Source organism: Pseudomonas sp. Pseusp11 (assembly GCF_047304405.1).
Classification (GTDB): Bacteria; Pseudomonadota; Gammaproteobacteria; order Pseudomonadales; family Pseudomonadaceae; genus Aquipseudomonas.
Genome location: NZ_JBGLZF010000030.1, coordinates 1 through 57,671, shown reverse-complemented (window position 1 = coordinate 57,671; position 57,671 = coordinate 1). Strand labels below are relative to the sequence as shown.

The 57,671-nt window shown below is 59.7% G+C and carries 51 protein-coding genes; 28 read left to right on the top strand and 23 right to left on the bottom strand.

What is annotated here, in order from left to right; all coding sequences use genetic code 11:
* Positions 1–313: 313 nt before the first annotated feature.
* From ACCC96_RS22095 to ACCC96_RS22080, 4 genes are all read right to left on the bottom strand, one after another.
* The gene (locus tag ACCC96_RS22095) at positions 314–619 is read right to left on the bottom strand and encodes a GIY-YIG nuclease family protein (protein WP_413696898.1); all 306 of its coding nucleotides are present in this window, start codon (positions 617–619) and stop codon (positions 314–316) included.
* Positions 620–659: 40 nt separating this feature from the next.
* Positions 660–1,130, bottom strand: coding sequence for a nuclear transport factor 2 family protein (locus ACCC96_RS22090; RefSeq protein WP_086944862.1), 471 nt, complete (start codon positions 1,128–1,130; stop codon positions 660–662).
* A 100-nt stretch (positions 1,131–1,230) separates the two neighbouring features.
* Positions 1,231–2,547: a CynX/NimT family MFS transporter gene (locus ACCC96_RS22085; RefSeq protein ID WP_413696897.1), complete on the bottom strand. Its 1,317-nt coding sequence runs from the start codon at positions 2,545–2,547 to the stop codon at positions 1,231–1,233.
* Positions 2,537–3,196, bottom strand: coding sequence for a FadR/GntR family transcriptional regulator (locus tag ACCC96_RS22080; protein WP_026345664.1), 660 nt, complete (start codon positions 3,194–3,196; stop codon positions 2,537–2,539). Before ACCC96_RS22080 ends, ACCC96_RS22085 begins: the two co-directional genes overlap by 11 nt.
* 210 nt (positions 3,197–3,406) lie before the next feature.
* Here ACCC96_RS22080 and ACCC96_RS22075 point away from each other — a divergent pair, with 210 nt between their 5' ends.
* Positions 3,407–3,865 (top strand): REP-associated tyrosine transposase, encoded by a 459-nt coding sequence (locus tag ACCC96_RS22075; protein ID WP_413696896.1) that lies wholly within the window; start codon positions 3,407–3,409, stop codon positions 3,863–3,865.
* 142 nt (positions 3,866–4,007) lie between these two features.
* Here ACCC96_RS22075 and ACCC96_RS22070 read toward each other — a convergent pair whose 3' ends face one another.
* The 4 genes from ACCC96_RS22070 to ACCC96_RS22055 form a co-directional block, all read right to left on the bottom strand.
* Positions 4,008–4,772, bottom strand: a complete 765-nt coding sequence (locus ACCC96_RS22070; RefSeq protein ID WP_007936266.1) for an amino acid ABC transporter ATP-binding protein — start codon at positions 4,770–4,772, stop codon at positions 4,008–4,010.
* Positions 4,773–4,783: 11 nt separating this feature from the next.
* Entirely contained in the window at positions 4,784–5,881 is a 1,098-nt protein-coding gene (locus ACCC96_RS22065; RefSeq protein ID WP_019647734.1) for an amino acid ABC transporter permease, read from the bottom strand.
* A 10-nt stretch (positions 5,882–5,891) separates the two neighbouring features.
* Complete coding sequence (locus ACCC96_RS22060; protein WP_018927109.1) at positions 5,892–7,073, bottom strand: amino acid ABC transporter permease; 1,182 nt, start codon at positions 7,071–7,073, stop codon at positions 5,892–5,894.
* Positions 7,074–7,138: 65 nt separating this feature from the next.
* Complete coding sequence (locus ACCC96_RS22055; protein ID WP_019647733.1) at positions 7,139–8,170, bottom strand: amino acid ABC transporter substrate-binding protein; 1,032 nt, start codon at positions 8,168–8,170, stop codon at positions 7,139–7,141.
* A gap of 469 nt (positions 8,171–8,639) precedes the next feature.
* On the opposite strand from ACCC96_RS22055, the gene ACCC96_RS22050 reads away from it, so the two are divergent.
* The 5 genes from ACCC96_RS22050 (at position 8,640) to ACCC96_RS22030 (ending at position 13,879) form a co-directional block, all read left to right on the top strand.
* Positions 8,640–9,296 (top strand): alpha/beta hydrolase, encoded by a 657-nt coding sequence (locus tag ACCC96_RS22050; RefSeq protein ID WP_413696895.1) that lies wholly within the window; start codon positions 8,640–8,642, stop codon positions 9,294–9,296.
* An 85-nt stretch (positions 9,297–9,381) separates the two neighbouring features.
* Entirely contained in the window at positions 9,382–10,869 is a 1,488-nt protein-coding gene (rhlB, locus tag ACCC96_RS22045) for an ATP-dependent RNA helicase RhlB (RefSeq protein WP_018927112.1), read from the top strand.
* Positions 10,870–11,008: 139 nt separating this feature from the next.
* Entirely contained in the window at positions 11,009–11,956 is a 948-nt protein-coding gene (locus ACCC96_RS22040) for an ornithine cyclodeaminase family protein (protein ID WP_413696894.1), read from the top strand.
* A 60-nt stretch (positions 11,957–12,016) separates the two neighbouring features.
* Positions 12,017–13,144 (top strand): NAD(P)/FAD-dependent oxidoreductase, encoded by a 1,128-nt coding sequence (locus ACCC96_RS22035; protein WP_413696893.1) that lies wholly within the window; start codon positions 12,017–12,019, stop codon positions 13,142–13,144.
* A 93-nt stretch (positions 13,145–13,237) separates the two neighbouring features.
* A complete protein-coding gene (locus tag ACCC96_RS22030; protein ID WP_018927115.1) occupies positions 13,238–13,879 on the top strand; it encodes a transcriptional regulator in 642 nt (213 codons plus the stop codon).
* A gap of 86 nt (positions 13,880–13,965) precedes the next feature.
* Here the strand turns inward: ACCC96_RS22030 and ACCC96_RS22025 are convergent, their stop codons facing one another.
* The 6 genes from ACCC96_RS22025 to ACCC96_RS22000 form a co-directional block, all read right to left on the bottom strand.
* A complete protein-coding gene (locus tag ACCC96_RS22025) occupies positions 13,966–14,742 on the bottom strand; it encodes an ABC transporter substrate-binding protein (protein ID WP_349745729.1) in 777 nt (258 codons plus the stop codon).
* A 238-nt stretch (positions 14,743–14,980) separates the two neighbouring features.
* Complete coding sequence (gene moaE / locus ACCC96_RS22020; protein WP_018927117.1) at positions 14,981–15,433, bottom strand: molybdopterin synthase catalytic subunit MoaE; 453 nt, start codon at positions 15,431–15,433, stop codon at positions 14,981–14,983.
* 3 nt (positions 15,434–15,436) lie between these two features.
* Positions 15,437–15,679: a molybdopterin converting factor subunit 1 gene (moaD, locus tag ACCC96_RS22015; RefSeq protein WP_413696892.1), complete on the bottom strand. Its 243-nt coding sequence runs from the start codon at positions 15,677–15,679 to the stop codon at positions 15,437–15,439.
* The gene (gene moaC, locus ACCC96_RS22010; RefSeq protein ID WP_413696891.1) at positions 15,676–16,149 is read right to left on the bottom strand and encodes a cyclic pyranopterin monophosphate synthase MoaC; all 474 of its coding nucleotides are present in this window, start codon (positions 16,147–16,149) and stop codon (positions 15,676–15,678) included. Before moaC ends, moaD begins: the two co-directional genes overlap by 4 nt.
* Before the next feature lie 146 nt (positions 16,150–16,295).
* Complete coding sequence (locus ACCC96_RS22005; RefSeq protein ID WP_018927120.1) at positions 16,296–17,687, bottom strand: PhoH family protein; 1,392 nt, start codon at positions 17,685–17,687, stop codon at positions 16,296–16,298.
* Positions 17,688–18,022: 335 nt separating this feature from the next.
* Positions 18,023–19,147 carry a polysaccharide deacetylase family protein gene (locus ACCC96_RS22000; protein WP_413696890.1) on the bottom strand — a complete coding sequence of 375 codons (1,125 nt, stop codon included), beginning with the start codon at positions 19,145–19,147 and terminating at the stop codon, positions 18,023–18,025.
* Positions 19,148–19,450: 303 nt separating this feature from the next.
* On the opposite strand from ACCC96_RS22000, the gene yaaA reads away from it, so the two are divergent.
* From yaaA to ACCC96_RS21935, 13 genes are all read left to right on the top strand, one after another.
* Positions 19,451–20,230, top strand: a complete 780-nt coding sequence (gene yaaA / locus ACCC96_RS21995; protein WP_019647726.1) for a peroxide stress protein YaaA — start codon at positions 19,451–19,453, stop codon at positions 20,228–20,230.
* Between the two features lie 835 nt (positions 20,231–21,065).
* Positions 21,066–22,382: a nucleotide sugar dehydrogenase gene (locus ACCC96_RS21990; RefSeq protein WP_019647725.1), complete on the top strand. Its 1,317-nt coding sequence runs from the start codon at positions 21,066–21,068 to the stop codon at positions 22,380–22,382.
* A gap of 199 nt (positions 22,383–22,581) precedes the next feature.
* Positions 22,582–24,063: a mannuronan synthase gene (gene alg8 / locus ACCC96_RS21985; RefSeq protein WP_371929186.1), complete on the top strand. Its 1,482-nt coding sequence runs from the start codon at positions 22,582–22,584 to the stop codon at positions 24,061–24,063.
* 35 nt (positions 24,064–24,098) lie between these two features.
* Entirely contained in the window at positions 24,099–25,268 is a 1,170-nt protein-coding gene (locus ACCC96_RS21980) for an alginate biosynthesis protein Alg44 (protein WP_019647723.1), read from the top strand.
* Positions 25,269–25,277: 9 nt separating this feature from the next.
* Positions 25,278–26,702: an alginate biosynthesis TPR repeat lipoprotein AlgK gene (gene algK / locus ACCC96_RS21975; protein ID WP_019647722.1), complete on the top strand. Its 1,425-nt coding sequence runs from the start codon at positions 25,278–25,280 to the stop codon at positions 26,700–26,702.
* Complete coding sequence (locus tag ACCC96_RS21970; RefSeq protein ID WP_019647721.1) at positions 26,699–28,186, top strand: alginate export family protein; 1,488 nt, start codon at positions 26,699–26,701, stop codon at positions 28,184–28,186. The genes algK and ACCC96_RS21970 overlap by 4 nt, the downstream gene beginning before the upstream one ends.
* A gap of 26 nt (positions 28,187–28,212) precedes the next feature.
* On the top strand, positions 28,213–29,802 hold the full coding sequence (algG, locus tag ACCC96_RS21965; protein ID WP_413696889.1) for a mannuronan 5-epimerase AlgG: 1,590 nt from the start codon (positions 28,213–28,215) through the stop codon (positions 29,800–29,802).
* Positions 29,803–29,812: 10 nt separating this feature from the next.
* Positions 29,813–31,264, top strand: a complete 1,452-nt coding sequence (locus tag ACCC96_RS21960; RefSeq protein ID WP_018927129.1) for an alginate O-acetyltransferase — start codon at positions 29,813–29,815, stop codon at positions 31,262–31,264.
* An 11-nt stretch (positions 31,265–31,275) separates the two neighbouring features.
* The gene (locus ACCC96_RS21955) at positions 31,276–32,406 is read left to right on the top strand and encodes a mannuronate-specific alginate lyase (protein WP_413696888.1); all 1,131 of its coding nucleotides are present in this window, start codon (positions 31,276–31,278) and stop codon (positions 32,404–32,406) included.
* A 247-nt stretch (positions 32,407–32,653) separates the two neighbouring features.
* Complete coding sequence (locus ACCC96_RS21950; RefSeq protein ID WP_258671115.1) at positions 32,654–34,219, top strand: MBOAT family O-acyltransferase; 1,566 nt, start codon at positions 32,654–32,656, stop codon at positions 34,217–34,219.
* A gap of 11 nt (positions 34,220–34,230) precedes the next feature.
* Positions 34,231–35,406: an alginate O-acetyltransferase gene (locus ACCC96_RS21945; RefSeq protein WP_413696887.1), complete on the top strand. Its 1,176-nt coding sequence runs from the start codon at positions 34,231–34,233 to the stop codon at positions 35,404–35,406.
* A gap of 15 nt (positions 35,407–35,421) precedes the next feature.
* Positions 35,422–36,090 (top strand): alginate O-acetyltransferase AlgF, encoded by a 669-nt coding sequence (locus tag ACCC96_RS21940; protein ID WP_413696886.1) that lies wholly within the window; start codon positions 35,422–35,424, stop codon positions 36,088–36,090.
* A gap of 229 nt (positions 36,091–36,319) precedes the next feature.
* The gene (locus ACCC96_RS21935) at positions 36,320–37,771 is read left to right on the top strand and encodes a mannose-1-phosphate guanylyltransferase/mannose-6-phosphate isomerase (protein ID WP_019647715.1); all 1,452 of its coding nucleotides are present in this window, start codon (positions 36,320–36,322) and stop codon (positions 37,769–37,771) included.
* A gap of 82 nt (positions 37,772–37,853) precedes the next feature.
* On the opposite strand, the gene ACCC96_RS21930 is transcribed toward ACCC96_RS21935, so the two are convergent.
* Positions 37,854–40,718, bottom strand: coding sequence for an RHS repeat domain-containing protein (locus ACCC96_RS21930; RefSeq protein WP_413696907.1), 2,865 nt, complete (start codon positions 40,716–40,718; stop codon positions 37,854–37,856).
* A gap of 180 nt (positions 40,719–40,898) precedes the next feature.
* Between ACCC96_RS21930 and ACCC96_RS21925 the strand changes: the two genes are divergently transcribed.
* Genes ACCC96_RS21925 through ACCC96_RS21915 form a run of 3 tightly spaced genes read left to right on the top strand, consistent with a single transcriptional unit; the run spans position 40,899 to position 42,666 of the window.
* Positions 40,899–41,363, top strand: a complete 465-nt coding sequence (locus ACCC96_RS21925) for a hypothetical protein (protein ID WP_007936330.1) — start codon at positions 40,899–40,901, stop codon at positions 41,361–41,363.
* 32 nt (positions 41,364–41,395) lie between these two features.
* On the top strand, positions 41,396–42,220 hold the full coding sequence (locus ACCC96_RS21920; protein ID WP_258671118.1) for an SDR family oxidoreductase: 825 nt from the start codon (positions 41,396–41,398) through the stop codon (positions 42,218–42,220).
* Positions 42,221–42,267: 47 nt separating this feature from the next.
* The gene (locus ACCC96_RS21915) at positions 42,268–42,666 is read left to right on the top strand and encodes a DUF4440 domain-containing protein (protein WP_258671119.1); all 399 of its coding nucleotides are present in this window, start codon (positions 42,268–42,270) and stop codon (positions 42,664–42,666) included.
* A gap of 162 nt (positions 42,667–42,828) precedes the next feature.
* On the opposite strand, the gene ACCC96_RS21910 is transcribed toward ACCC96_RS21915, so the two are convergent.
* The 4 genes from ACCC96_RS21910 to ACCC96_RS21895 are packed head-to-tail and all read right to left on the bottom strand — an operon-like array spanning position 42,829 to position 47,659.
* Positions 42,829–43,692: an efflux RND transporter periplasmic adaptor subunit gene (locus ACCC96_RS21910; protein ID WP_413696885.1), complete on the bottom strand. Its 864-nt coding sequence runs from the start codon at positions 43,690–43,692 to the stop codon at positions 42,829–42,831.
* A 25-nt stretch (positions 43,693–43,717) separates the two neighbouring features.
* Positions 43,718–43,918, bottom strand: coding sequence for a DUF1656 domain-containing protein (locus tag ACCC96_RS21905; protein ID WP_007896379.1), 201 nt, complete (start codon positions 43,916–43,918; stop codon positions 43,718–43,720).
* Positions 43,908–46,100 carry an FUSC family protein gene (locus tag ACCC96_RS21900; RefSeq protein WP_413696884.1) on the bottom strand — a complete coding sequence of 731 codons (2,193 nt, stop codon included), beginning with the start codon at positions 46,098–46,100 and terminating at the stop codon, positions 43,908–43,910. The genes ACCC96_RS21905 and ACCC96_RS21900 overlap by 11 nt, the downstream gene beginning before the upstream one ends.
* Positions 46,101–46,159: 59 nt before the next feature.
* Positions 46,160–47,659: an efflux transporter outer membrane subunit gene (locus ACCC96_RS21895; protein WP_413696883.1), complete on the bottom strand. Its 1,500-nt coding sequence runs from the start codon at positions 47,657–47,659 to the stop codon at positions 46,160–46,162.
* Positions 47,660–47,923: 264 nt separating this feature from the next.
* Here ACCC96_RS21895 and ACCC96_RS21890 point away from each other — a divergent pair, with 264 nt between their 5' ends.
* From ACCC96_RS21890 to ACCC96_RS21875, 4 genes are all read left to right on the top strand, one after another.
* Positions 47,924–48,892, top strand: a complete 969-nt coding sequence (locus tag ACCC96_RS21890; RefSeq protein WP_018927142.1) for a LysR family transcriptional regulator — start codon at positions 47,924–47,926, stop codon at positions 48,890–48,892.
* Between the two features lie 335 nt (positions 48,893–49,227).
* A complete protein-coding gene (locus ACCC96_RS21885; protein ID WP_413696906.1) occupies positions 49,228–49,602 on the top strand; it encodes a DUF6124 family protein in 375 nt (124 codons plus the stop codon).
* A gap of 246 nt (positions 49,603–49,848) precedes the next feature.
* Complete coding sequence (locus ACCC96_RS21880) at positions 49,849–50,823, top strand: 2-hydroxyacid dehydrogenase (protein WP_413696882.1); 975 nt, start codon at positions 49,849–49,851, stop codon at positions 50,821–50,823.
* A 149-nt stretch (positions 50,824–50,972) separates the two neighbouring features.
* A complete protein-coding gene (locus tag ACCC96_RS21875; RefSeq protein WP_019647705.1) occupies positions 50,973–51,482 on the top strand; it encodes a DUF2165 domain-containing protein in 510 nt (169 codons plus the stop codon).
* Positions 51,483–51,508: 26 nt separating this feature from the next.
* Here ACCC96_RS21875 and ACCC96_RS21870 read toward each other — a convergent pair whose 3' ends face one another.
* Positions 51,509–52,411, bottom strand: coding sequence for a DMT family transporter (locus tag ACCC96_RS21870; RefSeq protein WP_413696881.1), 903 nt, complete (start codon positions 52,409–52,411; stop codon positions 51,509–51,511).
* A 138-nt stretch (positions 52,412–52,549) separates the two neighbouring features.
* Between ACCC96_RS21870 and ACCC96_RS21865 the strand changes: the two genes are divergently transcribed.
* Positions 52,550–53,425 (top strand): helix-turn-helix domain-containing protein, encoded by an 876-nt coding sequence (locus tag ACCC96_RS21865; protein WP_019647703.1) that lies wholly within the window; start codon positions 52,550–52,552, stop codon positions 53,423–53,425.
* An 82-nt stretch (positions 53,426–53,507) separates the two neighbouring features.
* Here the strand turns inward: ACCC96_RS21865 and ACCC96_RS21860 are convergent, their stop codons facing one another.
* The gene (locus tag ACCC96_RS21860) at positions 53,508–55,937 is read right to left on the bottom strand and encodes a TonB-dependent siderophore receptor (protein WP_413696880.1); all 2,430 of its coding nucleotides are present in this window, start codon (positions 55,935–55,937) and stop codon (positions 53,508–53,510) included.
* Positions 55,938–55,972: 35 nt separating this feature from the next.
* Between ACCC96_RS21860 and ACCC96_RS21855 the strand changes: the two genes are divergently transcribed.
* Positions 55,973–56,140 carry a hypothetical protein gene (locus ACCC96_RS21855; protein ID WP_413696879.1) on the top strand — a complete coding sequence of 56 codons (168 nt, stop codon included), beginning with the start codon at positions 55,973–55,975 and terminating at the stop codon, positions 56,138–56,140.
* Here the strand turns inward: ACCC96_RS21855 and ACCC96_RS21850 are convergent.
* Positions 56,127–57,116, bottom strand: a complete 990-nt coding sequence (locus tag ACCC96_RS21850) for a FecR family protein (protein WP_413696878.1) — start codon at positions 57,114–57,116, stop codon at positions 56,127–56,129. The two genes, ACCC96_RS21855 and ACCC96_RS21850, sit on opposite strands and share 14 nt — an antisense overlap.
* The coding region (locus ACCC96_RS21845; RefSeq protein ID WP_413696877.1) for an RNA polymerase sigma factor at positions 57,113–57,671 on the bottom strand (559 nt) is incomplete at its 5' end. The genes ACCC96_RS21850 and ACCC96_RS21845, both read right to left, overlap by 4 nt.

Sequence of the window (57,671 nt, the reverse complement as noted above, 5' to 3'; positions counted from 1 at the left end):
GGCTGCCCTTTGAATTTGAATCCTGATATTGGCATCCTCAGGAAATGGGATGAAGAGGTCTCACCTTACACCGATGTTGCAGCATCGCTGAGGTACCTACGTCTGCTAAAGCCCTGCAAGGCAGCAGATTTCGCGCTCTTGTTCTCATTCTTGATAAAGATGACAGGCATGTCAACTCATTTGCTACCTCATCCGGTCACCCCGCAACGTGCCTGCCAAAGCCCCCGAGAGCGGATCAACTTTTACGGCATTTTCCCTGCGTGCCCCATCCGCGCCTTCTCAGAAAGAGCTGACACCCCCGAAAACAAATGACCTACACCGATTGCATAGCACTCGCCACCAGACATTCCTTGGCGCTTTTCTTGAGTTTTTTGATTAAGCGCTCCTGACGCAGCGCTTCGCTTTTGTCGCGGCAAGCTTCGGTATAGACCAGCGCCACGGCCGGGCTGGACAGGAAGAAGCGCGCACCTTTGCCACTTTGGTGAGTGGCGAAGCGGCGAACGGGATCGTCGCTGATCCCGCAGTAGAGCGAACCATTGGCCGCGCGAACGAGATAGACGAACCAGGGTTTGCTCACTGGCGTATCGGCGTCGACAGGGACTTCGCTGAGGGTGTTCACGTGACGATCAAGGCTTGATAGGAAACAAGCCGCGATCTTATCAGCGACTGGCCTGGAATGCCTTCAGGCCCTTCAAGGCCTGAGCACGCACGGCGTTTCTTACCACTGGCGTCCAGCCCAACAGCAGCCCTTTGAAACCCAGCGCCTGACGCGACCAGCGCCACAGATCAAAACTGTCGTGGTGCTCGCAGATCTTGCCGTCGCGAAACACGAAACGCGCCTGAATGTCATTGACCACGATATTGCCAGTCTGACTGAACAGGTACGTCGCCACCCAATGGGCGCCGCCGGTGCGCTCATCGCTGCGTACGTTATCGAAGGTCAGGGAGAAGTCCTTGGCGCGGGTAGTGAGCATGCGCCACATATCGCCGGCATCGCGCCCGCGCAGTTCGCCGAACGCCGGATCACTGAACACCACGTCGTCGGTATAGCAGGCGCTCATGGCCTCGGCATCAAGCCGCTGGAAGGCTTGATAGAACCGGGTGATCAAGGCGTCGTGGGCGTCACTCATGGGCAGGCTCCGGAAAATAGGCAGATTGCCAGTACGATAATCTGCAAACGGACGAAACACCATCAGCATTCGCCCCCCGAATACCGACAGTGTGTGCGAATCAGATCTTTTCGCTTTCGACCTGCACGTACAGCGAACGCCCGGCACCGAGGCCGGCGATGATCGCGCCGAGGCCGATGACACCGAAGATCCAGCCCAGCGCTGTCCAGCCGCCGGTCCAGTCATGCACCACACCGACTGCGAACGGCCCCATGGATGCCAGGGTGTAGCCGAAGCCCTGTGCCATGCTCGACAGATTGGCCGCGACATGAGCATCCCGCGAGCGCAACACGATCAGGGTCAATGCCAGGCTGAACGTAGCGCCCTGCCCCAGTCCCAGCAGGATTGCCCAGCCCCACAGGCCGTCGATCGGCGCATAAAGGCAACCGAACAAGCCGCCGAGGGTCATTGCCATGACGATCACAATCGCCAGCCGCTGATCCTTGCCACGGGTCGCCAGCCACGGCGCCGCCAGCGAGCTGATCAACTGGACAATCACCGAACCCGACAGCACCAGACCGGCCTGGGTTGGCGTCAGACCGCGACCGATCAGAATCGACGGTAGCCAACCGAATACGATGTAGGCCAGAGACGATTGCAGGCCCATGTACAAGGTCACTTGCCAGGCCAGCGGATCGCGCAACAGGCCTCGGACCCGATAGGCAACGTTATGTGCGCCGTGTTTCTGACCGACTTGCGGCAGCCAGAACATGGCTGCGACCAAGGCCGGAACCACCCAGAAGCCGAGGCCCAGCGCCCAACTCTTGTCGAAATGTTCGCTCAACGGCACGGTCGCGCCGGCCGCCATGGCCGCGCCCAGGCACAGCGCCATGGTGTAGACGCCGGTCATGGTGCCGGCCTGTTTCGGGAAGTCGCGCTTGACGATGCCGGGCAGCAACACGCCGATCACCCCGATGCTGGCGCCGGCCAGCACGCTGCCGGCGAACAGGCCGACCTCGCCGAACGAGCTGCGCAAAATGATCCCGCCGGCCAGCATCAGGAGAATCCCCAACACCACCCGCTCGGCACCAAAACGTCGCGCAAGCACCGGCGCCAACGGCGCGAACAGACCGAGGCAAAGCACCGGCAAGGTGGTCAGCAAACCGGCCTGGGCAGCCGATAGCCCCAGTGTTTTCGAGACCTCGCTGAGCATCGGCGCCATGCTCGACAGCGCCGGACGCAAGTTCAGCGCCACCAGAATCAGCCCCAGCAACAACAGCCACGGGCGCCGCAGGAGCGGGTGACTTTGCTGAACCTCTGCATCATCGGCCTCGGCGTCGATCAACAGCTCTTCGAGCTCCGCCGTACGCTTGAGCTCAGTGATGCGGCTGTGGCTGGCCTGCTGACTGGACATCGGGTTCTCGGTTTCAAGGTTCATTGATCAACTGTCTCGTCAGGGCTTTGGCCCGATCCGGATCACGTTGTTCGACGGCATCGAGCAGTTCGATATGCAGGTCGAACACCGCCTGGCGTCGGGGGGTGATGTTCAGGGTCTGACGCAACTGTGCGCCGACGATGCTGGAGAAGTAGCGATACAGCTCACTGAGAGTCGGGTTGTGCGCCGCGTCTACCAGACGACGGTGAAACACCAGGTCGCAGGCGATGTAGGTGTCGAGGTCGCCGTGGTAGTGACTGCCACTGACGCCCAGCGCTTCGCGCAACGCCACCAGGTCTTCATCGGTGCGGCGTAATGCAGCCAGACCGATGGCTTCGACTTCAAGAATGTGCCGGGTTTCCCGAGCCTGTTCCTGAGAGCAGCGGGACAGCGCCTTCATCGTATCCAAAGGATCGACTACCGCCCGCAGATAACTGCCGTCACCCTGGCGGATCTCGATCAACCCGGAAAACGCCAACACGCGCATGGCTTCGCGCACGGTGTTGCGACTGATGCCCAGCTCAGTCGCCAATTCCGGCTCGGTGGGCAAACGCTGGCCGACCGTCCAGACACCTTGATTAATGCGCAGGCGCAGTTGGTCCAGGGCCTGATCGACCAAGGATCGTTTAATTAATGGAGAAATATCTGACATAGGATTCACCCTTTCATCCAATCATAGGATGAATTTTCTGACATGCTAGTCAGCTTCGTCCGACAAGGCAACGGGCTCACGCAAACCCTGTAGGAGCCGGCTTGCTGGCGATGGCGATCGTACCGACACATTCAGAACTGAACTTTGGCAATGCCCCTCACTATTGCGTACTAGCCTTCTGTTTCTCTCAAAACACAGGAGGGCAATGGAATGCCCGATCTTCCCCATGCCAATCGCTTACGCGCCGGACGTTATTCCCAAACCGGCCAAACCTACCTGCTGACAGCTGTCACCTGGAATCGCACCCCGTTTTTTACTGACTGGCGGGCAGGACGTCTGGTGGTAGACCACTTTCGTCAGGCGCAGACAGAAGAATGGGTCGATTCCCTCGCCTGGGTGGTGATGCCCGACCATTTTCATTGGCTGGTCGAACTGAAGAACAACTCGTTGTCGGCGTTGGTGCTGGCAACCAAATCGCGCAGCGCGCGGGCGGTAAACGCGCGACTGGAGCGCAGAGGGATGGTATGGCAGAGAGGTTTCCATGATCGCGCGATTCGCCGTGAAGCGGATCTGCAAGCGGTCGCCCGATACATCGTTGCCAATCCATTGCGTGCGGGGCTTGTCACACGTGTGCACGATTACCCATTGTGGGATGCCAAATGGCTATAGCCGGGATACTCGGTGGCGTCTGGTATGCCGCCATCGCCAGCAAGCCGGCTCCTACAGGGTTCGCGGTCAGCAGGTGGAGCGTTTCATTGGAGCAAAAAAAACCCGGAACAGAGTCCGGGTTTATTTCACTGCCAAGCGTCTATCAATGCAGGATCTGGCTCAGGAACAACTTCGTCCGCTCGTTCTGCGGGTTGTCGAAGAAGTCGTTCGGCGCAGCCTGTTCGACGATTTCACCCTTATCCATGAAGATCACGCGGTTGGCCACGGTACGGGCGAAGCCCATTTCGTGGGTCACGCAGAGCATGGTCATGCCGTCTTCGGCCAGGCCGATCATGGTGTCCAGAACCTCTTTCACCATCTCCGGGTCAAGTGCCGACGTCGGTTCGTCGAACAGCATGATTTTCGGTTTCATGCACAGGGCACGGGCAATCGCCACACGCTGTTGCTGACCACCGGACAACTGCCCCGGGTATTTATGCGCCTGCTCCGGAATGCGTACGCGTTCCAGGTAATGCATGGCGATTTCTTCGGCCTTGCGCTTTGGCATCTTGCGTACCCACATCGGCGCCAGGGTGCAGTTCTGCAGAATGGTCAGGTGCGGGAACAGGTTGAAGTGCTGGAACACCATGCCGACTTCACGGCGGATCGCTTCGATCTGCTTGAGGTCGTTGGTCAGTTCCACTCCATCGACCACGATGCGGCCTTGCTGGTGTTCTTCCAGGCGATTGAGGCAACGGATGGTGGTGGATTTGCCGGAACCCGACGGGCCGCACAGCACGATACGCTCGCCCTGCTTGACGTTCAGGTTGATGTCTTTCAACACGTGGAACTGGCCGTACCACTTGTTTACGCCCTGCATCTGAATAATGCCTTGAGGACTCACAGGCTGTTTGATCGCTTCACTCATAAACTACGCTCCTAACGCTTGTGGCCAGTGTCCAGCTTGCGTTCCAAATGCATGGAATAGCGGGACATACCAAAACAGAAAATCCAGAACACCAGGGCCGCGAACACATAGCCTTCTGTGGCCATGCCCAGCCATTTCGGGTCGGCGGCGGCTTGCTTGACGCTGTTGAGCAAGTCGAACAGGCCGATGATGATCACCAGGCTCGTGTCCTTGAACAGCGCAATGAAGGTGTTGACGATGCCAGGGATTACCAGCTTCAGGGCTTGCGGCAAAATCACCAGGCCCATGCTGCGCCAGTAACCGAGGCCCATTGCCGCAGCCGCTTCGTACTGACCTTTAGGGATCGCTTGCAGACCGCCACGTACCACCTCGGCGATGTAGGCCGACTGGAACAGGATCACGCCGATCAACGCCCGCAGCAATTTGTCGAAGTTCATGCCTTCGGGCAGGAACAACGGCAACATCACCGACGACATGAACAGCACCGTGATCAACGGCACACCGCGCCAGAACTCGATGAAGGTCACGCAGACCACCCGAATCGCCGGCATGTTCGAACGACGGCCCAGGGCCAGCACGATACCCAGCGGCAGTGCGCCGACGATACCGACGGTAGCGATCACCAGGGTCAGCATCAGGCCGCCCCACTGGCTGGTCGCCACCTGGCTCAGACCGAATACACCACCGTGCAGCAGGAGGTAGGCAATGACCGGATAGAGCACCAGAAAGCTCAGGCCGTAGATTGCCTTGTGCGGAACACGTGCGATGAACAACGGCGCTACGCCAATCACCGCCAACCACACGGTCAGGTCCACGCGCCAGCGCAAATCCACCGGATAGTAGCCATACATGAACTGGCCGAAGCGCTGCTCAATGAACACCCAGCAGGCGCCGGCCTTGGTGCAATCGGCGCGGGTGGTGCCGACCCAATTGGCGTCGAGGATCGCCCAGCTCACGAGAGGCGGAACTATCAGGTAAATCAGATAGAACGCGAACAGCGTCAGCAGGGTGTTGATCCAGCTGGAAAACATGTGCGCCCGCATCCACGCCACAACACCGATGCTACTGCTCGGTGGAGGCATGTCGGGTTTGAAAGTATGAGTCGTCATGCGCTCTTCCTTACCGCTCGATCAGCGCAATGCGCTTGTTGTACCAGTTCATCAGCAGGGAAATGCTGATACTGATCGCCAGGTACACGCTCATGGTGATGGCAATGACTTCGATCGCCTGTCCGGTCTGGTTCAGCACCGTACCGGCAAACAACGACACCATCTCCGGATAACCGATACCGGCCGCCAGCGAGGAGTTTTTCGCCAGGTTCAGGTATTGGCTGGTCAGCGGCGGAATAATCACGCGCAGGGCTTGCGGGATGATCACCTTGCGCAGGGTCGGACCGTTGCGCAGCCCCAGCGAGTGAGCCGCTTCGGTCTGGCCGTGGCTGACCGACTTGATGCCCGAACGCACGATTTCGGCGATGAACGCCGCGGTGTACACCGTCAGGGCCAGGGTCAGTGCCAGCAGTTCAGGGATCAGCACCCAGCCGCCTACAAAGTTGAAACCTTGCAGCTGTGGCATTTCCCAATGCAGCGGCGCGCCGAAGATCAATGCGCACAACGCAGGAATGACCAGAAACATCGCCAGGCCTACCCAGAACTTGTGGAACGGTACGCCGGTCTCTTCGAAACGCTTGTTGGCCCACCGGCACATCAGCACGATCGCGACAATGGCCACGACGATGCTCGCCACAAACGGCCAGAAACCGTTCGCTATCAACGCTGCCGGCATGTTCAGGCCGCGGCTGCTGACGAAGAAGGTGTCGCCGAAGTTATGGCTATTGCGCGGCCCTGGCATGGTGAGGAACACCGCGAAGTACCAGAACAGGATTTGCAGCAACGGCGGAATGTTACGGAAGACCTCGACATAAACCGTCGCCATCTTGGCAATGATCCAGTTCTTCGACAGTCGTGCCACACCGACGATGAAACCGAGGATCGTCGCCAGGATCACGCCGATGAACGTCACCAGCAAGGTGTTGAGCAGGCCGATGACAAACACCCGGGCATAACTGTCCGATTCGGTGTAGTCGATCAGGTGCTGAGCGATGCCGAAACCGGCGCTGCGCTCAAGAAAACTAAAACCGGAGGTAATGCCCCGGTGTTGCAGGTTGGTTTGAGTGTTGTCGAACAGGTACCAACCCATTCCGACCACGGCGAGAACCGTAATGATCTGAAACAGCCACGCACGCACTCGCGGATCGCTGAGGCTGAACCTCTGCTTTGGTGCGCCGATTGAATTTTGCATGAAGTGCCCCGGAAATAATGGAACAGAACATCACCCGGTGGTTGGCCCACCGGGTGATAGAACCATCAGCGCACTGGTGGTGCGTATTGAATGCCGCCGTTGGTCCACAGGGCGTTCAAGCCACGGTCGATTTCCAGCGGAGTGCCCTTGCCGAGGTTTTTCTCAAAGACTTCGCCGTAGTTACCGACTTGCTTGACGATTTTCACCACCCAGTCTTTCGGCAGCTTCAGATCCTTGCCGTACTCACCGTCGGCGCCCAGCAGACGAGCAACGTCCGGGTTCTTGGTCGACTTGGCTTCTGCCTCGACGTTTTTCGAAGAGATACCGGCCTCTTCGGCGTTGAGCATCGCGTAGCCAACCCAACGAACGATTGCCAGCCACTCATCGTCGCCATTACGCACGACCGGCCCCAAAGGCTCTTTGGAGATGGTTTCAGGCAGCACGATGTAATCTTTCGGCGAGGCCAGTTTGCTGCGCTGTGCATACAACTGGGACTTGTCGGAGGTCAGTACGTCGCAACGACCGGATTCCAGCGACTTGGCGCTTTCATCGGAAGTGTCGAAGGTGATCGGGGTGTACTTCAGGCCGTTGGCGCGGAAGTAGTCGGACACGTTCAGCTCGGTGGTGGTACCGGCTTGAATACAGATGGTCGCGCCATCCAATTCCTTGGCACTTTTCACGCCCAGCTTGCTGTTGGCCAGGAAGCCTACGCCGTCGTAATAGGTGATGAAGCCAGGAAACTTCAGGCCCATGCCCGCATCACGGGAGCTGGTCATGGTGGAGTTGCGCGACAGCATGTCGATTTCGCCGGATTGCAGAGCAGTGAAACGCTCCTTGGCATTCAACTGGCTGAATTTGACCTTGGTCGCATCACCAAACACTGCAGCAGCGACAGCACGGCAGAAGTCAGCATCGATGCCAACGATCTTGCCGGTAGAGTCCGGAACCGAGAAACCCGGCAAACCGTCACTCACACCGCACTGTACAAAACCTTTCTTCTGCACTGCATCCAGGGTTGCACCCGCCTGAGCGAACCCACTGACACCGAGCACTGCAGCTGCAGTCACGATGGCCAGGGTGGATTTCAACATCTTCATTCAAACCTCCAGTTTTGCTCTTGTTGTGTCGGAGCTTGAGCCCTGTCGCACCCTTTTGAGGCGTTGCTGACCCTTGTTGGCTTTTTTTAGGGTCAACCGACGTAAGGACCGTCGCTATGAGTCTAGTAGGAGAAAATCCACATTATGGACAACTCACTTCTCACCAATCGGCCGAACGGGCTGTAGCCCTTTCACGTTCGCGAAGCCCGTAGCGGCCACTGGCGAACATCCATCACCGGATTCTTTGCTATCCCACGACCAGCCATACACTGATAGTGTTACCGCCAGGCATGAGATTGGTTGCACAGGGTTCCCCATAGCAAAGCCCGTACCAGACCGCTCGCTTAAGCGTTTCAGTGAGAGGTCAATAGCAAAACTTTCAACCTTGCGACATCTTCTTAACTGATTAACCGATTGCGCACTCGAACCTCGCACACAATGAGAGCGCACGCACAACAATGGAGCAGACATGACCGAGCCCCTGATTCTTCAACCCGTCAAGCCCGCAGACGCCTGCGTAATCTGGCTGCACGGGCTGGGTGCCGACCGCTACGACTTTTTGCCGGTAGCCGAAGCGCTACAGGAAAACCTGCTCACTACCCGTTTCGTTTTGCCCCAGGCCCCGACTCGCGCCGTCACCATTAATGGTGGCTACGAGATGCCAAGCTGGTACGACATATTGGCCATGAGCCCGGCACGCGCCATCAGCCGCGAGCAGTTGGAGGAGTCCGCGCAACGGGTCGTGGAATTGATTGAAGTGCAGAAGGCCAGCGGAATAGACGCCTCGCGGATCTTTCTCGCCGGTTTTTCCCAGGGCGGCGCCGTGGTTTTGCACACAGCCTTCCTGAAATGGCAGGGACCGCTGGGTGGCGTGCTTGCGCTCTCGACTTATGCCCCGACATTCAGCGATGAACTGGAGCTTTCCGCCAGCCAGCAGCGCATTCCCGTGTTGTCGTTGCATGGTCAGTATGATGACGTCGTGCAAAACTCCATGGGCCGGACCGCCTACGAGTATTTAAAGCAGCATGGTGTCACCGTGACATGGCAGGAATACCCAATGGGCCACGAAGTGTTACCCGAAGAAATTCGCGACATCGGCGTCTGGCTCGCCGAGCGTTTGCGCTAAAAGCTACCCTTTGATCCATCGCACTACGCCGCGCCCGATTCTTGCATTACACTGGCCGGCGTACATTCCTTAACCAATTGATGAGATGACCGTGCTCAAAGCACTCAAGAAAATGTTCGGTAAAAGCGAGGCTGAGCAGCTCGCGCCAGGCTCCAGCGCTCCTTCTCATACCCCCAGCCACCGTACCGACGGTAATCAGCCTGGCCGGACCGCAACCGTAGCGGCACCGAAACACGAGCCGGTGACCACACCGACCGCCCCCTCTGCTCCGGCCATTGCCTCTGAACAGCCGCGCAGCGAAGCCCCGAAACCGGCAAAACCACGCCGCGAACCGAAGCCAAAGGCGCCGGTCATCCCCTGGAAACTCGAAGACTTCGTCGTCGAACCCCAGGAAGGCAAAACCCGCTTCCACGATTTCAAACTCGCCCCGGAGCTGATGCACGCTATTCAGGACCTGGGCTTTCCTTATTGCACGCCGATCCAGGCGCAGGTGCTTGGCTTCACCCTCGCGGGCAAAGACGCCATCGGTCGCGCCCAGACCGGTACCGGCAAAACCGCCGCGTTCCTGATTTCGATCATCACGCAGCTGCTGCAAACCCCGCCGCCCAAAGAACGCTACATGGGTGAACCGCGAGCACTGATCATCGCCCCGACCCGGGAACTGGTAGTGCAAATCGCCAAGGACGCGGCCGACCTGACCAAGTACACCGGCCTCAACGTCATGACGTTTGTCGGCGGAATGGACTTCGACAAGCAGCTCAAGCACCTCGAAGCCCGTCACTGCGACATCCTCGTGGCCACTCCGGGCCGCTTGCTCGACTTCAACCAGCGCGGCGACGTGCACCTGGACATGGTCGAAGTCATGGTGCTGGACGAAGCCGACCGGATGCTCGACATGGGTTTCATCCCGCAAGTGCGTCAGATCATTCGCCAGACTCCACCGAAGAACGAGCGTCAGACGCTGCTGTTCTCCGCGACCTTCACCGACGACGTGATGAACCTGGCCAAGCAATGGACCACCGACCCGTCGATCGTCGAGATCGAAGCGCAGAACGTGGCCAGCGAAAACGTCGAGCAACACATCTACGCGGTGGCCGGCGCCGACAAATACAAACTGCTCTATAACCTGGTCAACGATAACGGCTGGGAACGGGTGATGGTCTTCGCCAACCGCAAGGACGAAGTGCGGCGCATCGAAGAACGCCTGGTGCGCGATGGCGTCAACGCGGCGCAACTGTCTGGCGATGTGCCGCAGCACAAGCGCATCAAGACCCTGGAAGGTTTCCGCGAAGGCAAGATCCGCGTGCTGGTCGCCACCGATGTGGCCGGTCGCGGCATTCACATCGACGGCATCAGCCACGTGATCAACTTCACCCTGCCGGAAGTCCCGGACGACTACGTGCATCGCATCGGTCGTACCGGTCGTGCCGGCGCCGATGGCGTGTCCATCAGCTTTGCCGGTGAAGACGATTCCTACCAGCTACCGTCCATCGAGGCGCTGCTGGGTCGCAAGATCAGTTGTGAAACGCCACCGACGCATCTGCTGCGGGCGGTTGAGCGCAAGCGCCCGTAACGCGGGCCGCAGAATAAAAGGCGCAGCCGGAAACGGACTGCGCTTTTTTTTCGTCCGGTTTTTTCAACAGGAGCTTGCTCGAGACAACTAAAAGTCCATAATGGACAAATTAGTTTACTTTCAGCGCCCGGAGCCGACCATGCCCAGCACGCCTTACGTGATTACCCAACCCCAGGCCCGCGAACTGCTGGCGCAAGTCGACGTGCCGCAGATCCTGCGCAAGCTGTTCCGCGACCTGGCCGCCGGGCAAGCCGTGCAACCGGCGCAGCAGTTAGTGGAGTTCCCGAAAGGTGCCGGGGACTTCATCAACTACTTGGGCGTGCTGGCCGAAGACGGCGTGTATGGCGTCAAGACATCGCCCTACATCGTGCGTGAGCAAGGCCCATTGGTGACCGCCTGGACGCTGTTGATGTCGATGCAGACCGGCCAGCCGCTGCTGCTCTGCGATGCCGGTGAACTGACCACGGCACGCACCGCAGCGACGACGGCGGTGGCGGTCGATGCCCTCGCCCCGCTCAAGGCCCAACGCCTGGCAATCATCGGCAGCGGCAAGGTGGCCCAGGCGCACCTGCACTATGTGAAGAACCTGCGAGACTGGCAAAGCATCAGCCTGTATTCGCCGAGCCTGCGCGGCAAGAACACCGAAGTGCTGGCGCAACTCGAAAGCCTCGATCCACGGCTGACCCTCGCCGACAGTTGCGAAACCGCGATTCAAGACGCCGATGTGATCATGCTTTGTACTTCGTCCGCCGGCCCGGTGATCGACCCGTCCATGTTGAGCAAACCGGCACTGATCACGTCCATCAGCACCAATGCTCCGCGAGCCCACGAAGTGCCGCCGCAGAGCCTCAATGACATGCAGGTATTCTGCGACTATCGCCAGACCACCCCGGGCTCGGCCGGCGAAATGCTGATCGCCGGTGAACAGCATGGCTGGGACAAGCGCTCGATAGTCGGCGACCTGCCCGACTTGCTCAGCGGAAAAGTGCAGCGCCCGGATTACGACCGACCTGTGTTTTTCCGCTCTATCGGCCTGGGCCTGGAAGACATCGCACTGGCCAATGCCATTTACCGCCTACTGGGCTAACACCCGTTCCCACAGGGATCCCCAACAATTTCGGCATTTACGCCCCATCAGGAGACGTTCATGAGCCAGGCAGATTTCATCATTATCGGCGGCGGGATTGCCGGTGCTTCCACCGGCTTCTGGCTGTCGCAGCACGGACGGGTGATTGTGCTCGAGCGCGAATCCCATCCGGCCTATCACTCCACCGGACGCTCGGCGGCGCTCTACACCGCCGCCTACGGCACGCCCCAGGTTCGGGCATTGACCCTGGCCAGCCGCGATTTCTTCGATGCACCACCGCCCGGTTTCTGCGAACACCCGTTGCTGACCCCGCGTGGTGAGATGACCGTCGACTTCACTGGCGATGCCGCCGAGCTGAACAATCAATACCTGAGCGCCAAAGCCACCGTGCCGCAGATGCAACTGCTCAGCGCCGACGAAGCCTGCGCGCGCCTGCCGATCCTGCGTCGGGAAAAAGTCCATGGCGCGATCTACGACCCGACCGCCAGCGACATCGATACCGATGCCCTGCATCAAGGCTATCTGCGCGGTATCCGGCGCAATAAAGGCGAGGTGCATACCGACAGTGAAGTGCTGAGCCTGGCCCGGGATACCGAAGGGCTATGGCAGGTTAAAACCGCCACTCAGACCTTCAGCGCTCCGATCATCATCAACGCCGCCGGCGCCTGGGCCGACAAGGTTGGCGAGCTGGCCGGCGCACAGCCTCTGGGCCTGCAACCCAAGCGCCGGGCAGCCTTTATCTTCGCCGGCCCCGAGGGCCTGGATAGCCATGACTGGCCAATGCTGGTCAGTCTCGATGAATCGTTCTACATGAAACCCGACGCCGGCATGTTCCTCGGCTCACCGGCCAACGCCGACCCGGTGGAGCCGCACGACGTGCAGCCCGAAGAACTGGACATCGCCATGGGCATCTACCAGATCGAAGAGGCCACCACCCTGACCATCCGCCGCCCGACCCGCATCTGGGCCGGCTTGCGCAGTTTCGTGCACGACGGGGATTTGCTGTCCGGCTTCGATCAACGCGTACCGGGCCTGTTCTGGGTGGCGGGACAAGGTGGCTACGGCATCCAGACGTCACCGGCCATGGGCCAGGCCAGTGCTGCACTGGTACGCGGCGAAACCTTGCCCGAACAGCTCACCCGTTTCGGTCTGGACGCCGCGATGCTCTCCCCCGCCCGCCTGGGTTGATCCTGATCCTCAGGTGACGTGCCCACACGATTGCGGCAAACTTCCAGTGCCCCTTTTTAAAGGGGCACTGACGCTGGCCTGGAGCTCCACTGTATGAACGCACCTGAAAAAAACTCGGCCCTGGACAATGTGTCCATGGACAACTTCCGCGCGATTGCCGATGCCATCGCCACGTTGTTCTTCCCTCACGCCGAGGTGGTGCTGCACGACCTGCGCACACAAAAGGTCGACTACATAGCCAACAACCTGTCCAAACGGGAAATTGGAGACGATTCGTCGCTGGAGGACATGCTCAGCGAAGAGGTCAGTGAACGAAACATCGGGCCGTACGAAAAGCTCAACTGGGACGGCCAGAAGATTCGCAGCCTCAGCAGCGTGCTGCGCGACAGCGAAGGGCAACCGCTGGCAGTGCTGTGCATCAACCTGAATATCTCGTTGTTCGAGAACGCGAAAGCGGCGCTGGATTTGTTCCTGTCGCCGACCAAGCTGATTCCGCAACCGGATTCACTGTTTCGCGATGACTGGCAGGAACGGATCAACACTTTTCTGCATGCCTGGCTGCGCGAGCGCCAGTTGAGCCTGAATGTGCTGACCCGCGACCACAAACGCGAACTGGTGCTGGCGCTGCACGCCGAAGGCGCCTTCAAAGGCAAAAGCGCCTCCAACTACGTGGCCAATGTGCTGAACATGGGCCGGGCGACGGTGTACAAGCATTTGAAGGAATTGAAGGGCTGAAAATCAAAAGATCGCAGGCTGCGCCAGCTCCTACAGAGGAATGTGGTCCTCTTTAGGAGCTGCCGAAGGCTGCGATCTTTTTCCGATCAATCGCCGTAGATGTCGGACTTGAAGTACTTCTCCGAAATCTTCTGGTATTCGCCATTGGCGCGAATGCCGTCGATGGCCGCGTTCAGTTCACTGACCAACTCGGTGTTGCCCTTGCGCACGGCAATCCCGGCGCCCTCTCCCACGTATTTCGGATCCTTGAGTTCCGGCCCGACAAAGGCGTAACCCTTGCCACGCGGCATGGACAGGAAATCATTCAATGGAATGGTGTCGGCAAAAATGGCATCGAGGCGACCGGCAGCCAGGTCCATGTAGATTTCTTCGTTGTTGCCGTAACGCTTGACGTTGATGCCCTTCGGTTCGAAAACCTCGGTGGCGTAACGGTCGGTAGTGGTTGCGCGTTGTACGCCGACTGTCTTGCCCTTGAGGCTGGCGTACTGGTCATCGACCGCCGCGCCTTCCTTCATCACCAGTCGCGATGAGGTGAAGTAGTACTTGTGGGTGAAATCCACCGACTTCTTACGGTCTTCATTGATGGTCATGGACGACAGCGCCATGTCGATTTTCTTCACTTTGAGGGAAGGAATCAGACCGTCGAATTCGCCTTCGACCCATACACACTTGACCTTCATCTGCGCGCACAGGGCGTTGCCGATGTCGTAGTCGAAACCGACAATTTCACCTTTGTCGGTTTTGGACGCGAACGGCGGATAAGCCGCTTCAATACCGATACGCAGGCTTTTCTCGGCAGCGAACACGCTACTGCACGCCAACAGGCTCAGGGCCAGACCGGTGATGAGGGGGAATTTCTTCATGTTCGTTCTCTCGCGGGTTGTTGTTGGTTTGGCAAGACAGAAGAAAAAGCTGAAACAGGGAACGCCTTTTTTGTACTTATAAATCCATACTGGACTTTTATGTATTAAGCGTCAATCGGGCGCATACAGATCTTCCAGCCTCTGGTCGGGAGGGGAATCAGTGGATTTTTGGGTGATGCAGAAGGCCTCTTCGCGGACAAGTCTGACCGCGAAGGCGTATTCGAAAGCACTAGAGGAATTACTGCTTCCAGCGATCCGCCGCCGCATGATCGCTGTCACGCCCTTCAACCCAGCGCGCGCCATCACTGGTGTTTTCTTTCTTCCAGAATGGCGCGCGGGTTTTCAGGTAGTCCATGACAAAGGCGCAGGCATCGAACGCTGCCTGACGGTGGGCGCTGGCGGCACCGACGAAGACGATCGGCTCGCCCGGCTCGAGCGCGCCGATGCGATGCAGCACTTCCAGCTTCAACAGCGGCCAGCGCTGCTCGGCCTCCGCGGCAATCTTGCCCAGGGCTTTTTCGGTCATGCCCGGGTAGTGCTCCAGAAACATCCCGGCGACGTCGAGGCCGTCATTGAAGTCGCGTACGTAGCCGACAAAACTCACCACCGCACCGACGCCCACATTGGCCGCGTGCATGGCGTTGACTTCAGCGCCCGGGTCGAACGGCGTGGGCTGCACACGAATCGCCATGGCTCAGCCCCCGGTCACGGTTGGAAAGAAAGCCACTTCATCGCCATCGCCGACCGGCTCATCGAGCTGACAGAGGTCTTCATTACGGGCGCACATCAGGTTCTGCTCGCTCAACACCTCGGCGCCTTCACGTTTGGCCAGCAGCGCACGCACATCGTCGACCGTGGCGAAATCACCTTCAACCTTCACCGAATCCACGCCGAGCGCCTCACGGTAACGGGCAAAAAACTTCACGGTCACGTTCATGGCAGCTCCGCCTGGAAATGGCCGCTCTTGCCGCCGAGTTTTTCCAGCAGCCGCACGCTCTCGATGGTCATGCCGCGGTCCACGGCCTTGCACATGTCATAGATGGTCAACGCCGCGACACTGGCGGCGGTCAGCGCTTCCATCTCGACGCCGGTCTGCCCGGACAACTTGCAGCGAGCCACGATGCGCACGGTGTCGTCGCCTTCGGCACTGAGTTCGACCTTGACACCGGTGAGCATCAACGGATGGCACAGAGGAATCAGATCGCTGGTTTTCTTCGCCGCCTGGATACCGGCGATCCGCGCCACGGCGAACACATCACCCTTGGGATGGCCGCCGCTGACGATCAACTGCAGGGTTTCGGGCAGCATGCGCACCAGCGCTTGGGCCGTCGCTTCGCGGAACGTCACGGCTTTTTCGGTGACGTCGACCATATTGGCGCGACCTTGGGAATCGAGATGAGTCAGCACAGCGTTACTCCTGATCAGGAGCATCGATTGTAAACCTGCGGGTCAATTTTCCGCACGCACGATTATCGAATCACGCTCCCACAGGATTTTTTGTCGAGCACAAAAAAACCGGGCGACTTTGAGGTCGCCCGGTTCTGTGGTGAGGGTTACAGATGCGATTCGGCGTATTCGGCCAGAATCGAACGTGGCACCCCTTGCAGGGTGATGTGTACACCGTTGGGGAAGTCTTTGAAGCGTTCGGTCAGGTACGTCAGCCCGGAGCTGGTCGCGGACAGGTAAGGGGTGTCGATCTGCGCCAGGTTGCCCAGGCACACCACTTTGGAACCGGCGCCAGCACGGGTGATGATGGTTTTCATCTGGTGCGGCGTGAGGTTCTGGCATTCATCGATCAGGATCAGACTCTGCTGGAAGCTACGGCCTCGAATGTAGTTGAGGGATTTGAACTGCAACGGCACTTTGCTGAGGATGTAGTCGACGCTGCCATGGGTGTTTTCGTCATCCATGTGCAAGGCTTCGAGGTTGTCGGTGATGGCGCCCAGCCAAGGCTCCATCTTTTCCGCTTCGGTGCCGGGCAGGAAACCGATTTCCTGATCGAGCCCCTGCACGCTGCGAGTGGCAATGATGCGCCGGTAGCGCTTGCTGACCATGGTCTGCTCGATGGCCGCCGCCAGGGCCAGGATGGTTTTGCCGGAACCGGCCGCGCCGGACAGGTTGACCAGATGAATGTCCGGATCGAGCAAGGCGTACAGCGCCAGGCTTTGATAGATGTCACGCGGTTTCAGGCCCCAGGCTTCCTGGTGCAACAGAGGCTCCTGATGCAGGTCGAGGATCAACAGCTTGTCGACCTGGATTTCCTTGATCCAGCCGACAAAGCCTTGTTCGTCGATGATGAACTCGTTGACGTGCACGGCAGGCAGGTTGTCGATCAGCTGCACCTGATGCCAGGTGCGACCATGATCCTGCCGGGTTTCGACTTTACTCACCCGGTCCCAGAAGGAGCCGGTCATGTTGTGATAACCGTTGGGCAGCAACGAAACGTCGTCGACCAGTTGGTCGGTACTGTAGTCCTCGGCCGCGATCCCACAAGCCCGAGCCTTGAGGCGCATGTTGATATCTTTTGTGACCAGCACCACGGGCAGTTTTGCATCACGCGCGCGCAAGTCGATCAGCTGGTTGATGATGATGTTGTCGTTCAGGTGCTCGGGCAGAATGATGTTCGGCTCGGCACGCTTGCTCATCAGAATTGACAGCAAGCCCTTGGGCCCACCCTTGCCACGCTGGATCGGAACGCCGAGTTCGACGTCTTCGGGGCTGGCATCGCCCAGGGTCTTGTCGATCAGCCGAATGGCCTGACGGCATTCCGCTGCAACGCTATGAGGCCCGCTCTTGAGCTTGTCCAGCTCTTCAAGCACGGTCATCGGGATCGCGACGTGGTGTTCTTCGAAGTTAAGCAGGGCGTTTGGATCGTGAATCAATACGTTGGTATCGAGTACATAAAGGATTGGCTGGTTGGAAGGGCTACGTCCGTGATCATCCATACTCGGTCACCTTTGTGGGAGCCAGTCGACGCAATACCATGACAGTGCTGCGCCTCGAAGTGGCCACCGAAATCACCTGCTCAGACTCAAGTGATTGCAACCCAAACGGAGTCTTGGAAGACGCCACCTGTGTTGCAGGTTTCGGCGGTCTGTCTTCGTAATACTCCAAAACACATGACAGAAAAAAGCACTTTGACGTTTTTTTGAAGTTTATTTTTCAGAATGACCAATAGCACTTGGCGGACTGCCAGCACCCCGCTAAAGTCGGAAGTCCGCCTGCATCGAAATCTCCTCCAAAAACGTCCCTGCCCTAATGTTTACGGGCTTTCCCCGTTTCAGCGAAACGCGTCCTGACAGTTTTCCCAACCGATCCCGCTTGGCGCCGTTTGCGTGATGAGCCAGGGCATCGCGGTTTTCAGCGCGTCCTGCTTCACATTGAAGTTGATCACCCCGTGCCGCCACAACAGCATCAGGGTCAGCACCCGTTGCGCACTCTGGCTGCCCTTGAGCTTGCCGGCGCCGTCCTGGGCATCGATGTCCCACAATGCCACCTGCAAACCCTGAGACCTGAAGAAGCCTTCAGCATCGGACCGACGCTGGCCATCGGGCGGACGAAACAGCGGCACGTAATTCTCCGGCAGCTTGCCCTTGACCAGCTCGGCGCTGCGCCGTACCGAGTCCTGCCAGTCTTGCCAGTAGCTGTGGGAACGGAACTCCCAACCCTGCACACCAACGCATTGCTGCGAATAGGTCCCTTGCAGGCTGGTCACCGAACGTTCAGCCAGACGGGCCTGGATGTCCTTGCCGAGGACGAAGAACGTAGCGCTCATGTTCGATTTGCGCAGGTACTCGGTGACCCAGGCAGTGTTATCTGGCGCGGCATTGGCGGCGCTGTCGAAAGTCAGCAGGAACAGGCGGTCATGCATGGCATCGCCATTGCGCTCATAGTCGCCAAAACGATCGACTTCGCTGCTGGTCTGCGGGAACAGCGCGGCCTTGCGCAATTGCTCGTCCAGGTACTGGGCGTGGAACAGCCGGCTCGGCTCGGCCCACTTGATGTAGTAGCTGTCGTCGCTGATCTGAAACTTGGCGGCTTGCTCTCGCAAGGTATCCATGTCCTCGACCAGGAAACAGAAAGAGGCATCCTGATCGCAACTCTGCTGGGCGAAGTTGTAGTTGCTCAGCAACCGCTGCCACATGCGCTGGCGCAGCTGGTTGACCGACTCCAGATTGACGGTGCGCAGGCCCAGGCGTTGAGCCAGGCTCGCTTCATCGAGCGATTCGCTGGCGAGCAGGACGCGGGCGAACATGAGGATTTCGGCCCGGGAGGCAACGTCGAACAGGGTCGGGTTGCTGAGCTGCTCAGGCCAGGTGCTGCGATCCAGCGTCGCCACATCGCCCGGCGTCGCCTGGGCGCCGAAGCTCAATAGTGTGGCGAAGAATAGAAAAACGATACGCAATGGGATGTCTCCATAACAAAACCCGCGCGGCACTATATCCCGAGAAGATCAAAAGATCGCAGCCTCGCTTCGCTCGACAGCTCCTACAGATGCCGGTGCACCGTAGGAGCTGTCGAGCGAAGCGAGGCTGCGATCTTTGCGAGCACATTCCATTCCCAAGTGAACGCGGTCCCGTAGGAGCTGTCGAGCGAAGCGAGGCTGCGATCTTGTTCCGTGACACCACCGATCACCTATGACACCCATAGCTGGAGTCAACACAGACAACCCCCTAGAATCGCCCCCACGATTAAAGGAGCCGACTTCATGCTGATGGTGATTTCCCCCGCCAAGACCCTCGATTACGAAACACCGCCGGCGACCCAGCGCTTCACTCAGCCGCAATACCTCGACCACTCCCAGGAACTGATACTGCAACTGCGCGACCTGACGCCGGCGCAGATCAGCGAGCTGATGCACGTCTCCGACAAGATTGGCGGCCTCAATGCCGCACGTTTCGGCAGCTGGACCCCGGCCTTCACCCCTGCCAACGCCAAGCAGGCCTTGCTGGCATTCAAGGGTGACGTGTACACCGGCCTGAATGCACAAACCTTCAGCGAAGCCGACTTCGATTACGCCCAGCAGCACTTGCGCATGCTCTCCGGCCTGTACGGCTTGCTGCGCCCTCTGGACCTGATGCAACCCTATCGGCTGGAGATGGGCACCAAGCTGGCCAATGCCCGCGGCAAGGATCTGTATGCCTTCTGGGGCACGCGGATCAGCGAATGGCTGAACGAAGCGCTGGCCGATCAAGGCGACGATGTGCTGCTGAACCTGGCCTCCAACGAATACTTCTCGGCAGTCAAACGCAGCGCCTTGAACGCGCGCATCATCAATACCGAGTTCAAGGACTTGAAGAACGGCCAGTACAAAATCATCAGCTTCTACGCGAAAAAGGCCCGCGGGATGATGAGCCGCTTCGTCATTGAAGAACGCATCAATGACCCGGTCGCCCTCAAGCAGTTCGATGTTCAGGGTTATCGCTACAGCAGCGAACAGTCTAAACCGGACAATCTGGTGTTCCTGCGCGATCACGCACCGGAGTAACCAGACCTGCACTCAATTCGCGCACGACATCAACAACTTCGTCGTGCGCCACCCCTTCGATCCTCGAACAATCCCCGCCCTTTTCGCCGACTTATTGGCGCCAAAAAACAAGCACTCGATTTTCTAACTTTTGTTTCACTCGACTTTGCTGATTTTTTTCAGTAGTGGCACTGAAAATTTTTGTGGGTAGTGGCAAAAAAATATCCAAGGCAATAATCACCCTATATATAAAGGGCGAAACGGCAAGTGCTATCAATATGAAAGCAGTGCCATCTTTTTCAATATTTCAAGAAATTTCAGAAATCGCGATGGGCGGACTGGAACTATGTCCAAATGCGCCGCTCATACCACCCGTAACGATTCTCTCGGCGAACGTACGAGATAACTTACACAGAGAAGCGGTCCCGATAGCGAAGTTGTCACATTAACTTGAACTTATGGATCACTTGTTTGGGCAACACATGAAGGACAGGAGATAACGCACCATTAATATCCCCTACAAGGCCACGGCTGCGCCCCTATAAACGTGCTCACCCGAGCACCCAACCGCTTGATTTACGGGCTTCTGGCCTGGCATTGAGCGCGCAAGACCTTTGCACGAACGTCCTCTGATTAGAGGGTCGGCTGCATAACAGGGCATGTCATAACAATAAGGCCTGGTTGCGCACATCTTGAGTGCACTTATTTAGACACTCGGAACTTAGTATGCCTGCACCCGGCATTGTGACGCCTTTAAGGCCGCACTTGCGAGTGCACTATGACCGCTGAACACCATTAACTCCGGCCATGTAATGGCTTGTTGAACACAGTCTTGATTAACTGAGAGGTAAATGCGATGCGCATCAGCATATTTGGTTTGGGTTACGTCGGTGCAGTCTGTGCCGGTTGCTTGTCTGCACGGGGCCATGACGTCGTTGGTGTCGATGTTGCCAAAGACAAGATCGATATGATCAACGCCGGTCGTTCGCCGATCGTTGAACCCGGTCTGGGCGAACTTCTGAAACAGGGCATCGAGACTGGCCGCCTGCGCGGCACGACCAACTTCGCCGAGGCGATTCGCGACACCGACCTGTCGATGATCTGCGTCGGCACGCCGAGCAAAAAGAACGGCGACCTGGAACTGAACTACATCGAGGCCGTGTGCCGCGAAATCGGTTTTGTTCTGCGTGACAAATCCACCCGCCACACCATCGTCGTGCGCAGCACCGTGTTGCCGGGCACCGTGGCAAACGTGGTCATCCCGATTCTCGAAGACTGCTCCGGCAAGAAAGCAGGCGTCGACTTCGGTGTTGCCGTGAACCCTGAGTTCCTGCGTGAAAGCACCGCGATCGCCGACTACGACCAGCCGCCAATGACCGTCATCGGCGAGTTCGACAAGGCTTCGGGCGACGTTCTGCAATCGCTGTACGAAGAGCTCGACGCACCGATCATCCGCAAGGACATCGCCGTTGCCGAGATGATCAAGTACACCTGCAACGTGTGGCACGCCACCAAGGTGACCTTCGCCAACGAGATCGGCAACATCGCCAAGGCTGTCGGCGTCGACGGTCGTGAAGTGATGGAAGTGGTCTGCCAGGACAAGGCGTTGAACCTGTCCCAGTACTACATGCGTCCTGGCTTCGCATTCGGCGGCTCCTGCCTGCCGAAAGACGTGCGCGCCCTGACCTACCGCGCCAGTTCCCTGGACGTCGAAGCACCGCTGCTCAACTCGCTGATGCGCAGTAACGAGTCCCAGGTGCAGAACGCGTTCGACATCGTCTCCAGCCACGACAAACGCAAAGTCGCCCTGCTGGGCCTGAGCTTCAAGGCCGGCACCGACGACCTGCGCGAAAGCCCGCTGGTCGATCTGGCGGAAATGCTGATCGGCAAGGGCTACGACCTGAGCATCTACGACAGCAACGTCGAGTACGCCCGTGTCCACGGTGCGAACAAGGATTACATCGAGTCGAAGATCCCTCACGTCTCGTCCTTGCTCAACTCGGACTTCGACGACGTGATCAACAACTCCGACGTGATCATCCTCGGTAACCGTGACGAGAAATTCCGCGCCCTGGTCAAGGACGTTCCGCACGGCAAGCAAGTGATCGACCTGGTCGGCTTCATGTCTCAAGCCACCAGCGTCAGCGGTCGCGCCGAAGGCATCTGCTGGTAACACGTCTGTAGGAGCTGTCGAGTGCAACGAGGCTGCGATCTTTCCCAGCTCACTTGAATCCCAAGCGAAAGATCAAAAGATCGCAGGCTTCGCCAGCTCCTATAGGGATTCTGGCGTTATCCAAACCGGGTGGCGCCAGTTTTCACAAGCCTGCCTTAACCCAATCGGGCTCCGCCCGAGATCGAGACGGATGCAGATTATGCACAGGCTAAAGCACGGCCTACTTCAGGCCGCCGGTTGGCTGTTTTACCTAAGTTTATTGATGGGCATCGCCATTGCGTTGCCTGTGTCCACGTTCGACTCCGAGTCGAAGGACTTCATTTTCCTGGTCGGTATCGTCGGTATCTGGCGCTACTCGATGGGTGCCACGCACTTTCTGCGCGGCATGCTGTTTCTGTACGTGGTCTACCCGCACCTGCGGCGCAAAGTGCGCAAGCTGGGTAAAGCGGCAGACCCCTCCCATGTGTTCCTGATGGTCACCAGCTTCCGTATCGACGCGCTGACCACCGCGCAGGTCTACAGCTCGGTGATCCGCGAGGCCATCGACTGCGGCCTGCCGACCACCGTGGTGTGCTCCATCGTCGAAATGTCCGATGAGCTGCTGGTCAAGAGCCTCTGGAAACGTATGAACCCACCCGCGAGCGTCAAGCTCGACTTCGTGCGCATTCCCGGCACCGGTAAGCGCGATGGCCTGGCCTACGGTTTCCGCGCCATCTCCCGCCACCTGCCGGACGACCGTGCCGTGGTTGCCGTGATCGATGGCGACACCGTGCTGGCCGAAGGCGTCGTGCTCAAGACCGTGCCGTGGTTCCAGCTGTTCGGCAATGTCGGCGGCCTGACCACCAACGAGTTCTGCGAAGTGCGCGGCGGCTACATCATGAGCGAATGGCACAAACTGCGATTCGCCCAGCGCCACATCAACATGTGCTCCATGGCCCTGTCCAAGCGTGTATTGACCATGACCGGCCGGATGTCGGTGTTCCGCGCCACCGTGGTCACCAACCCGGACTTCATCGCCGACGTGGAAAGCGACTCGCTGCAACACTGGCGTCTGGGCCGCTTCAAGTTCCTGACCGGTGACGACAAGTCGAGCTGGTTCAGCCTGATGCGCTTGGGTTACGACACGTTCTACGTGCCCGACGCCGCGATCCATACCGTGGAACACCCGCCGGAAAAGAGCTTCATCAAGGCCAGTCGCAAACTGATGTTCCGCTGGTATGGCAACAACCTGCGGCAGAACTCCCGCGCCCTGGGCCTGGGGATGAAACGCCTCGGCCTGTTCACGTCAGTGGTGCTGTTCGATCAGCGCGTGTCGATGTGGACGTCCCTGCTGGGCCTGACCGTGGCGCTCATCGCCACCTTCAAGTACGGCACCGCGTTCATCCTGGTTTACCTGCTGTGGATCGGCATCACCCGCCTGATCCTGACCCTGCTGCTGTCCTGTTCCGGTCACCGGATCGGCCCGGCGTACCCGGCCATTCTCTATTACAACCAGATCGTCGGCGCGCTGGTGAAGATCTACGTGTTCTTCCGCCTCGACAAACAATCCTGGACTCGCCAGCCCACTTCTCTGACCCGTGATCTCGCCAGCTTTCAACGTTGGTTCAACACCTGGTCGTCTCGGACCATGACCTTCTCCGCCGGCAGCATCTTTGTCGCCGTGCTGCTGATGATGGTCTGACCGAACTCGCCTGAATTAACTAGGAAATCGCCCATATGAATACCGCCGTCAACAGCAACGTAGTGCACGAATCCGAAGCCCAGCGCCAACACGCCCGTGTGAAAATTCCGGCCAAGCTGCGTTTCTTCGGCCCTGACCGGACCCCGGTCGAAGCCCGGGTCATCGACCTTTCCGCAGGCGGCCTGGCGTTCAACGCCGGTCAGCTGCCGCTGAAGGTTGGCGATGTGCACAAGGCCCGCCTGCAATTCGTCATCGATAACCTTGGCCTGGCCATGGACGTGGAGTTGCAGATCCGCTCCGTCGACCGCCAGACCGGCCGCGTTGGTTGCCAGTTCCAGAACCTGGAACCACGGGACATTTCCACCCTGCGCCACCTGATCACCTCGCACCTGGCCGGCGACATCGTCAGCATCGGTGAAGTGCTGGCAACCCTGCAGCGCGACAACTTCACCAAGGCGCGCAAGGTCAAGGACGGCGGCCACGGCATGACCGCGCTCGGCCGCCTGAAAGCGGTGACCTTCAGCGCCGGTATCTTCGTGGTCGGCCTGGTGGCGTTCGGTTTCATTTTCAAATCGGTGTACGGCATGTACTTCGTCAGCCACGCCCAGGCCGGTCTGGTCAGCGTGCAAGGCATGAACATCACCATGCCGCGCGACGGCACCGTGCAGAGCCTGATCAAGGCTGACGGCGTTGCTGCCAAAGGCGCACCGCTGGCGACCTTCAGCACCAGCATGCTCGACGTGCTCAAGGGCCATCTGGACGAAAACCAACTGCAACCGTCCAAGGTTGAAGAGCTCTTCGGCAAGCAAATGACCGGCACCCTGACCTCCCCGTGCGATTGCACCGTGGCCCAGCAACTGGTGGCTAACGGTCAATACGCCAACAAAGGTGACGTGATCTTCCAACTGGTGCCACGCAATACCGAAGCCAACGTTGAAGCACGCTTCTCCTATCGCCAGTTCGGCGATGTGCGCCCAGGCACCTCGGTCAGCTTCCAGATCGCCGGCGAAGACCAGACCCGTACCGGCAAGATCGTCAGCAGCACCAGCCTGAAAAGCGAAGACCTGTCATCCGATATCCGCGTGCAGATCAAACCTGACGAGCCGCTGGACAGCGCACTCGCCGGTCGCCCGGCGGAAGTGAACAGCACCCGTGGCCCGAACCTGAACTGGCTGATCAACAAAGCCATGGCCGCCGGTCTTTAAAAAGAGGACATGCCCGTGACGACTCCACAAATCCTCAGAACACCGCGCACCCACATAGGATCACTGTGTGCAGTTGCACTGGCCGTAAGCCTGGCCGGTTGCGCCGGCCTGCCCGACCAGCGCCTGGCCAATGAAGCCCTCAAGCGCGGTGATACCACGCTGGCGGCGCAGAACTATCAGCAACTGGCCGACCTGGGCTACAGCGAAGCCCAGGTTGGGCTGGCCGACATTCAGGTCGACAGCCGCGACCCGGCGCAGATTAAAAAAGCCGAGGCGACTTACCGTGCCGCGGCCAGCGTCTCGCCGCGGGCTCAGGCTCGCCTGGGTCGCCTGCTGGTGGCCAAACCTGGCGCCACCGAAGCCGAACACCACGAAGCCGAGGCACTGTTGAAGAAAGCCGCGACCAATGGCGAAGGCAACACCCTGATCCCGTTGGCGATGCTGTATCTGCAATTCCCGCACAGCTTCCCCAACGTCAACGCACAGCAGCAGATCAGCCAATGGCGCGCCGAAGGCAAACCGGAAGCAGGTCTGGCCCAGGTGCTGCTCTATCGCACCCAAGGCACTTACGACCAACACCTGGATGACGTGGAAAAGATCTGCAAAGCGGCGTTGAACACCACCGACATCTGCTACGTCGAACTGGCCACGGTCTATCAGAAACGTGGCCAGCCCGAACAACAGGCCGAGCTGATCAAGCAGATGCAGGCCGCTCACAGCCGTGGCACCGTCTCCGCGCAACGGGTCGACAGCGTGGCCCGCGTGCTGGGCGATGCGAGCCTGGGCAAGACCGACGAAAAAACCGCTCAGTCGCTGCTCGAAGGCATCGCCCCTGGCTACCCGGCGTCCTGGGTCAGCCTGGCGCAATTGCTCTACGACTTCCCTGAACTGGGCGACGTCGACACGATGATGAAGTACCTGGACAACGGCCGCGCCGCCGACCAGCCGCGAGCCGAACTGTTGCTGGGCAAGCTCTACTACGAAGGCAAGATGGTGCCGGCCGACGCCAAGGTCGCCGAAGAGCACTTCAAGAAAGCCGTCGGCCGGGAAGTCGCCGCCGATTACTACCTCGGCCAGATTTACCGTCGCGGTTACCTGGGCAAGGTCTATCCGCAGAAAGCCCTGGATCACCTGCTGACCGCTGCGCGCAACGGCCAGAACAGCGCCGATTTCGCCATCGCCCAACTGTTCTCCCAAGGCAAGGGCACCCGGCCCGACCCGGTCAACGCTTACGTCTTCAGCCAATTGGCCAAGGCTCAAGACACCCCGCAAGCCACTGAGCTTGCGCAAACACTCGAAGCGCAACTGCCGCCTGACCGGCTGGCCGAGGCCCAACGCCTGCTCAAACAAGAGCAAGCCATTCGTAGCACCGTGAGTCCGGACACGCTGGAACTGCACGCTTTGCAAGAAGAAGACGGCGAGGAATCCCTATGAAACTCAATCCATTCGTGCAGGCCGGTATTGGCCTGACATTCGCCCTGCTGTGGTCGTGCCCGACCCTGGCGGCCCTGACCGAAGACAAGAACTTCGGTCTCGAAGTCAAAGTTACCGGCCAGTCCGAAAACGACAGTGACCTGGGCACCGCCGGTGGCGGCGACGTTAACGGCGTCGGCCTCGACCTGCGTCCTTGGGTCTATGGCGAAAGCGGCGCGTGGAGCGCCTACGCGATGGGTCAGGCCGTGACGTCCACCGACATCATCGAAACCGACACCCTGCAGCAGTCCGACAACAGCGGCACCCAAACCACCGACAGCGGTGATCGCAAGACCAAGAAAAACTACCTGGCGATGCGCGAGTTCTGGGTCGGTTACCAGGGCCTCACGCCTTACCCTGGCGAGATCCTCAAGTTCGGTCGCCAACGCCTGCGCAACGACGACGGCCAATGGCGCGACACCAACATCGAAGCCCTGAACTGGACCTTCGACACCACCCTGTTGCGCGCCAACGTCGGTATCGCCGAACGCTTCAGCGAATACCGTACCGACCTGAAAGAACTGGCGCCCAAAGACAAGGATCGCCTGCACGCCTACGCCGATGCGGCGTATCAGTGGACACCCGGTAACTGGGTCGGCATTCGCGGTCATCACACCCACGATAACGGCAAGCTCGACTATCCGGAGCCAGGCGTGGCCGGCGATACCCTGGACAAGAAACAGAACGGCGACATCAGCTGGCTCGGCCTCACCGCCGACAGTGATGCCTACAACTGGCGCAACACCAACTCCGTCAATTACTGGGGCAGCATTACCGGCATGAGCGGCGACCGTGACACGGTCAACCCGCTGAATGCCGACGGCACTCGCCCGGCAGAAGCCAAGCGTGGTGAAGACCTGAACGGCTGGGCTACCGACGTAGGTGTTCGTCTGCGTCTCGATCCGCAGTGGCAAGTCGGTGCAGCCTATGCCCGCGCCAGCGCCGAGTACCAACAGAACGGCCTGGAAAGCAACCGCTCGAACTACACCGGTACGCGCTCGCGGGTTCACCGTTTCGGCGAAGCCTTCCGTGGCGAAATGAACAACATGCAGACCGCTACGTTGTTCGGCTCCTGGATGCTCAACGACGAATACGACGCCAGCCTGATCTATCACAAGTTCTGGCGTGTGGACGGCAACAAGCCGGTGGGCAACAACGGCATCAACGCTGTTGAAAACAACACCGACGACGCGACCGGCGCGATCCTCTCCAGCACCTCCCTGCCGCTGGAAGATGGCAACAAGGACCTCGGTCAGGAAATGGACCTTGTGGTCACCAAGTACTTCAAGCAAGGCCTGTTGCCGGCAGCGTTGAGCCAGTCGATCGATGAGCCTTCGGCCCTGGTGCGGTTCCGTGGCGGTGTGTTCAAGCCAGGCGATGCCTATGGCAAAGAAGTCGACTCGTACATGCACCGTGCGTTTATCGACGTGATCTGGCGCTTCTGATGCAAACCGCGAAGGGAGTGCCCGACATGAACAGCGCCAAGAAAGGCTCGATCAGCCTGCTGGCCGGCGCGCTGCTGCTGGCCAGCGCAGCCGCCTTCGCCACCGTCGAACCGGCCAAGCCTGTGCAACAGGGCAAATCGACGACCATAGCCAAGGGGCTGCAACAGGCCAAGACCTACACCGTCAGCAGCGCGCCAACCGCGCCCCTGGACTTGGCCAAGCCGAAACTGCCGGACACTTCAGGCTACACCGCCGAAGCCATCGCCGCGAAAATCGTGCGCACCAAGCCCGGTAAGATCAGCGTGCGCCGGATGATGCAGGAAGACGCCTTGAAGGACTTCATCGGCGGCGACAACAAGATGGCCGAGTGGGTGGTGCGTCAGCACGGCATCCCGCAGGCGATCTTCGTCGACGACGGCTATATGAACCTCAAGGATCTGACCAAGAAGCTGCCCAAGCAGTACCTCAGCGAAACGTCGCCAGGTGTGTTCCTGGCGAAGTTGCCGATCGTGGTGGGCAGACACGGCATTCTGGAAATCGACAAACAGACCCAGGAACTGCGCCTGTCCCAAGAGGCCGGCTCATTCCTGGTCAACGACGGTCAGCTGTTTGTGCGTGATACCAAGATCACCGGTTGGAGCGAGAAGGCCAACGGCCCGGCGGCCTTCTCGTCGCCCAAGGAATTCCGTCCGTTCCTGTTGTCCTGGGGCGGCACCGAGACCTACATCGCCAACAGCAAGATCGCCAGTTTCGGTTACGCCAACAGTAAGTCCTACGGCGTGAGTATTTCCCAATACACGCCGAACATGGCCAAGGTGCTCAAGCGCCCTGAACCGACCGGCTGGATCGTCGGCTCCGAGTTCTCGGACATGTGGTACGGCTTCTACTGCTACGAAACCCGCGACTTCGTGGTCAAGGGCAACACCTACAAAGACAACATCGTCTACGGCATCGACCCCCATGACCGTTCCCACGGCCTGATCATCGCCGACAACACGGTGTACGGAACCAAGAAGAAGCACGGGATCATTATTTCCCGTGAGGTCAACGACAGCTTCATTTTCAACAACCGCAGCTACGACAACCACCTGTCGGGCCTGGTGATCGACCGTAACAGCGTGAACAACCTGATCGCCTACAACGAGATCTACAAGAACCACACCGACGGCATCACCCTCTACGAGAGTGCCGACAACCTGTTGTGGGGCAACAAGGTGATCAGCAATAAGCGCCACGGCATCCGGATTCGTAACAGCGTGAACATTCGCCTGTACGAAAACATCTCAATGGCCAATGGCCTGACCGGTGTCTACGGGCACATCAAAGACCTGAGCGACACCGACCGGGACATCAAGCTCGACCCGTTCGATGCCGAAGTGTCGCTGATCGTGGTCGGTGGTGAACTGGCCGCCAACGGCAGCGGACCGCTGTCGATCGACTCGCCGCTGAGCGTGGAGTTGTATCGCGTGTCGATGCTCGCACCGACCAAAACCAGCGGCATCAGCTTCTCGGGGATTCTCGGCGAGCGCCAGGATGAAATTCTCGACCTGCTGGTGCGCCAGCAGAAAGCCGTGCTGATCGACCCTGTCGAACGCCAGACCGAAATGCGGGACTGAGGATAATTTTATGCACCCACACTTGATCAAATTACTCAGCCTGTCGGCCCTGACTGCGGGCATTCTCGCGGCCAGCACTGGCGTGCGTGCCGAAGACGCCAAGGCACCGAGCTTCAGCGCCGAGCCGTGCTGCAGCCTGTGCCCGGCAGCCCACGACCCGAAGAACTACACCACCCGCTATCAGCAGAACTTCACCACGCTGGTGCAGGCCCAGGGCGACTGGCTGTTCCGTACCCAAGAAGACTTGCGCACCGAGTTCGACACCACACCCGCCGGCTACAAACGCCTGAAACAACTGCACGATGCGTTCAAGAGCAAAGGCGTGGAGCTGGTCATCGTTTACCAGCCGACCCGTGGCCTGGTGAACCGCAACAAGCTGAACCCGGAAGAAAAAGCCAAATACGATTTCGACAAGGCCCTGACCAACTACAAGACCATGCTCGGGCGCTTCGCGCAGATGGGCTACGTGGTCCCCGACCTGTCACCACTGACCAACGAATCGCTGCCCGACACCCTGCCCGCCCACGATTTCTACTTCCGCGGCGACCAGCACTGGACCCCGTATGGCGCCCAGCGCACCGCGAAGATCGTCGCCGAGAAGGTCAAGCAGTTGCCGGCCTTCGCCGACATTCCCAAGCGTGAATTCGAGACCCATAAGTCGGGTCGCATGGGCAAGACCGGAACGTTACACAACATGGCGGGTCAACTCTGTGGCACCAGCTACGCGATCCAGTACATGGATCAGTTCACCACCGAGCCCAAGGGCGAAGCAGCGGATGGCGATCTGTTCGGTGAATCCGGCAACCCGGAAATCACCCTGGTCGGCACCAGCCACAGTGGCAAGAACTACAACTTCGCCGGTTTCCTCGAAGAGGCCATCGGCGCCGACATCCTCAACGTGGCATTCCCCGGCGGTGGCCTGGAAGGTTCGATGCTGCAGTACCTGGGCAGCCAGGAGTTCCAGACCAAGCCTCCGAAAATTCTCATCTGGGAATTCTCGCCGCTTTATCGCCTCGACCAGGAAACCATCTACCGCCAGATGATGGCGCTGCTCGACAACGGTTGCGAAGGCAAGGATGCACAGATGAGCAGCAGCGCCATGGTGAAGCCGGGCAAAAACGAACTGTTGGTCAACAGCAAGAACCTGGACCTGCGCAACAGCGACCACCAGGTCGACATCCGCTTCGCCGATACGTCGGTGAAAACCTTGCATGCCACCCTCTGGTACATGAATGGGCGTCATGAGGACATCAAGATCGAGAAACCGGAAACCTCCGAGACCGACGGGCGTTTCGCCTTCGAGTTGCGCACGGACGAAGACTGGGCCTCGCAGAATCTGCTGGCCGTAGAAGTCCAGGGGCCTGAAACACCAGGCGCCGCGCCACAGAAAGTCGAAGCGAAAATCTGCAAACGCAACGTGTTCTCCGGCACCGGGCAGCGTACTGCTCAAGCCGGGCAATGAGGCTACCTCTTATGAACTGCATGCAAACCCGAACTTTGAAACAGTTACTCGCGCCCTCTCTACTGGCTCTGGCGATGTTCGCTGGCGCCACCCAGGCCGCCGCGCCACTGCACCCGCCCCAGGGTTACTTCGCGCCTGTGGATAAATTCAAGACCGGCGACAAGAGTGAAGGCTGCGACGCAATGCCGACGCCGTACACCGGCGCCCTGCAGTTTCGCAGCAAATACGAAGGCTCCGACAAGGCCCGTTCGACTCTGAACGAGGAATCGGAAAAGGCCTTCCGCGACACCACCGCCGACATCACCAAGATCGAGCGCGGCACCAGCAAGCGAGTGATGCAGTTCATGCGTGACGGTCGCCCGGAACAACTGGAATGCACCCTCGACTGGTTGACCGCCTGGGCCAAGGCCGATGCGTTGATGTCCAGGGACTTCAACCACACCGGCAAGTCCATGCGCAAATGGGCGCTGGGCAGCATGGCGTCGTCCTATATCCGCCTGAAATTCTCTGACTCGCACCCACTGGCCACCCACCAGGAAGAGGCGCAAGTGATTGAAGCCTGGTTCAGCAAAATGGCCGATCAGGTGGTCAGCGATTGGGACAACCTGCCGCTCGAACAGACCAACAACCACTCGTATTGGGCGGCCTGGTCGGTGATGGCCACGTCGGTCGCCACCAACCGCCGCGACCTGTTCGACTGGGCCGTGAAGGAATTCAAGGTCGGCGCCAATCAAATCGATGCCCAAGGCTTCCTGCCTAACGAACTCAAGCGCCAGCAACGCGCCCTCGCCTACCACAACTATGCCCTGCCGCCGCTGGCGATGATCGCCAGTTTCGCCCAGGCCAACGGTGTGGATTTGCGTCAGGAAAATAACGGCGCCTTGAAACGCCTGGGTGATCGCGTACTCGCGGGTGTGCAAGACCCGGATCAATTCGAGAAGAAGAACGGCAAGGATCAGGACATGACCGATCTCAAGATCGACTCGAAATTCGCCTGGCTCGAACCGTTCTGCTCGCTCTACACCTGCGCGCCGAATGTGCTGGAACTCAAGCACAAGATGCAGCCGTTCAAGTCGTTCCGCCTCGGCGGGGATTTGACCAAGGTCTACGACCCGGCCAATGAAAAAGGCAAAGGTTCTTAAAGCTGACTGTATTCCCCTGTGGCGAGGGAGCTTGCTCCCGCTCGGCTGCGAAGCAGTCGTAACCCAGTGAACGCGGATTGATTGAGACACCGCGTCATCAGGTTTCAGGGGCGCTTCGCACCCCAGCGGGAGCAAGCTCCCTCGCCACAGGTAAGTGCACAGCATGCAATACAACCACCCCGGATTTTCGTGGGGGGTTTGGGGGGGCTTTGGCCCTTGACTGTTGGTTAAACATGGAGAGATCGGGATGGTATTTTCATCCAACGTGTTCCTGTTTCTGTTCTTGCCGATCTTTCTCGGCTTGTACTACTTGAGCGGGCAACGCTATCGCAACTTGCTGCTGCTGATCGCCAGCTACGTGTTCTACGCCTGGTGGCGTGTGGACTTCCTTGCGCTGTTCGCAGCGGTCACGGTGTGGAACTACTGGATCGGCCTGAAAGTTGGCGCCGCCGGGGTCCGGACCAAACCGGCCCAGCGCTGGCTGCTGCTCGGCGTCGCGGTGGACTTGTGCATCCTGGGCTACTTCAAGTACGCCAACTTCGGCGTGGAGAGCATCAACGCGATGATGACCTCGGTCGGTCTGTCGCCGTTCATCCTGACCCACGTACTGTTGCCGATCGGGATCTCGTTCTACATCTTCGAGTCCATCAGCTACATCATCGACGTTTACCGCGGCGATACCCCGGCCACCCGCAACCTGATCGACTTTGCCGCATTCGTAGCGATCTTCCCGCACTTGATCGCGGGCCCCGTGCTGCGTTTCCGCGACCTGGCCGACCAGTTCAACAACCGCACCCACACCCTCGACAAGTTCTCCGAAGGTGCCACGCGGTTCATGCAGGGTTTCATCAAGAAGGTGTTCATCGCCGACACCCTGGCGGTGGTCGCCGACCATTGCTTCGCCTTGCAGAACCCGACCACGGGCGATGCCTGGCTCGGCGCCCTGGCCTACACCGCGCAGCTGTACTTCGACTTCTCCGGCTACAGCGACATGGCGATTGGCCTGGGCTTGATGATGGGTTTCCGCTTCATGGAAAACTTCAAACAGCCGTACGTCAGCCAGTCGATCACCGAGTTCTGGCGGCGCTGGCACATCAGCCTCTCCACCTGGCTGCGTGACTACCTGTACATCACCCTCGGCGGTAACCGTAAAGGCACGCTGATGACCTATCGCAACCTGTTCCTGACCATGCTGCTCGGTGGTCTGTGGCACGGCGCGAACATCACCTACATCGTCTGGGGCGCCTGGCACGGCATGTGGCTGGCAATCGAAAAAGCCATCGGCCTGAACACTTCGCCGCGCAGCTTCAACCCGATCCGCTGGGTCCTGACCTTCCTGCTGGTGGTGATGGGCTGGGTGATCTTCCGCGCAGAGAACCTGCACGTCGCCGGTCGCATGTACGGCGCAATGTTCAGCTTCGGCGAATGGTCGCTGTCGGAACTCAACCAGGCCAGCCTCACCGGTCTGCAAGTGGCAACCCTGGTGGTGGCTTACGTGACCCTGGCGTTCTTCGGCCTGCGTGATTTCTACACCAACCAGCCGCCAGTCAAGACCAAGCCTGCGGTGAACATCGAAACCGACGGCCCGGCCGCGGCGACACCTGGAATGATCAAAGCCGTACCGGGCGACAACCCGGCCAGCATCCACGAGCCGGGTTACACCGTCGGCGTTGAAGCGACTGTGCAACCGGCCTATTGGACCGCCGACTGGTCCCGTTACGTGATGCGCGCCCTGGTACTGCTGCTGTTCATTGCCTCGATTCTCAAACTCTCGGCGCAAAGCTTTTCGCCGTTCCTTTACTTCCAGTTCTGAGGGATCTGACCATGACCCGCTCATTACGCATCTTCTACATCGCGCTGTTCCTGGTGACCTTGCTGGTCCTGGGTGTGTGGTCGGTACGCAGCTTCTTCGGCTTCAGTACCAACGCCGATGCCACCGTGCTCAACGGGCGCTGGACCAAAGCCGTCGAGACGCACTACGACGACGAGTTCCCGATCAAGCGCCTGGGCACCAACCTTTGGGCCGCGCTGGATTTCAAACTGTTCAACGAAGGTCGTCCGGGCGTGGTGCTCGGTCGCGATCAGTGGCTCTACAGCGATGAAGAGTTCCACCCGATCGTCAACGAAGAGTTGAACCTGCAAGGCAACTACGCGCTGGTCGAAGGCGTGCGCCAGGAACTGAAAAAGCGAGGCGTGCAACTGGTGATGGCGATCGTGCCAGCCAAGACGCGTCTGTACCCGGAACACCTGGGTGAAGTGAAGCCGGCGAGTATCCACGCCAATCTGTACAAGGACTTCCACGCTCGCGTGGCGGCCGACAAGATCCTCGCCCCTGACCTGCTCGGCCCGCTGCAACAAGCCAAGCGCGACGGTCAGCAAGTGTTCCTGCGCACCGACACCCACTGGACCCCGGAAGGCGCGCAAGTCGCTGCCCAGACCCTGGCCAAAACCATTGCCGACAAGGCTCCGCTCAGCGGCGAACCGCAAAACTTCGTCACTGAACCGGCGGAGAAGGTGACGCACAAGGGCGACCTGCGGTTGTTCCTGCCGCTGGACCCGCTGTTCGAGAACCTGATGCCGGCGCCAGAACCTTTGCAGAAGCGCAACACCGTGGCAGCCCAGGATCAACCTGCCGGTGATGATGCGTTGTTTGCCAACACGGAAGTGCCGGTGGCCCTGATCGGCACCAGCTACAGCGCCAACCCAAACTGGAACTTCGTCGGTGCGCTGAAAGAAGCGCTGCACAGCGACGTGGTCAATTACGCCGAAGACGGCCACGGCCCGATTCTGCCGATGCTCAGCTACCTGAAAAGCGATGCCTTCAAGAACAGCCCGCCACAAGTGCTGATCTGGGAATTCCCTGAACGATATCTGCCTGTGAACAACGAAATCGGTGACGCCGACCCGCAGTGGGTCGCAGAGCTTAAACAAGCCGGCGCGCGCCAACAAAACGTAGCTGTAAACACCAAATCCGAGACGCCCGACCGGGCGCAAAACTGAAAGAGAGGTACACCCATGACTTTCACTACTACTCCTCGCCGTCTCGCCGCTCGCTCCTTAAAAGCAGTCGCCCTCGTCGCCGGCATGAGCGCGCTCTCGATGCAGGCCTTCGCCGCGGGTGACGCTGCCCTCTACGGCCCTGTCGCGCCAAAAGGCTCCAGCTTCGTGCGGGTCTACAACGCCGGTAACGCTGAAGTCAGCGCCACGGTCGGCACCACCAACCTGAACGAAGTCGCGCCGCTGTCCAGCACTGACTTCAGCTTCATGCCGGGCGGTGACTACAGCGCCAAGATCGGCAGCCAGACCCTGCCGGTGAAACTGGCCGGCGATCACTATTACACCCTGGTCAACAATGCCAGCGGCGCGCCGCAACTGATCGAAGAGCCGCCGTTCAAGAACAAGCAGAAATCCCTGGTACGCGTGCAGAACCTCAGCGACAAGGCCCTGACCCTGAAAACCGCCGACGGCAAGACCGATGTGGTGCCGAACGTGGCCGCCAAGGGCCGTGGCGAGCGTGAAATCAACCCGGTGAAAGTCAGCCTGGCGCTGTACGAAGGCGACAAGAAAGTCGGCGACGTGAAGCCGGTTGCCCTGGAGCGCGGTGAAGCGGCGGTGCTGTACGTCACCGGCAACGGCAGCAACCTGTCGCCAGTCTGGGTCAAGCGCCCGGTGTCGACGCGCTAATAAATTTTCCGAACGGCTGACACCCCACTGGGGCCTTGAAACGGGGCCCCTGTAGGAGCTGGCGAAGCCTGCGATCTTTTGGCGTTTTCAATGACGCCAAAGATCAAAAGATCGCAGCCTGCGGCAGCTCCTACAGGGGATCGCGCCAGCCTTCGGTACGGAACAAAAACAAGAGTGAAACGACAGAACGTTCGTGGCTCTAACCAATCGATTTTAAAGGAGTAACAACATGATTCCGGTGATCTTGTCAGGTGGTAGCGGCTCACGTCTTTGGCCGCTTTCGCGTAAGCAATTCCCCAAGCAATTCCTCGCCCTGACCGGCGAACACACGCTGTTCCAGCAAACCCTGGAACGCCTGGTGTTCGAAGGCATGGACACTCCGATCGTGGTCTGCAACAAGGAACACCGTTTCATCGTCAACGAGCAGCTGAACGCCCGCAACCTGGATGTGCAGCGCGTGCTGATGGAACCCTTCGGCCGCAACACCTCGCCAGCCGTGGCCCTGACCGCGATGATGCTGGTCAATGAAGGTCGCGACGAGTTGATGCTGGTGCTGCCGGCCGACCACGTGCTGGAAGACCAGAAAGCCCTGCAACGCGCCCTGGCCCTGGCCACCGTGGCGGCCGAGCGTGGCGAGATGGTGCTGTTCGGCGTGCCGGCGACCAAACCGGAAACCGGTTACGGCTACATCAAGTCCACCAACGATGCCCTGCTGCCGGAAGGCGTCAGCCGTGTCTCGCACTTCGTCGAAAAACCCGACGTGAAACGCGCCACCGAGTTCGTCCAGTCCGGCGGTTATTTCTGGAACAGCGGTATGTTCCTGTTCCGCGCCAGCCGCTTCCTTGAAGAGCTTAAAAAACATGATCCGGACATCTACGACACCTGCGTACTGACGCTGGAACGTAGCGCGCAGGATGCCGACACCGTCGATATCGACCCTGCCACCTTCGCCTGCTGCCCGGACAATTCCATCGACTATTCGGTGATGGAGAAGACCCAGCGCGCCTGCGTCGTGCCTCTGACCGCGGGCTGGAGCGATGTCGGTTGCTGGTCGTCGCTGTGGGAAGTCAATGAAAAAGACGCCAACGGCAACGTCACCAAAGGCGACGTGGTCATCCAGGACAGCAAAAACTGCATGATCCATGGCAACGGCAAACTGGTGTCGGTGATCGGCCTGGAAAACATCGTGGTGGTCGAAACCAAGGACGCCATGATGATTGTCCACAAGGACAAGGTCCAAGGCGTCAAACAGATGGTCAACACCCTTAACGAACAGGGCCGCAGCGAAACCCAGACCCACTGCGAGGTTTATCGTCCGTGGGGCTCCTACGACTCGGTGGACATGGGCGGTCGTTTCCAGGTCAAGCGCATCTCGGTCAAACCGGGTGCGTGCCTGTCGTTGCAGATGCACCACCACCGCGCCGAACACTGGATCGTGGTCAGCGGCACCGCTGAAGTGACCTGCGACGAAAACGTGTTCCTGCTCACTGAAAACCAGTCGACCTACATCCCGATCGCCTCGGTTCACCGTCTGCGCAACCCAGGCAAGATTCCACTCGAGATCATCGAAGTGCAATCGGGCAGCTACCTGGGCGAAGACGATATCGAGCGGTTTGAAGATATCTACGGTCGCTCCACCCCGATCGAGCGCGGCGTGTCGGTGAAAACCATCGCGCAGTGATTGACCGGTAAAACAAAAAGCCCCCGTCCAGCCCGCTGCATTCCCTATCCGCAGTGGGTTGGGTGGGGGCTTTTCTTTTGTGTCAGTGGAATGCTCCTTGCCGAGCGGGAGCTGACCTGGACGTCCCATTGAGTGATTGTCGTCTTCCGGCGTAAGGCTTGGGCGCGACAAGTTCAATGAAGTCCTGGTTTCGGTTCAGCACCTGAACCACTTCCTGCGTCTGCATCGAGAGCTCAGCGATTGTTTCGAAGGTTTGCGGATCCGAACTACCGGAGTCCGCGAATTCATTTTTGATCGCCTGCATCCTGAACTCCAGCATATCGATCACTGCCGGCGTCACCTCATAAGTCTCACTCAACGATGACGCGTTCACCCCCTTCGATGCCTGGTAAAACTCCTCGCCTGTCTTGATCAGCCCTGGGGCTTGCGATCCCAGCTTCTCACCGACCATTTCGACAATCTTGTCTGTCACCGCGGTGCGAATTTTTTTCCCCAGTCGCGCTCGTCCTTCACTCGTACGCGGATCATTTGCCGCCAGCTCAAGCTTTACCATTGCCAGGCTGAGTTGTTTTTTCGGCTCAACGCTCTCAATCAGCGCCTTGGGGTTCATTTCATTGCCCTTGAAGTTGATCGGGCGATCCAGCTCAAAGGTGTCCACCATTTTGGAAATCAACGCATCCGCAGCCTTCGCGCCGGCTTTCGCTCCTAGCTGGCCTCCCAACGCTGAACCTCCCGGCCCAAGCAACCCACCCAAGGCGGAGCCCCCCGCAGCGCCCACTGCCTGTGCGCCAGCGCTGACAGCATTGCTGCCAAGCTGAGTGACTACCCGCCTGCCCAAGGCTTGAAACCGATGCCGCGCATAAACGTGGTTAAGCATCGAATTTCTGAGATCGGAAGTCGTCGTCGCCACCGATGTCAATAAGGCTCGTTGTTTTTCCAGGCTGCTGTTCAACCCTGCCGCTTCAGTCTTGCCTCCTCCGTCATTGTCGACATATGTCATGGGTGAGTTACCGACCATGCAGTACAGATTCGGTCCGTCGATGAAGCCCTTGGGATCCGGATTCAACCAACGTTGTAACCACGGGATGTAATAGCGATAACCGAAGTAACACAGTCCGGTCGCATCCCGTTCCTTGCCCGAGTAACGAATGGTTTTATAACTGACCTCGATCACATCATCCCCAGCCAGGCAGGCCGTCTCGCCGAACGGGTAAAAGGTTTCCCGGCTGATGATGCGTGCATCAGCAGCCAGCTCCAGGCTGGTCGAGCCCAAATGATCGGTAAAGCCATATCGATACTGGTTGTTTGTTCCCGAAGGCGGGGGGCTCTCCCAGTGCAATACCCGAACGCTGTTGAGTCCGGCCTGGGCAATGATGACCTGCAAGATCTCTCCCGTGCCGTTATCGGTGCGCAGCTCCAGCCCCCGCAAGTAACGCACTTGCGCGACAACGGTCCGCACGCTGGTCTGCAACGAGCGGACTTTGCGTACGCGCTGGCCACCGCCATCGCAGTGATACGACTCCCGGTCATGGCGCCCGGAGACGCGCGCCACCGGGCTGACCGATTGCAGCTGGTTGCGCAGATCCCACGTCAGAAAGCGCCCCTGATCCAGTTCCAGCAAATTGCCGCTGGCATCAAATGCAGCGGCGATTTCTCCTTCGGTCGGCGGCACGTCGTTGCGCCAGGGCAAGCAGCGATTGCTGTACCGCGCGGCTTTCAGCTCGCGTCCGTGGTTTTGCGCGCCGACGTGGGTCAGCGTCAGTAGATTGCCGCCCGCGTCATGGCAATAGCTCTGATGGTAATTGCTGACCGCTGCCGGATCAGTACGACCGACTGAATCCGGCCCCTGAGTGGGGCCGCCCGCCTCCCAGCCAAAGGCTTCGATCAACTGGTACAGGCTGTCGTAGATGAAGCGATTGATCGGGTCGATGCGTTGATTGGCGAAGTAGCGCACCGGCAGGGCCTTGTCTTCGATACTCAGCACATTGCCCATTCGGTCATAGATATAGAGCAGGTGTTGCAGCAAACCGACTCGCTCACTGTACGCCCGTCGCTCCATCAGCCGACCATCCTCGGGGCAATACGTGAGCGTTGTTTGCACTGCGTTACCCGCCACTTCTCGTACGGTCTGACCCTCGGCGTTGTAATCGATTTCGCCGACCAGCGTTTGCCATGAGGATTGCCCCGCCAGCTTAAGGGCACTGTGGCGTAACCGGCCATCAAGCGTGAGACTAAAGCTCTGGCAGTTCTGCCTGGCATCGACCGTTTCCAGCACATCCCCCAGCGCCCCGTAACGCCCCGTCGAAACGGCGCCCTCGCCCGGTTCGAGCAGTTTTTGTCGATCGGCTATCGGCTCAGGCCAATTCGGTGCAACGGCTTCCAGCGTGAAGTGCTGAACGTGCCTTGTGCAGTGGCCGGTGATTGCAAACGCCGCAAACAACACTGTGCCTCCGGGGCTATCCTGGCGAATCAACCGCCCGCATTGGTTGCGATCCCGATTGCCGTGATCGGCACGACCATATTCCATACGCTCGGCACAATGTGGTGGCTGCGTGGCGAGATGCTCAAACACCGCCACGGGACGAAGCAGGTCGTCGTAATCAACTTCGCGTCGTACAGCGCGACTGTCCCAGCCTTGCAGCATTTCATTGGCCAGACCAAGAAGACTGATCTGTGAGCCGGCATCGACACTGACCGTAAATACCGGATTACCGGACAGAGAATGTACCGCCGTGAGATTGGCAGGGGTCGAAGAGTCGTCCTTTTGCAACGCCCATAGCCGCGGGTCCCACTGTTCTACCGCAAAACCCGCGGCATCGTGGAAGGTGCGATTAATGCGCGCCAGAGCAGCGGCGCTTTCGTCTGTGCGCCAATAATCAACCGAACAAATCGGCAGCCCCCGCGGGTCAATGACGGACAATCGTGGGGTTTTATAGTGCCGTCCCATTGTCGAAGCCTGCATCCGGTTCGTCCCTGTTCGCCTGTGGTTATCTAACCGCTCGTGGTCAGGGCTGGCTACTGTCAGAAATTACAGTACCGACCAGCGGTACAACCCCTTGCTCACCGAATATCCATTCTCGTGTCCCTTCGGTAGGATGGTGGTTATCCGTTCAAGGAGCGTTCAAACATGTTCATCGGCGTCCTGCTGGTCATCACCTGGCTGATCCTGCTGCTGCGCTACCCGGCCAAGGCCGTGCCGGTTTCCGTGGCGGCCGCTGTCGGATTGGGTCTGGTGGCGACATGGGTGTTCTGGATGGACAATCGCGAGATCAAGCAACTGGCACGCCTTGAGCTACGCATCACTTACGCACCCGAGCACTGTCCCGCAGACCGGCCGTTGAAGTTGACGATGAACAACGGTAACGACGTGCCACTGACCGAGTTGCGCTGGCGCATCGCGGCGTATGCGCCGGGCGATACGGTGAACCTGGCCGACAATCAATACGCCGCACCACGTTATCGCGGCCCCGGTGAATTGCAGGCCGGCGGCAATTGGGAAGACTGCTTGCCACTACCGCCCCTGCGCCCCGGTTACCGCCCGCAAACCCTGGAATTTCGCGCCGAACGGTTGCAGGGTAGTTTCTCCGACTGATCCCCCATTTTCTTTTGCACAAGGACCGCGCCATGCCTGTTGCGTTGATTACCGGTTGTTCCAGCGGCATTGGCCGCGCCCTCGCCGATGCCTTCAAAAGTGCCGGTTACAAAGTCTGGGCCAGCGCTCGCAAGGCTGAAGACGTGGCGGCGCTGACAGCCGCCGGTTTCACCGCCGTGCAACTGGATGTCAACGATGGCCCGGCACTCGAACAGTTGAGCGAACGAATCAACCAGCAGCATGGCGGCCTCGATGTGCTGATCAACAATGCCGGTTACGGCGCCATGGGGCCACTGCTCGATGGCGGCGTGCCGGCCATGCAGCGCCAGTTCGAAACCAACGTGTTTGCGATTGTCGGCGTCACTCGCGCGATGTTCCCGGTACTGCGTCGCGCCCGGGGGCTGGTGGTAAATATCGGCAGCGTTTCCGGGGTTTTGGTCACGCCGTTTGCCGGTGCCTACTGCGCCTCGAAAGCCGCCGTGCATGCCTTGAGCGATGCGTTACGCATGGAGCTGGCGCCGTTTGGTGTACGAGTCATGGAAGTCCAACCGGGCGCCATCCAATCCAGCTTCGCGAAGAATGCCGGCCACGAAGCCGAGCAACTGATCACCGAACAATCACCGTGGTTTCCACTGCGTGAAGGTATTCGTGCACGGGCCAAGGCCTCTCAAGACAAGCCGACACCAGCCAGTGAATTTGCCGCCGGTTTGCTCAAGGCTGTGCAGCAGAGCAAACCACCGCGTCTGGTGCGTTTGGGTAACGGCAGCCGGGCGTTGCCGTTGATGGCGGGATTGTTGCCCAAGGGGTTGCTGGAGTCGGGGTTGATGAAGCGGTTCGGGTTACGCGGGCAGCTCTGAGACCGCGAAGGCGTCAGAACACACTTTTCAGACTTTCAGGAAACAGCATGACCGACTACACCGAATACTTTGACGAAGTGATCCAGGCCCACGTAGCCATCGAGCAATGGTTGGCCGAGGAGCGAGACGAGGCCGAGCTTGAACAATTGCTGACGCGTTTTTCACCGCAGTTTTCCATGGTCTCGCCGTTGGGCCGGGTACTGGATTTCGAGGCGTTGAATGAATTGTTTCTACTCGCGGGCGGGAAGAAGCTCGGGTTCAGGATTGAGCTCAGCGAGTTGCGAGGTGTCGCGCTGTATGACGGCGGCGCAGTGGTCAGTTACCGCGAACAGCAGACCGATGCGACGGGGCTGCATTCTGATCGGCGGTCCTCGGTAGTGTTTGAAAAACAGGCCGATGGCAAGGTGATTTGGCGGCATTTGCATGAGACGTTTTGCCAGGGCTGAAACCGTTCCCTTGTGGCGAGGGGGCTTGCCCCCGTTCGGCGGCGCAGCCGTCGCAAGGCTGATTCCGCGGTGTGTCTGACCGTACCGGTTTGCAGATTTTTGGGGGCTGCTGCGCAGCCCAACGGGGCGGTGCGGCGTTCCGACAAGCCCCCTCGCCACAGGTCATTTGCCAGCCGGGGGGTTCACCACCACCGTACACGTAATCCCCGCCGCCAACAGCACGCCCTCCGGCACTTCATCAATGTGAATCCTTACTGGCACCCGCTGCGCCAGACGCACCCAGTTAAAAGTCGGATTCACATCAGCGATCAGCTCGCGGCTTTCCGGATTATCGCGGTCGTAGATGCCGCGAGAAATACTTTCCACGTGGCCCTTGAGCACTTCGCCACTCATCAATTGCATGTCGGCTTTATCGCCCACGTGAACATGCGGCAGTTTGGTTTCTTCGAAGAAGCCATACACCCAGAACGAATTCATGTCGACCACCGCCATTTTCGCTTCGCCGATGCGCGCGTAGTCACCGCGATGGACGTTGAGGTTGGTGACGTAGCCGTCCACCGCCGCTCGCACTTCGGTGCGTTGGAGGTTCAGTTCGGCGGCTTCCAGTTGCGCTTGCGCGTTCTGGTAATCGGCCAGGGCCGAGTCGGCGATGTTGCTGGCGTCGTCGCGGTTTTCCCTGGAGATCACCAGGTTGTCGAGGTCGGCGCGGCGATGGGCATTGACCTTGCGCATCTCCCACGTGGCCTTGCGCGAAGCTACCAGGCTCTGCGCCTGTTTCACCGCGAGGCGGTAGTGCTCGGGGTCGATACGCATCAGCAGGTCGCCCTTTTTCACCAACTGGTTGTCGCGCACCGGCACCTCCACCACCTCACCGGTCACGTCGGCGGCGACGTTGATGATGTCGGCGCGCACCCGGCCGTCACGGGTCCAGGGCGTGTTCATGTAATGCACCCACAAGGTCCGGCCGATCCACAGGGCAAGGGCCAGCACCAGCAGGGTCGCGAGCAGGCTGAAAAGCTTTTTCATCAGGGCCTTCTTCAGTGATAGAGAGTCAACGGTAGACAGTCAGCGCCAGCGCGCCGAACAGACAGGTAAACAGGCTCAGGCGCAGCAGCGCCGGGTGCCAGAAGAAACGGTACAGATCGAACCCGGACAAGAATCGGTCAAGGGCCCAGGCCAGCGCCGCCGCAATGAAAAACATCAGGGTCATGGTCGGCATGTACACGCCGTGGAAGGCGATTTCACGAGGCATGTTCAAGTCCTTGGGGCTTGGCAGTGGTGTATGAGGCCAGCGGCGATTGCGGGTCGAGCAACGAGGTGCGGATGAAGTGCAGATAGCTCTTCACCCGGCGCAAGGCAGAGGTGTCGAAGTGTGGCGCGAAGGGTTCGTCGGTGGCCTGCACGCGGCCGATCGCGTGGTCGACGGCGACCAGCGCCCGCTCCAGATTGCTCTGGCCCGGTTGCAGAAACAGCCGCACCAGCGAACGGCCCATCACCCGGATGGACTGGCGCCACGGCTGGGATTCGGCATACGCCGGGTGCACCGGCAGAATCGCTTGCTCCTTACGCAGTTCGATTATCGCGTGGCCGACTTCCAGCACCACCAGCATCCAGCGCAACAAGTCCCGCTGCACCTGCGGCTGCCCTGCGGCGAGGCCATAGGCCTGATGCAGCAAGTCCCGCGTGCGACTTTCAAAACTCGACGCCAGGCCTTTGAGTTTGCCGCTGATGGCGTACACCACTTGCCCGCGCAAGTCCTGCTCCAGCCGCCGCCACAACCAGCGGCTGTTGGGCGGCAGAATGATTGCCCCGGCCGCCGCGCACACCAGCATGCCCATGACCATGGCGATGTAGTCGTTGATGAAGGCGTAAGGGTTGTAGACCGTAAGGTTGTCCGGCACGGAACCTGTGCTGAAGAAGATCAGCAACCCCAGGCCGACACCGGCGTATTGCGGCCGAGAAGTGAGGAACGAGCCGAGCACGATCACCGGCGCGAGCATCACGCAAAGCAATGGAAAACCGTCGATCCAGGGGAAGATGAAAAACATCTCGACGAAGCCGATCAGCGCCCCGAGCAAGGTCCCGCAGGCCATCTGAAACGCCATGCGCTTGGGGTTAGGCGTCGCCGCTGACAGGCCCACGGTGGCTGCGGCGATCAGGGTCATGGTCGCCCCACTCGGCCACGCGGTGGCCACCCAATAACCGCCGAGCACCACAAGGATGAACGCTGCGCGAATCCCCGATGCCGCCGAGGCCAGCCAGTTGGTTTGCGGGGTGAAGGGCTCGTCCCAACGCTCCCGTTCGTGGCTGTGATCGGCCAGGGACGCGTGGGTCTGTGCATAACTGTGCAAGTCGTCGACGAAGCGATAAAGCAGTTCGTAGGCGGTGTGAAAATCCAACTGCTCGGCGTCGCTCGGATCGCTCTCCTGAAAGCTCGCCCGCAGCTTGCGCACCCGCGCCGGCAAGTTGTCCTTATAGGTCGCCAAGGCGCTGGCCAGGCGAGCGGCATCAGGGCTGGTCAACGCACGGCCGCTGAAACCGTCGAGCACTTCGGCCAGGTCCTGCAACCCTGGTTTGATCGCCGCGACAACATGATCGGCGCCGCTGCCGCGCAAGCGCTCGAGCAACTGATGCAGGGCATTGAAGCGTGTGGTGACGCCCATGAACTCGCTGTTCAAACGACTGAGCCGCCCGTTGCGTCGACGCATGTGCGGGTCTTCGAACACCGTGACGCTGCGCAGTCCTTCCAGGCCCACCGCTTCGGCGATGAACCGAACGTTGCTTGCTTCAAACGCTTCGCGCCGACTGCGACCGCGCAAGCCATCAGTGACGAACAACGCGAACACACCGAAGCGCTGATACAACGCATTGCGCATCGCCGCACTGGCGGTTTGCGGCAGGATCGCGGCGCTGACCAGCGTCGAGCAGAGAATCCCCAGGGAGATTTCCAGCACTCGCCAGACCGCAGCCATGAATGCGCCATCCGGGTGAGCCAGAGCGGGCAGCCCAACCATCGCCGCCGTATAACCGGCGAGCACAAATCCATAGGCGCGAAAGTTGCGACAACGCGCTGCGCCAGCCGTGCACAGGCCGACCCAGATCGCCAGCGAGCCGAGGAACAGTTCGGTGTTCTGCGCGAACAAGGCAATCAGCGCGACCATCACCGCCGACCCGGCCAACGTGCCGAGGAAGCGATAGAAACTCTTGGCGAACACCTGGCCGCTTTGCGGCTGCATGACGATGAACACGGTAATCATCGCGGTGCGCGGTTGCGGCAATTCAAGACGCATGGCCAGCCACAGCGTGAGGAACGCGGCGATCAGCACCTTGAAAATGTAGACCCAGGTCACGCCATCGCTGCGCGCCCAGTCGAAGAAACCCCGGCGCCATTCAAGGGAATACAGCCAGCGCAAGGGTGCGGGCAAGGGAGTCATGAAATTTTGCTCAATGGTCTAGGGCTTGAGGAACTGTGGGAGTGCCTGAAACGTCGCGCTCACTTCAAAAGGCTCGGGGTTTTCGGGGGCTGGGTTTTCTCGGCATTCGGGACGTCGTCGCCCGCATCGAGTCCGCCGCCGAGCGCCGTCACCAACTCCGCATGAGCACTCAACCGCGCAGCCTGAACCTGCTGCTGCACTTGCTGTTGCTTGAACAGCAAGGTCTGCGCATTGAGTACGTTGAGGTAATCGGTGAGCCCACGTTGATAGGCGATCATCGCGATGTCGTAAGTCTTCTGCGCCGTGGCCACCGATTCGGCGGCGAACGTTTGCTGCTTGTCCATCGACTCGCGGCGGATCAACTGATCGGAGATGTTCTTCAGCGCATTGACGAGCGTCTGGTTGTACTTGGCCACGGCGATGTCATACCCGGCCGAGGCTTCACCCAACTCCGCACGCAAGCGGCCGCCGTCGAAAATCGGCAGCGAGATCGCAGGTCCCACGCTGTAGTTGAGCTTCTTGCCGGTCAGGAACTCCAACGCACCGCCACCGGTGGCCATGTAGCCGAGGCTACCGACCAGATCGACGTTGGGATAGAAGCCTGCGTGAGCGACATCGATGCCCCGCGCCTGGGCCGCCACTTGCCAGCGACTGGCAACCACGTCCGGGCGTTGCCCGAGCAATTGCGCCGGCAACGATGACGGTAACTTCAGCGCCGCCCCCAGCGACAGCGTCGGACGTTGCAACTGTGCGCCCTCCCCCGGGCCCTTACCGGCCAAGGCCGCGAGCTGGTTACGGCTGAGGGCGATTTCTTCGTCCAGCGCATCGAGTTGGCGATGGGTTTCCGGCAACGGCGTTTCAGCCTGGCTGACTTCGAAATGTGTGCCGATGCCACCGTCCAGACGCTTTTGCGCCAGGTCGAGGATTTGCTGTTGTTGCTTCAAGGTCGCGGCAACGATGTCTCTCTGCGCGTAATGCAACGAGAGTTCGATGTAGGCGCGCACGATGTTGTTCTGCAGTTCGAGCTGGGCCTGCCGTGCTTCGGCGGCGCTCATGTGAGCCATGTCCACCGCTTGCTCGGTGGCGTTGCTTTCGCGGCCCCAGAGGTCGAGGGCATAGCTGAAGCCCAGCGCGGCGTTGTTGTCCCAAGTGGTGGTGTTGGCCAACTCACCGGGGCCGTAGAACTGATCGGTGGGCCAGTTGTGGCGTTTGAGGGTCGACTGGCCATTGATCTGCAGCGACTCAGCGGACTCGGCAACACCCGCCATGGACCGGGCCTGACGCACCCGCGCGGCGGCCATGGCCATGTTCGGACTGTCTTGCAGGGCGAGGGAGATCCAGCGGTTCAGTTGCGGGTCGCCGTAGGCTTGCCACCATTGGGCGGTGGGCCAGTGAGCGTCCCGGGCGGCGCTCTGGATGGCTTCGTCGGTGGCCAATGAATTGGCCTCCAGTGCCTTGCCTTGTGGGGCAATACCGCCGGTTCCGATGCAGCCGCTGATTGCCAGGGTTAAAGCCAAAACACTGAGCGTCTTGAGCGCTCTGTTGATGCGACGCGGCACTGCTGCGATTTCCTGAGGTGAGATAGATCCCCAGTAGGAGCTGTCGAGTGAAACGAGGCTGCGATCTTTTGATGTTGCCGTTATCGCAGCCTCGTTTCACTCGACAGCTCCTACTGGGTGGGCGCAATTCTAGGGGTGGGCCTTGTTGGCGATAAGCTGGGAATCTTGTGAATCTTTGTTACCGTTAACGAGATAATCCCTTGGTCGGGGTCTCAGTCCCTGAAACTTCGTGTCACAATTTGCCATCCGCCAAGAGAGCACCCCATGGACACTTTGCAAAACATGCGCGCCTTCAGTTACGTGGCCGAGGCCGGCAGCTTCACCGCCGCCGCCGTACAACTGGACACCACCACGGCCAATGTCTCGCGCGCGGTCTCCAACCTGGAAGCCCACCTGCAAACCCGCCTGCTCAACCGCACCACCCGGCGCATTGCCCTGACCGAAGCGGGCAAGCGCTATCTGTTGCGCTGCGAGCAGATCCTGGCCTATGTCGAAGAAGCCGAAGCCGAAGCCAGCGACGCCCACGCGCGCCCGGCCGGGCAACTCAAGGTGCACACCATGACCGGCATCGGTCAGCACTTCGTGATCGACGCCATCGCTCGCTACCGCAAGACCCACCCGGACGTGACCTTTGACCTGACCATGGCCAACCGTGTGCCGGACTTGCTCGACGAGGGCTACGACGTGTCCATCGTGCTCGCCAGCGAACTGCCCGACTCGGGCTTCGTCTCCCAGCGTTTGGGCATCACCTACAGCATCGTTTGCGCATCGCCCGCCTATGTAAAAGCCAACGGCTGCGCGCAGAAGCCCAGCGATTTGCTCAATCACATGTGCTTGCGCCTGGTGAGCCCGGTGATCCCACTGGAAAAGTGGGCTTTCGATGGCCCCGAAGGCCAGGAAATGGTCACCATCAACAGCTCACCGTTCTTGGTGAACTCCGCTGACGCGATGAAGACAGCGATCACCAGTGGCATGGGGGTTGGTGTGTTGCCGGTGTATGCGGCGATTGAAGGCTTGCGCAACGGTACGCTGGTGCGGGTGATGCCAAAGTACCGCTCGCAGGAATTGAACCTGTATGCGATTTACCCGTCGCGGCAGTATCTGGACGCGAAGATCAAGACGTGGGTCGAGTACTTGCGCGGGTCGTTGCCGGAGATTCTGGCGGCGCATCAGGCGGAGTTGGCGGCGTATGAATTGAGCGGCAGCTTGGGTGGGGCTCGGCTGGCGAACTGATTTCACGGTCCTACAGACGCGGTGGTTTTTGGGGAGGTTTCCGACAAGTTCTGGCGGTTGTTGCGTCGGAAGCGAAGTGGGTAGTCTTTGTGGGTCGCTGCAAAATCAGCGATCAGGTCTGGAAAACCTGGCGAACACTGACCACACCCCATGGCATACTGCGGCGCTTTTTACTGCACGCAATCCTTGTTATGGCGGCTGTGCGCGGGAGACCTTCGGGTCTGCCGGGTTTTGGTGGGTGTTCCGGTTTTTCCAGTCCGCGCACAGCTGCCACCCTTTCGTCTGGAAAACGAAAGATGGCAGTTCCACTTCATCTGCCAATGAGTAACTTCCGCATGATTAAAGAAACACCGAACCCTCCGGAAACCGACGACGTTTCCCCCTACGAATCTCTCGATTCGAAAAAACTCCACGACGCCGCCGAGCGCGCGCTCGACCACTACCTCAAGCCACCACCCAAACAACCCGAAGGCCGCAAGCCCAGCAGGATGTTCATGGTCGCGCCGGACATGGATAACGAAAGCCTGCTGGCTCATGTCTGCGAATCCCTGGCCTCGGCCAGCGTCATGACCAGCGACATCGCCGCCTATGTCGACGCCCCGCAGCGGCATACGCTCCTGGCGATCCAGCAACTCATCATGCTGGCCGAACTGGCGGTGAACCGAGTGCTGGATAACGTCGACGTACCGAAACCTGCGCCACACAGCTGATCCATTGTGGGAGCAAGACTGTGGCGAGGGGGCTTGCCCCCGTTGGGCTGCGTAGCAGCCCCAAAATCTCTGATGTACCAAAGATCTTGTGAGTGCTACGCACTCAAACGGGGGCAAGCCCCCTCGCCACAGGTCGCTCCCACAATTTTGAATGGGGTACCCCCCGGGCAATCCAAGCACTCGCATAATGTCCGCGAAGAATGTTAGCTTGCTTGGCAATCTCCACGCCCGACGAGCCCCTCTCCAATGAAAAAAACCGTCCTCGCCTTCAGCCGCATCACCCCGCCGATGATCGAACGCCTGCAACAGGATTTCGATGTGATCGTGCCGAACCCGAAAAACGGCGACATCGCCGCCCAGTTCAACGAAGCCCTGCCCCACGCCCATGGCCTGATCGGCGTTGGTCGCAAACTCGGCCGGGTGCAACTGGAAAACGCCAGCAAACTGGAAGTGGTGTCCAGCGTATCCGTCGGCTACGACAACTATGACCTCGCCTACTTCAACGAACGCGGGATCATGCTCACCAACACCCCCGACGTGCTCACCGAAAGCACCGCCGACCTGGCCTTCGCCCTGCTCATGAGCAGCGCCCGCCGCGTCGCAGAGCTGGACGCCTGGACCAAGGCCGGGCAATGGCAAGCCACCGTCGGCGCGCCGTTGTTTGGTAGCGATGTGCATGGCAAAACCTTGGGCATCGTCGGCATGGGCAACATCGGCGCGGCCATTGCCCGTCGCGGTCGACTGGGCTTCAACATGCCGGTTCTCTACAGCGGCAACAGCCGCAAGACCGAACTGGAGCAGGAACTCGGCGCACAGTTCCGCAGCCTGGATCAATTGCTGGCCGAAGCTGATTTCGTCTGCCTGGTGGTGCCACTCAGCGAAAAAACCAAACATCTGATCAGCCACCGGGAACTGGCGTTGATGAAGCCGAGCGCCATTCTGGTGAACATCGCCCGCGGCCCGGTGGTGGACGAACCGGCGCTGATCGAAGCGCTGCAAAACAACCGGATTCGTGGCGCCGGGCTGGATGTTTACGAGAAAGAACCACTGGCTGAATCACCGCTGTTCCAACTGAAAAACGCCGTGACCTTGCCGCATATCGGCTCGGCCACGCACGAAACCCGTGAAGCCATGGCTAACCGTGCATTGGCCAACTTGCGCAGTGCCTTGTTGGGTGAACGACCGCAGGATCTGGTGAATCCACAGGTCTGGCGCAAATAATTAAATCGGGCAAGTGTTGTACAACACTTGCCCGTTAATAGCGGTTCAATACATACCTTGTAAATGAACCTGACACAAAATAAAAAACACTCGCTATAAACTCTCCAAACTTATCGAATCCACGATGAACGCTTTGGAGAACAATCAAATTGAACAGACTGACCACCGACAAACTTATTCGCTACAGCAAAGTCATTCTCATGGCTTACATCAGCTTCTTCGGCTTACTTGTAATGTTTCACAACTTCACCGACTACTCATCAAATTATGAATATGTCGCCCATATTCTGAGCATGGACACAACGCAGGTAAACGACAACATCCGCTACAGAGCGATCGATTCGCCCATGCTACACCACCGGATTTACTGGTTCGTTATTACGATGGAAGTAATTTACACGGCGTGCTGCCTGGTTGGGACTTATCACCTGTACCGAAAAATCAACGAATCGGCTGACGTATTCCACGAAGCCAAGAAACTCTCGATCATCGGATTATTGATTGCGATATTTATTTACTACGTCTGCCTGCAAGTCATCGGTGTTGAATGGTTCGACATGGATACGTCGCAAACCTGGAACGCCAAGGACTGGGCTCGGCATATTGTCGACTTCATATTGCCGCTGATGATTTATATCGCGTTAAAAGTCGAGCACTGATGCTCAGCACTCGACATTTTTCCTGCTCAAGCCAACTTGCCGTGGTTTGGCGACAGCACTGCACGCGGCTTACGAAACACCAGCACATTGCCCAACATCACCAGCACCAACCCCACCAATGCCGGCGCCGTCCATTGATACCCCTCGGCAAACGCTGACACGTTCAGCGCCACCACCGGGAACAATACGGTGCAATACGCCGCCCGCTCCGGCCCCATGCGGCCGACCAGCGTCAGGTAGGCGGTGAAGCCGATCACCGAGCCCGGAATCACCAGGTACAGCAACGAGCCGATGTAACGGGCATTCCATTCCATGTCGAACGGGATGCCTTTGACCAGGCACCACACCAACAACATCGCTGCGCCATAAGCCATGCCCCAGGCATTAGTGGTCAGGGGTTTCAGGCCGGCCCTCTGCTGCAGACTCGACAGCATGTTGCCCGCCGAGAAGCACAAGGTTCCGAGCAACGCCAGAGCCAGCCCGAGCAAGGTTTCCGGGCTGGCGGTATGACCGGCCAGCTCCGGCCAGAACAACAGACCAAGACCGAGCAAGCCCAACGCGCCGCCCATCAGCACATTGCGGGCGATTTTCTGGCCGAAGAACACCCGCGCATTGAAGGCGTTCCACAACGTTGCGGTGGAAAACACCACGGCGACCAGACCGCTGGGGATCCACTGGCTGGCGGTGAGGAAGCACATGAAATTGATACAGAACAGGCACAGCCCCTGCGCCAGGCAAATCAGATGCCCGCGACGGTTCATCACTTGCAGGCGCCGGCTAAGCAACAACATCACGAACAGCACCAGCGCGGCGAGGCCGAAGCGATAGACGATCGACACCGGAATCGCCACCACGCCCAATTGCCATTTCAAGGCAATCCAGGTGGTGCCCCAGATCAACACGGTCAGCAGGTATAACGAGAGGTTCATGGTGAAGACTCCTGAATAGGCCTTCAGTGTCCGGCGCGACAGCCTTTTGCACTTGCATAAACTTGCGCTTTTGTCGGTCGGCAGGCTGGCAGGCCAGCGTCTACGGAGTAGGATGCAAGGCGTTGGAGAGAACCGATCATGGCCGCACTGGAAACCCTGCAAGTCTTTCAAGCCCTCAACCGCTCGCCCAATGCTCGCCTGGAGCACAGCGCCGAGCTCGGTGACGGCATGGCTGCGGCTTTGTGGAGCAACCACCATGACGCCCAGGACTACGAAGCGCCGAGCCATCACACTTTGTCGTGCTACATCGCCGGCGGCACCGGCACCTTTCGCCGCGACCAGCCCGGCACCAAGGGCGGCCCGGACAAGCTGTGCATTCTGCCCGCCGACCATCAGTCAGGCTGGGTGATCAACGGCGACATTCGCCTGGCCCACCTGTATTTCAGCCCCGAACAATTTGCCCTTGGCTGCGTCACACTGCTGGATCGCGAACCGCGAGAGTTGCAGCTGCGCGAGCGCACGTTCCTCGAAGACCCGCAGCAAGCCCGGCACTTTCGGCAGTTGATCGCCCTCAACTGGGACGAACCCGGCGAACGCCTGCTCACCAGCAGCCTGGCACACGAGATGCTCAGCCATGCCTTGCTCAGTCAGGTCGGCGTGCGTCAGGGCTTGCGCCTCAAGGGTGGATTGGCGGCGCATCAGCGACGGCAGTTGGTGGAGTTCATCGACAGTCAGTTGGCGGAGGCGATCAGCCTTGGGCAATTGGCGAGCTTATGCGCGCTGTCGGAATATCATTTTGCGCGGATGTTTCGTGTGAGCTTCGGCTTGCCGCCGCATCAGTATGTGTTGGCGCGGCGTCTGAGCCGCGCGCGGGAGTTGTTGCGCGCATCGTCGCAGCCGTTGGGGGAGATTGCGCTGGCGTGCGGGTTTGCCAGTGCGAGCCATTTCACCAACCGGTTTCGACAGGCGTTGGGTGGCACGCCCGGCGAGTATCGGCAGGCGTTTTTGCGGTAAAGCAAGATCAAAGGATCGTCCGAACGCGGCCCGAGCCTTCGGCAGCTCCTACGCCGAAGGCTGCGATCTTTTGCGGGTTGACTCAGAACTCCAGGGTGCTGGACAACGAAATCTGCCGCGAATCCCCCATCGACACAAAGAACCGGCTCGCCGCCGAGGTGTAATAGGTGCGGTCAAACAGGTTCTTCACGTTGAGCTGGAACTTGACCTTCTGCCCTTCGACCTTGGTGTCATAGGTGGCAAACGCATCGGCCACGGTGTAGCTCGGCAGGTCGAAATCGTTCACCGCGTTACCCGCTCGCTCACCGACATAACGCGCCCCCGCGCCAACCCGCAACTGATCGCCACCGACGATGGTGCCGAAGTCGTAGACCGCCGACAGCGAGCCGGTGTTCCGGGCGACGTTTTGCAGGCGCTTGCCTTTGTAGTCCGGGTCTTCGGTGACTTCGGCATCGGTGTAGGCATAGCTGCCGATCATGCTCCAGCGGTCACTGAGCTGCCCAGTCATGTCCACTTCCAGACCACGGGAACGCACTTCACCGGCGGCGCTATAGATCGTGGTCGGGCCTTCAGAGTTGGCGACCAGTACGTTGCGCTTCTTGATGTCGAACAGTGCAACGTTGCCGGTGATACGACCCGGCATGTCGAGCTTGGCGCCGATCTCCCAGGACTTGGCTTCCTCCGGTGCCACGCTGCCATCAAGCACGGTGCTGCTGCCGCTCAGCGGTGCGATGGTCGAGTTGGGTTTGAAGGATTCGGTGTAGCTGCCGTAAAACGACAACTCGTCGGTGTAACGGTACACCAGGCCGGCGCGCGGTACCCATTTCTGGCCGTTGCTGTCGGTGTTGGCCTTGAACGGCACGCCTTTGCCGGCGTACTGGTCGTATTCCTGGAAACGCCCGCCGGCCACCAGAATCCACTGGTCGTTGAGGTGGATCGAGTCCTGCAGGAATATCGAATCGCTGCGCAGCTCATCGGTCTGGGCGCTGTCGGGCGCGCTGACGGTGGTGCCCGCCACTTCGCGGCCATACACCGGGTTGACGTAGCTGAAGGTGTTCAGGCTTTTCTGGCGGATCAGGTCTTCGCGGTAGATCTTGCGGTACTCGTCATCGACGCCGAACACCAGGTCATGTTGCATGCCCAGCACATTGACTTTGCCTTCGAGGCTGGCGGTGGTGAAGCGGTCGGTGCTGATGGCGTTCTGCGTGCCGTCCATGCTGCGGGTCAACGTGCCTTTTTTGGTGTCGATGGCGGTGATGCGCACCTGGCTGGCGTCGTAGGTTTCGCGGTTCCAGCTGTAGCCGAAGTGGGCTTTCCAGTTGTCGTTGAGTTCGTGATCGGCCTCGAAGTGATACAGGTCCGAGCGGCCTTCCATGTTGTTGAACGGCTCGTCGAGACGTTCATTGCGCGAGACGTCCAACGGGTGGTTGGTGCGCGGATCGATCACGGTGCCACGGTCGAACGGGGTCAGGAATTCCCGGTGCTCATAGGAGAACAGCAGCTTGGTGCTTTCACCGAACCAGGCCAGCGACGGCGCTACCAGCGTCTCGCGATGGGTGCCGAAGTTGCGCCAGTAATCTTCGTCTTCGTGGTCCAGCACCATGCGGTACGCCAGCCCGGAATCGCCGAGGGCACCGGTGCTGTCGAGGCTGCCGCCGCTGCCGTTCTTGCCGTCGCCATAGGTCGAGCCGCGCAGGGTCAGCGCGTTGTACTGCTCAAGCTCGGGCTTCTTGCTGACCATGTTGACCACGCCGCCCGGGTCCTGAATGCCGTAGAGCAAGGATGCCGGGCCTTTGAGCACTTCGACCCGGTCGACCGTGGCATTCAGGCCACGGCCCTGGATCACCGGCATGCCGTCGCGCATGATCGAGCCGTTGCGGTTGTCGCCGAAGCCGCGGGTCATCACCGAATCCTGGGTGCTCGCCAGTGTGTTGCCTTGGGTGATGCCGCTGACGTTGGCCAGCGCATCATCCAGATTGCGCGGCGCCTGATCGCGAATGACCTGCGCCGGGATCACGTTGACGGTCTGCGGGATTTCCTGGAGCAAGGCCGACGAACGCATCACCGAACTGGTGGGCGGCGGCTGATAACTCATGGGTTGTTGCGCCACCGAGGTGATGGTGGTGGCGCCCAGGTTCAACGTGCCCTCGCTGGGCACAGGCTCCAGCGCCAGGGTCTGGGCATCAGTGCGGCGGAAGGTGAAGCCCGAACCGCTGAGCAAACGCTGCATCGCCTGTTCGGCGCTCATCTGCCCGCTGACCGCTGGAGCGGTAATGCCGTAAGGCGCTTCGTCGGTGTAGACCACGCTGATGCCGGTGATCCGGCTGAAGTCGCTCAGGGCCTGGGGCAGCGGTTTGGCGGCCATTGCAAAGCTGAACGGCGTGCGTTGCTGGGTACTGCTGGCTTCAGCCGCCCATGCCACGCTCAACGGCAGCAACGCCAACGCTGAAAAGCTTAATGCAGATACACCGAACCATTGTTTGACCGAACCCGATTTTGCCCTGGACTTCATTGCTCATGACCTGTGTAGAACGACTACGGATGCGAATGACTCGCAGTTTCAGTCACTACACGGATGGCGATCGGGTTTACCTCACCAGAAAGTTGAAAATATTTGCAGAAGATCAAAAGATCGCAGCCTTCGGCGGCGCCCACAGGCGCGTAGGAGCTGCCGAAGGCTGCGATCTTTTGATCTTCATCTTTACCGCAAAATAATCAAATGCCCCAAAACATGGTGCTGCTCAAACCCCATCACGCCCTGCAACGAACTCAACACCGCCTGCGGATCCTGGCTCGGAAAACTGCCGCTGACCCGCCGCGCCGCCAGTTGCTCATTGAGCAACACAATGCGCCCGGGGTAATAACGCCGCAGGTCCTGCACCACATCGGCCAGTGTCGCTTTGTAGTAATTGAGCCAGCCCTGACGCCAGGCCAACTGCGCTTCGCTGTCGACGGCGTGGAGTTTGTCCGCCGAGCCGTCGGCATAAGCCACTTGCTGGCCGGCGCTCAGAATTTGCTGCGCGGCGTTCTTGTCGGCCGTCACTGCAACCCGCCCGGATAACACCGTGACCTGCGCGCCATGGGGTTGCAGACGCACTTCAAACTGCGTGCCCAACACCCGCGCCTCGCCCTTTTCCGCCCCCACCACAAAGGGCTCGCCGGTGTGCGTCACGCTGAAAAATCCGGCACCGCGACGCAGCTGGACATACCGTTCACCGCGGCTGAAATCCACTGCGATTGCGCTGTCGGCATCCAGTGTCACTTGCGACTGATCCGCCAGCGTCACGGTACGAATCTGCCCCGGCGCCGACACATAGTCCGCGCCCAGATCATCAACCCAGCGCGACGGCTGCCAACCAGCGCCGACGCCGACCATCAACACCAGACACGCCGCTATGGCCAACGCACCAGACCAACGCCGGACGCGCCCCCCGCGCGCGCGATTCATCGCATTGAGGTAGCCCTGCAAGGCAAAAGCCTCTTCATCAGCCAAGGTCCGCGCCGGTACTTCGCTCAACTCCCACACCACTTGCGCTTGGGCATAGGCCTCGGCGTGGGCGGGATCAGCCTGCAACCAGCGACTGAACGTGAGTTGATCGCCGCTGCCGGGCTGGTCATGCAATAGACTGAGCCAGGCGAAAGCGTCCCGCTCCTGAGCAGGCGTCGGCGTGGCGCGTTCGGTGTGGTTCACGGTGCGTTCCCTGGCGTGCGCGGTTCGGGTTCCCGCAGGCTGGCCTTGCAAGCCTCGAGGGCGCGCATCATATGTTTTTCCACGGCGCTTTGGGACAGGCCCATGGCCTTGGCGATTTCGGCGTACTTGCGGCCATGGATGCGGTTGAGCAGAAAGATCTGCCGCGTGCGCTCGGGCAATGCGCGCAAGGCCGCTTCGACATGACGCAAATCGTTGCCCGCCTCCAGGGCTGCTTGCGGCTCGCAGCCCTGGCTGTCCGGTTGCTCCGGCATCCAGCCTTCGTTGACCCGCACCCGCGCGCCTTCACTGCGCAAATGGTCGATGGCGATGTTGCCGGCGCAACGCAGCAGATACGTGCTGAGCTCTTCAACCTGCACCAGCGGCCGACGCCAGAAGCGCAGGAACAAATCCTGCACCAGATCCGCCGCCGTCGCCCGACAGCCGACACGACGGCTCACTAGCGCCTCCATTTGCGAACGCTGGGACAAAAACACCTGAAGGAAATGCGCACGGGCGCCGCGATGTTCATCGTGCTCGGCGTCATGGGTTTCGGGA

Bases quoted from the DNA above. Each gene is read 5' to 3' on its own strand.
- ACCC96_RS21865 (WP_019647703.1), top strand. From the start codon at position 52,550: ATGGCCGCACTGGAAACCCTGCAAGTCTTTCAAGCCCTCAACCGCTCG.
- ACCC96_RS21880 (WP_413696882.1), top strand. From the start codon at position 49,849: ATGAAAAAAACCGTCCTCGCCTTCAGCCGCATCACCCCGCCGATGATC.
- ACCC96_RS22025 (WP_349745729.1), bottom strand. From the start codon at position 14,742: ATGAAGAAATTCCCCCTCATCACCGGTCTGGCCCTGAGCCTGTTGGCG.
- ACCC96_RS22065 (WP_019647734.1), bottom strand. From the start codon at position 5,881: ATGACGACTCATACTTTCAAACCCGACATGCCTCCACCGAGCAGTAGC.
- ACCC96_RS21910 (WP_413696885.1), bottom strand. From the start codon at position 43,692: ATGAAAAAGCTTTTCAGCCTGCTCGCGACCCTGCTGGTGCTGGCCCTT.
- ACCC96_RS21980 (WP_019647723.1), top strand. From the start codon at position 24,099: ATGAATACCGCCGTCAACAGCAACGTAGTGCACGAATCCGAAGCCCAG.
- ACCC96_RS22090 (WP_086944862.1), bottom strand. From the start codon at position 1,130: ATGAGTGACGCCCACGACGCCTTGATCACCCGGTTCTATCAAGCCTTC.
- ACCC96_RS21940 (WP_413696886.1), top strand. From the start codon at position 35,422: ATGACTTTCACTACTACTCCTCGCCGTCTCGCCGCTCGCTCCTTAAAA.
- ACCC96_RS21990 (WP_019647725.1), top strand. From the start codon at position 21,066: ATGCGCATCAGCATATTTGGTTTGGGTTACGTCGGTGCAGTCTGTGCC.
- ACCC96_RS22005 (WP_018927120.1), bottom strand. From the start codon at position 17,687: ATGGATGATCACGGACGTAGCCCTTCCAACCAGCCAATCCTTTATGTA.
- ACCC96_RS22050 (WP_413696895.1), top strand. From the start codon at position 8,640: ATGACCGAGCCCCTGATTCTTCAACCCGTCAAGCCCGCAGACGCCTGC.
- ACCC96_RS22085 (WP_413696897.1), bottom strand. From the start codon at position 2,547: ATGAACCTTGAAACCGAGAACCCGATGTCCAGTCAGCAGGCCAGCCAC.
- ACCC96_RS21925 (WP_007936330.1), top strand. From the start codon at position 40,899: ATGTTCATCGGCGTCCTGCTGGTCATCACCTGGCTGATCCTGCTGCTG.
- ACCC96_RS21960 (WP_018927129.1), top strand. From the start codon at position 29,813: ATGCACCCACACTTGATCAAATTACTCAGCCTGTCGGCCCTGACTGCG.
- ACCC96_RS21900 (WP_413696884.1), bottom strand. From the start codon at position 46,100: ATGACTCCCTTGCCCGCACCCTTGCGCTGGCTGTATTCCCTTGAATGG.
- ACCC96_RS22075 (WP_413696896.1), top strand. From the start codon at position 3,407: ATGCCCGATCTTCCCCATGCCAATCGCTTACGCGCCGGACGTTATTCC.
- ACCC96_RS22070 (WP_007936266.1), bottom strand. From the start codon at position 4,772: ATGAGTGAAGCGATCAAACAGCCTGTGAGTCCTCAAGGCATTATTCAG.
- ACCC96_RS22035 (WP_413696893.1), top strand. From the start codon at position 12,017: ATGAGCCAGGCAGATTTCATCATTATCGGCGGCGGGATTGCCGGTGCT.
- ACCC96_RS21855 (WP_413696879.1), top strand. From the start codon at position 55,973: ATGACTCGCAGTTTCAGTCACTACACGGATGGCGATCGGGTTTACCTC.
- ACCC96_RS21970 (WP_019647721.1), top strand. From the start codon at position 26,699: ATGAAACTCAATCCATTCGTGCAGGCCGGTATTGGCCTGACATTCGCC.
- ACCC96_RS21885 (WP_413696906.1), top strand. From the start codon at position 49,228: ATGATTAAAGAAACACCGAACCCTCCGGAAACCGACGACGTTTCCCCC.
- ACCC96_RS21935 (WP_019647715.1), top strand. From the start codon at position 36,320: ATGATTCCGGTGATCTTGTCAGGTGGTAGCGGCTCACGTCTTTGGCCG.
- ACCC96_RS21870 (WP_413696881.1), bottom strand. From the start codon at position 52,411: ATGAACCTCTCGTTATACCTGCTGACCGTGTTGATCTGGGGCACCACC.
- ACCC96_RS22040 (WP_413696894.1), top strand. From the start codon at position 11,009: ATGCCCAGCACGCCTTACGTGATTACCCAACCCCAGGCCCGCGAACTG.
- algG (WP_413696889.1), top strand. From the start codon at position 28,213: ATGAACAGCGCCAAGAAAGGCTCGATCAGCCTGCTGGCCGGCGCGCTG.
- ACCC96_RS21915 (WP_258671119.1), top strand. From the start codon at position 42,268: ATGACCGACTACACCGAATACTTTGACGAAGTGATCCAGGCCCACGTA.
- ACCC96_RS21930 (WP_413696907.1), bottom strand. From the start codon at position 40,718: ATGGGACGGCACTATAAAACCCCACGATTGTCCGTCATTGACCCGCGG.
- ACCC96_RS21920 (WP_258671118.1), top strand. From the start codon at position 41,396: ATGCCTGTTGCGTTGATTACCGGTTGTTCCAGCGGCATTGGCCGCGCC.
- ACCC96_RS21890 (WP_018927142.1), top strand. From the start codon at position 47,924: ATGGACACTTTGCAAAACATGCGCGCCTTCAGTTACGTGGCCGAGGCC.
- rhlB (WP_018927112.1), top strand. From the start codon at position 9,382: ATGACCGTGCTCAAAGCACTCAAGAAAATGTTCGGTAAAAGCGAGGCT.
- algK (WP_019647722.1), top strand. From the start codon at position 25,278: ATGCCCGTGACGACTCCACAAATCCTCAGAACACCGCGCACCCACATA.
- ACCC96_RS21955 (WP_413696888.1), top strand. From the start codon at position 31,276: ATGAACTGCATGCAAACCCGAACTTTGAAACAGTTACTCGCGCCCTCT.
- ACCC96_RS21860 (WP_413696880.1), bottom strand. From the start codon at position 55,937: ATGAAGTCCAGGGCAAAATCGGGTTCGGTCAAACAATGGTTCGGTGTA.
- ACCC96_RS22080 (WP_026345664.1), bottom strand. From the start codon at position 3,196: ATGTCAGATATTTCTCCATTAATTAAACGATCCTTGGTCGATCAGGCC.
- moaE (WP_018927117.1), bottom strand. From the start codon at position 15,433: ATGGCGATTCGTGTGCAGCCCACGCCGTTCGACCCGGGCGCTGAAGTC.
- yaaA (WP_019647726.1), top strand. From the start codon at position 19,451: ATGCTGATGGTGATTTCCCCCGCCAAGACCCTCGATTACGAAACACCG.
- ACCC96_RS22030 (WP_018927115.1), top strand. From the start codon at position 13,238: ATGAACGCACCTGAAAAAAACTCGGCCCTGGACAATGTGTCCATGGAC.
- ACCC96_RS21950 (WP_258671115.1), top strand. From the start codon at position 32,654: ATGGTATTTTCATCCAACGTGTTCCTGTTTCTGTTCTTGCCGATCTTT.
- ACCC96_RS22060 (WP_018927109.1), bottom strand. From the start codon at position 7,073: ATGCAAAATTCAATCGGCGCACCAAAGCAGAGGTTCAGCCTCAGCGAT.
- ACCC96_RS21905 (WP_007896379.1), bottom strand. From the start codon at position 43,918: ATGCCTCGTGAAATCGCCTTCCACGGCGTGTACATGCCGACCATGACC.
- alg8 (WP_371929186.1), top strand. From the start codon at position 22,582: ATGCACAGGCTAAAGCACGGCCTACTTCAGGCCGCCGGTTGGCTGTTT.
- ACCC96_RS22055 (WP_019647733.1), bottom strand. From the start codon at position 8,170: ATGAAGATGTTGAAATCCACCCTGGCCATCGTGACTGCAGCTGCAGTG.
- moaD (WP_413696892.1), bottom strand. From the start codon at position 15,679: ATGAACGTGACCGTGAAGTTTTTTGCCCGTTACCGTGAGGCGCTCGGC.
- ACCC96_RS21945 (WP_413696887.1), top strand. From the start codon at position 34,231: ATGACCCGCTCATTACGCATCTTCTACATCGCGCTGTTCCTGGTGACC.